Source organism: Streptomyces sp. NBC_00996, from assembly GCF_045162675.1.
Taxonomy (GTDB): Bacteria; Actinomycetota; Actinomycetes; order Streptomycetales; family Streptomycetaceae; genus Streptomyces.
Genome location: NZ_CP108723.1, coordinates 8,995,762 through 9,051,205, shown reverse-complemented (window position 1 = coordinate 9,051,205; position 55,444 = coordinate 8,995,762). Strand labels below are relative to the sequence as shown.

The following is a 55,444-nucleotide window of genomic DNA, read 5'->3' as shown; positions in this document are numbered from 1 at the left end:
CTCGTACGGACCGCAGTCCACCCATGAACCGAGCGCGATCCCGGCGACGCCGTCGAGCCATCCGGCCCGCAGGAGCTGGGTCAGGATCCGGTCCAGCCGGTAGGCCTCCTCCCCGATGTCCTCGATCAGGAGCAGCCCTCCCCGGGCCGAGGCACGGGCGTGCGGTGTGCCCAGATCGGCGGCGAGCAGGCTCACACAGCCGCCGAGGGTCACGCCCCGGGCTCGTCCCGGCACCAGCGCGGTGCCCTCGCCCGACGCGATGGTCCGCACCGACTCCGGCTCGAAGAGCGTCGCCCGCAGATGCTGCTGCGCCCGTGCGCTCTTGAGGAAGTCGACGGCCGCCACCATCGGTCCCTGCAGGGTCGCGAGGCCTACACGGGTCGCGAACGCCTCGTGCAGCGCTGTGATGTCGCTGTACCCGACGAACACCTTGGGCCCCGCGGCCCGTATGGCGTCCCAGTCGAGGAGGTCGACCATCCGCTGCGCACCGTACCCGCCACGGGCGCACAGCACCGCGGCGACGTCCGGGTCGCACCACGCGGCCTGGAAATCCGCGGCCCGGTCCGCGTCCGTGCCCGCCAGGTAGTCGAACTCGGCGTGCCGGTCCAGGACATGGGGTGCCACCACCGCTTCGAGATCCCAGCCCCGCAGGATGTCGAGACCGGCCTGGAGCCGCTCCTCGGGCACGGGTCCACTGGGCGCCACGACGGCGACGCGGGCCCCTGCGACGAGCCGCGCGGGCCGGGTCAGGGGGGTTGGTGAGGTCACTCGGTGTGCTCCAGATCCTGTTCGAAGTCCCGATCGACATTCTGGCCCACATGCCGGCCGAACGGTCTCACTTGGCCAGCTCCAAGGTGGGGATCCCGGCCGGGTTCAGCCCGAAGACCTGTGCGTACAGCGAGAGTTCGGACTCCAGCACTCGCACCATCGTCTCCGCCCGCCGGAAGCCGTGCCCCTCCCCCTCGAAGGCGATGTAGGCGTGCGGAACGCGTCGCCCCTGTTCCTCCAGCCTGGCCAGGAACCGCTCGCACTGCACGGGCGGGCAAATGGCGTCGTCGAGTCCCTGGAGCAGCAGGAAGGGCGCTGTGATCCGGTCGGCGTGCTCGGAGGGCGAGCGCTCCACATACCGGCCGGGCACGTCGGCGATCGGCCCGACCAGCGACTCCAGATACTGCGACTCGAAATCGTGGGTCTCCCCCGAACCCCATCCGACGAGGTCGAGGATCGGATAGAGGATCGTGCCGCAGGCGTACACATCGGTGCTCGTCAGGGACGCGGCGGTCGTCCAGCCGCCCGCGCTGCCCCCACGGATGGCGAGCCGCCTGCGGTCGGCGGTGCCCTCTTCGGCGAGCGCGAGCGCGACGGCCGCGCAGTCCTCGACGTCGACGACGCCCCACTGCTCGCGCAGCCGGTTGCGGTACTCCCGCCCGTGTCCCGTCGAGCCACCGTAGTTGACCTCGGCGACGCCGATCCCGCGCGAGGTGAAGTAGGCGATCTCCAGGTCGAGGACGAGGGGCGACCGGCCGGTGGGACCGCCGTGTGCCCAGACGACGTACGGGGGCAGTTCGTCGCCGGGGGCCACGTGGTCGGGGTGGTGCGGTGGGTAGATGTGCGCGTGGATCTCGCGCCCCGCGGGTCCGGTGAAGGTGCGGATCTGCGGCTCCGGGTAGTACGCGGGGTCCACCGGGTCGTCGTGCGCGGCACCGATCACCCGAGCCCGCCCGGTGCGGGCGTCCAGCTCGACGACCTCGTAGGCGCTGCGGGGGCTGGCGCCGACGCCCACGACTCTGCTGCCGTGCGCGGCGAGCGTCGGGGCGAACTCGGTCCAGGGTCCCGCCGCGTCGACGACCTCACCGGTCTCCGGGTCCAGTACCCCGAGCGCGGTGGCGCCCCGCCCGTGGACGACGGCGATCAGCCCGCTCTCCAGCGGTGCGAACCAGCGGTACCCGATCCGCCACAGCGAGCCGCCGAACTCCTCCTCGCGCGGGCAGACGGCCGCCTCCTCGCCGTCCCGGCCGAGCCGGTACAGGTTCCACCAGCCGGTGCGGTCACTGACGTACAGCAGCGATCCGTCGGGTGCCCAGTCGACCTGGACGACGGACTCCTCCGCGCCGCCGGCCACGGACCGCGCGGCGCGCAGCGTCCCGTCGGCGGCGACGTCCGCGAGAACCACCTCCGTCCCGTCCCACGGCATCCGAGGGTGGTCCCAGGCGAGCCAGGCCGCCTGCCGCCCGTCGGGCGAGAGACGCGGGCCGGTGACGAAACGGTGCCGCCCGTCGGTCAGCTCCCGCACGGCGTCCCGGTCTTGTGCGGCGGACCCGTCCAGGGGCACCGCGGCGACGACCCGCCGTACATCCGTCGGCCCGTCCCCGGTGAACTCCTCCAGTACGCACCACACTTCACCGCGCTCCACCCGCAACTGCGGGTCCACCCAGCGCAGCCCGTCACCCACGGGCGACACGGGTGTCAACGGCACTGGCTCGCTACCGGCCTCGTACAGATACAGCCGCTGATCGGCGAAGTTGACGAAGACGACCAGCGGACCCTCGGGGCTCATGACCGCGGCCCAGGGGTGGCCGCCGTACTCGATGACGCGGCTGCGTACATTCCAGGGGGCCGGCAGCACCGGCTCCTCCGTGCCGTCGGCCCTGCGCCGTACGAGCGCGCGCCGTCCGCCTTCCGTCGGCCGCGGTTCGGTCCACCACGCCTCCTCGTCCACGAAGTCCACGAACTCGGCGTGCCCGTCGTGCGCAGCGGCGAGCGTCGCGTCGATCGGCGAAGGCCACGAACCGTATGCCAGGCTCTGCATCCCGTCCCCCTAGGCCGTGCGCAGAAAGCGGTCGAGAACGCGGACGCCGAAGTGGAGCGCCTCGACCGGCACACGCTCGTCGACGCCGTGGAAGAGCGCCTGGTAGTCGAAGCCCTCCGGGAGCTTCAGCGGCGCGAAGCCGTATCCGGTGATGCCGAGGCGCGAGAACTGCTTGGCGTCCGTGCCGCCCGACATGCAGTACGGCACCACATGGCCCTCGGGCGCGAACTCCTCGACTGCCGCACGCATCTTCGCGTACGTCACCGAATCCACCGGCGCCTGGAGGGCCACCTCACGATGGTGGAACTCCCACTCCACGTCCGGTCCGGTGAGCCTGTCGAGGGTGGTGCGGAACTCATCCTCGCCGCCGAACAGGTATCTGCCGTCCACGTACGCGACAGCCTCCCCCGGAATGACGTTGATCTTGTAACCGGCGCTCAGCATGGTCGGGTTGGAGCTGTTGCGCACCGTCGCCTCGACGAGCGCGGCGGCGGGACCGAGCTTCTCCAGGAGGCCGTCCACATCGTCGAGGTCACCGTCGATGCCGTAGAGAGCGGCGAGTTCGGTCAGTGCCGCGCGCACGGTCGGGGTGAGCCGCAGCGGCCACTCGTACGCCCCGATCCGTGTGATCGCGGCGGCGAGCCGCGTCACCGCATTGCTCCGGTTCACCTTGGAGCCGTGCCCCGCCCGCCCGTGTGCGGTGAGCTTGAGCCAGCCGGTGCCGCGCTCGCCGGCCGCGATCGGATACAACTGCCTGCCGCCGCCGTCGTGGAAGGTGAAGGCCCCCGACTCGCTGACGCCCTCCGTGCAGCCCTCGAAGAGTCCGGGGTGCTGATCGGCGAGGAACCCCGAGCCGTCCTCGGCGCTCGCCTCCTCGTCCGCGGTGAACGCGATGACGATGTCGCGGCGAGGCCGTACCCCATCGCGCGCCCACGCGCGGACGACGGCCAGGATCATCGCGTCCATGTTCTTCATGTCGACCGCGCCGCGCCCCCAGACGACACCGTCGCGGATCTCCCCGGAGAACGGGTGCACGCTCCAGTCCTGCGCCTGCGCGGGCACGACATCCAGATGGCCGTGGACGAGCAGGGCCTCGGCGGACGGGTCGGTGCCCTCGATACGGGCGACGACGTTCGTACGCCCCTTCGTGCGCTCCAGGAGTGTGGGCTCCAGGCCCGCTTCGGAGAGCCGAGTGGCGGCGTACTCGGCGGCCGGGCGCTCCTGGCAGTCCCCGCCGCCTCGGTTGGTCGTGTCGATACGGATGAGGTCGGACGTGAACCGGACGACTTCGTCGAGGGCCAGTGCGTCAGCCATATTGCTCCTCCACCGCGGCCGAGACGATCGTGGTGACCGCCTTGAAGGTGCGGATCCCCTCGTACATGGTGTCGCTGGTGTACACCACCTTCCGCTCCCCGATGCGCTCGACACCGGGCACGACGGTGGCGGCCATCGACAAGTGCTCGGCGTCGAACTCCAGGGCGACGGTGAACGGGCCGCCGACGACGGGCTCATGACGCACCGCCAGAGAGGCGGCCTCCTTGGCGGCGGCCCTGATGTCGGCGGCGGTCCTGGACGGCGTACGGCACACCGCCGCGTAGCGCGACACATGGTCCTTGACGGCGACCTTCAGCGCCTCGGGCGCGTATCCCAGCGCGTCCTCACAGGCCACGTCGTCGCCGGTGACGAGCACGATCGGTACCCCGTACTCGGCGACGACGTGCGCGTTGAGCAGTCCCTCGCTGGCTCGTATGTCGTTCACCCACACGCCGGTGATGGAGTTCGCCAGATAGGTGTGCGCGAGGACGCCCTCCATGCCGGCGCCCGCGTGGTAGCCGACGAACGCGATGCCGTCCACGTCGTCGTGCTGCACGCCCTCCACCATGGACAGCGACTTGTGCCGCCCGGTGAGCATCTCCGCTCTCTCGTCCAGTCGCTCAAGGAGCAGGTTCCGCATGGTCGAGTGGGCTTCGTTGATCAGCACCTCATCGGCGCCCCCGTCGAAGAAGCCGAGCACGGCGGCGTTGACGTCCGAGGTGAACATCGAGCGGCACCGCTCCCACTGCGCAGTCCCCGGCAGCACGTCGGCCGGCCAGGTCACACCCGTGGCGCCTTCCATGTCGGCGCTGATGAGGATCTTCATGCCCGAAACCGTACGCGCTTCGGCCCGGGCCCGGCAGAGCCTGTGGACAACTCTCACCGGCCCAGACCACTGGCATCACCCGGTGCGCCCCGCCACCAGCCACTTCGACGGAAGTTCGATACGCGAGCCGTCGGCCCTGTACTCGGTCGTGACGAGGGGGAGTTCGCCGCTCGCGACGACCGTGAGGCCCGCGGCACGGAGGTACTCGGGGACCGCGGCGTCCGCGACGTCTCCGGGGGCGATGCCGTGCCGGAAGACCGGAGCGAGCTTGGGCGGCGGCCCGTCGGTGCTCTGCGCCAGGCCCCTCAGCACGAGTCCGGCGGCCTCGGCGAGTTCCACGAGGAAGACCCTGCCGCGCTCCCCCACCAGCGTCGCCAGGCCGTCCACCAACGGCTGCCGGTCGTCCGGCTCGGCCTGGTGGAGAACACCGCGCATATAGACGTTGGCGTCGCCGAGCTCGGCGTGCAGCGTCTCTGCCTCGGTCTTCTCGGCCGCGTCGAGCAGCCGGTACCCGGCCTGGCCCGCCGGGTCGGCGAGGCGGGCGTGGTCGAGTGCCGCGGCCGACAGGTCGGCGCCGAGGACGTGGGGAAAGCGGTCGGCCAGGAAGCGGGTCTGGGTGCCATTGCCGCAGCCGAGGTCCACGACGGGCAGATCACGGGCCGTCAAGTGCGGCTCGAAGAGGGGGAGATGGACGCCGATCGTCAGTGCGGGTTCGGCGTCCCAGAAGACCGCCCCCTGTTCACCGGGAGCCTCCCGCCAAAAACCCTCCCAGGCTTCTCGGTACCGACTCGTCACACTCATGCCCGCTCCCCAGGTTGACCTCAGCCCGCCGGGACCTGGCAGGCCAGAACGGTCTATCGCGCTCGGCGCGTAGCGACAAGCGGATGGCGCATTCCTTCACGGCCCATTCGATACCCGTGCCCCTTCGCACGCCGCCCGCCCCCTCCCTCTCGGGCATCGCGCGAGGGGGTCAGCGCCGCGGCAGCGTCAGTTCGAACCACACGGTCTTGCCCGCGCCGGTCCGGCTGGTCCCCCATTCGCGGGCCAGCGTGCTGACGACGCGCAGGCCGCGACCGAACTCGTCGCCGGGCCCGGCGCTGAGCAGCGTCGGCAGCGTGTGATCGTCGTCGTCCACCTCGCACAGCAAGGTGTCGCCCCGGACGAGCCGCAGCTCGATCCGGCGGCTGTGCGCGTGCCGTACGGCATTGGTGACGAGCTCGCTGACCATCAGCTCGGCGCTGTCGGCGAGGGCGGTCAGGCCCCACACGTGCAGCTGCTCGCGGACCATCGCGCGTGACCTGGCCACTTCGAGGGGGTCGAGAGCGAGCCGCCACTCGGCGACGTCCTCCGGCTCGATGCCGTTGAGCCGGGCCATCAGCAGGGCGACGTCGTCCTTGCGGCCACCACGGGTGTTCAACGCGCGGATGATGGTGTCGCAGGCGTCGTCCATGGACGCGGCCGGGTGGGCGGCGGACTCGCAGAGCGTGGCGAGGCCGACTCCGATGTCCTCGCCACGCACCTCGACCAGTCCGTCGGTGCACATCACGAGCCGGTCGCCGGGCGACACGCGCACGCGTACCGCTTCGAAGGGGACTCCGCCGACTCCGATGGGCGCCCCCGTCGGCAGGTCGAGCAGCTCGCTGTACCCGTCGGCGGCGTGGACCAGGACGGGCGGGATGTGGCCCGCGTTGGCGATGTGCAGCTCGCCGGCGATGGGGTCGTAGACGGCGTACAGGCAGGTCGCGAGGTAGTTGTCGCCGAGCCGCTGGGCGAGGTCGTCGAGGTTGCGCAGCAGTTGGGCGGGCGGCAGGTCGAGTGCGGCCATGGTCTGGACAGCGGTACGCAACTGACCCATCATCGCCGCCGAGTTGAGGCCGTGACCCATGACGTCGCCGACGACCAGGGCGGTGCGAGAGCCGGGCAGCTTCACCGAGTCGAACCAGTCGCCGCCGACCCGCCCGAGGAGCGTGCCGGGCAGATATCGGGTCGCGATGTCGCACCCGGACATGCGAGGTGCGATGTGCGGCAGCATGCTGTCCTGGAGGGTCTCGGCGACGCTCTCCTGGTACGTGTACATGCGCGCGTTGTCGAGTACGAGGCCCGCGCGGGCGGCGAGTTCGGCGCCGGTGACCCGGTCCATGTCATTGAACTCGACCCGCTCGGGGTGGCGCAGCAGGATCATGAACCCGAGCACCACATTGCGGGCCTTCAGGGGCACGACCAGCATGGAGCGGTTGGTGATGAGCGGCCTGATGTCGCGCTTCTCGAACTGCGAGGCGATCATGTGCCCCATCTGCTCGCTGATGCGTGGCACGAGGACGGGCTCACCGGTGGTCATGCACTGGAAGAACGGTGTGTGCGCCGGAAAGGGCATGGCCTCGCCGACCGGTACGATGTCGTCCCAGCGGCCCGGCTCGTCCGTGTGCTCCAGAGCGACCCGGTGCCACATGGTGGTCGTGTCGGGCACCCCCTCGTGGAAGCCCTCACCCGCGACGACCTGTTCCCGCAGGTACGTGCCCGCCACATCGGTGAAGCGCGGCACGACGGCGCGGCTGACCTCGAGGATGGTCTGTGCCAGGTCCAGGGAGGTGCCGATGCGGCCGCTGACCTCGTTGAGAAACTCCAGACGCTCGCGCACGGCGACGTATTCGAGGTCCTCGCCCACGTCCTGGACGGCCTGGGGCACGGGCTCGCCGGAGGCGGCAGCCCTGGCCACCCGCTCGCGACGCGCCTTGCGCTCGGCCCGCCGCGGCACGCCCCAGTCGGGGGTGACGGGCACCCGGTCGTTCTGACTGAACTCAAGGACGGGATAGCCGAGTTCGAGAACCTGCGCGACGATCCGGGCGCTCTCGCCCACGCTCATGCTGGGCAGGATCTCGGGCAGTCTGCGGGCCAGCTCCTCGGCACCGGGAAAGTCGGTGTGCAGCGCGAAGCCGGGTGCGATGCGCTCGACGGCCGCTTCGTCGGCATCGGGGCCCTCGTGACACATCGCGCCCGCGTCGGCGGCGAGGACGAGCAGGCGCTCCCGTCCCGGGCCCACCAGCGGGTACGCCCACCACAGGACGTCGACCCGATCACTGCCGACCGTGGTGAGCCGGGCGCGCCCGGAGGCCGGGTAGGAGAGCCGCCCGTCGAGGGAGGACTCCAGGTCGGGGCCGAGTCCGTCGTACGCCGCGTACGCCCCGTAGGGCGCTGTGTCCCCGTCCTCGGGGAGCGCGCCGGAGACGGGCAGCAGGTCGACGGCGGAGCGGCCCACCGCGTCCTCCTTGGGAGCGCCGAACAGGCGCCTGGCGCCGGTGCTCCAGTGCGACACCAGACCGTCGCGGTCCACGACGACCACGGCCAGGGGGATGCGTCCGACGGCGGCGTGCTCCGCCACGTCGTTCCCGGCTCCGCGGCTGGGAGCTGTGCCCACTTCGGTGCCCCGAGCTGTATCGCTTTCCATGGCCCAGGCCCTTCCTCCCCACGGCTCCGCAAGATCTGTGCCGCCTCCACTACCGTACGGCGGCGGCCCGTCGCCATGTGCGGCAACACGGGAATTGACCTCTCCAGGGGCGGCTCCGGCGCACGGCGGCCGCACAACACCCCATCTGTCTAGTCTTCGTGACCCAATCGCAAGTCCCGTTCCGTCCTGCCGCCCCCGGCGACCTGAAGCACAGTGGCGACGGGCGGATAGCCCGCCGCGATGACGGTGTACTCACCGGAGGACAGGTCGACGAACCGGAACGTGCCGTCTGCGCCGGTGGTCAGCGTGTCCACCACGTTTCCCGCGGCGTCCAGGAGCGTCACGCGCGCGTCTTCGACCGGACGACCGCCGCCCGCCCGCACAGTGCCACGCAGTACGGCGCCCCCGGCCAGTTCGACGTCCTGGCGGGTCTCGCGCGCGGCCTGGACGGTGACGGGGAGCGCGACCGGGCGGAACGCGGGCGCGCTGGCGGCGAGGGTGTACTCGCCGGCCACCAACTCCGTGATCACATAGCCGCCTTCGCGCCCGCTGCGCGTGGTGGCCACCACCTCACCGTGCACATTGGTGAGCGTGACGGTGGCGTCGCGCACCGGGGTGCCGTCCGCGGTCAGCACGCTTCCGGCGAGGCGGCCCGCGCCGCCGAGGACGACGTCCAGCTCCACGGGGCGTTCACCGACCGTCACCGAGACGGCTTGCGGCTGGTGGCCGCCTGCCGCGGCGATCAGGACGTACGACCCCGAGCCGGGCGTGGAGAGCGCGTACCGCCCGTCCTCGCCGCTGGCGCCTCGCCCGATCTGCTGTCCCGCGACGTCGATGAGGGTGAGCGCGGCTCGTGGCACGACGGTGCCGTCGGGGTGCTGCACCGTGCCGCAGACGGGGACTCCGGCCGCGTAGCCCGAACGGGCCTGCGGAATATGGGCGTTCACCCGGGCGGACTCCGGGTCGGCGGTCGGGGTGTGGTGGGACACCAGAGGTTTCTCCTTGAGGAAGAAGGCGATGAGCAGGCCCAGGACGAGCACGGGCACGAGGTAGAGGAAGATCCGCGGCATGGCGTCGGCATAGGCCCCGGTGTAGTCGTCGCGCAGGGCGGCGGGCATCGCGTGGACGAGCTGTGGTGTGAGGGACTCGGAGTCCGGAAGACCGGCCCCCGCGCGCGGGGGGAGACGATCGGCGAGCGCGTCGGTGAGCCGATGGGCGAACAGGGTGCCGAAGATGGCGGCTCCGACGCTGCCGCCGATCTGCCGGAAGTAGTTGTTGGCGCTGGTCGCGGTGCCGAGGTCGGCCGGTCGTACGGAGTTCTGCACGGCGAGGATGAGGACCGGCATCACCATGCCGATGCCCGTGCCCAGCACCGCCATCCAGATGCTGTAGTGCAGTCGGGGAGTGTCCACTTCGAGGCGCGACAACAGCCACATGCCGAGGGCGGAGAGGGCGCTGCCGAGGACCGGATAGACCTTGTAGCGGCCGGTGCGGCTGATGAGCTGCCCGGAGATCACGGAGGCGCCGACGATGCCGCCCATCATGGGGAGCATCAGCAATCCGGACTCGGTGGCGCTGGCCCCGTCGACCATCTGCAGGAAGGTCGGCAGGTAGCTGGCGGCCCCGAAGAGGGCGACACCGATGACCAGGCCCACCAGAGCGGTGGTGTTGAAGACGCCGTCCTTGAACAGCCTCAGCGGGATGAGGGGTTCGGCCGCGAAGTACTCGGCGACGAAGAAGAGCACGGTCGCGGCGAGCGCGCCCGCCCCGAGCCCCAGAATGACCCGCGAGCCCCACGGATACTGGGTGCCGCCCCAACTGGTGAGCAGCACCAGGCACGTTGACGCGGCGGCGAGGAGCAGTACCCCGAGCAGGTCGAGGCGACCCCTGGCGCTGGGCTTCGGCAGCTTCAGTACGACGGTGACGCCGGCGAGCGTGACCAGGCCGAAGGGCACGTTGATGTAGAAACACCACCTCCAGGAGAGGTGGTCCGTGAAGTAGCCGCCCAGGAGCGGCCCGGCAACCGAGGCGAGGCCGAAGGCGGCGCCGATCAGGCCCATGAAGCGCCCGCGTTGGCGCGGCGGCACGATGTCCGCGATGATCGCCTGCACGCCGATCATGAGGCCGCCCGCGCCGACGCCCTGGACGGCACGGAAGGCGATCAACTCGTCCATGGTGCGCGACCATCCGGCGAGTGCCGAGCCGACGACGAAGACGGCGATCGCGAACTGGAAGACACCCTTGCGGCCGAAGAGATCGCCGAACTTGCCGTAGACCGGGAGTCCGACGGTGGAGGTGAGCAAGTAGGCGGTGATCGCCCAGGACATCTTGTCCAGACCGTGCAGCTCCCCGACGATCTTCGGGAGCGCCGTGGCCACGATCATCTGGTCCAGCGCGGCGAGCAGCAGGGCGAGCATGAGCCCGAAGAAGACCAACCGCACCTGGCGTGGGCCGAGTTGGACGGGCTCGACCGCCACCTCAGTGGAGTCCTGCGGGGGCGCGGCAGCCGGTTGGTCCTTCACCAGAGTGATCCCGCCCACGTACCGCTCCCCTCGTCGCGCCCACTGCACAATTGCCGCTTATCGCGACAACTGCCAGTTAGCGCGACGAGTTACGGCGTACCGTCGCGTGACAGGGGGATCCACTCGAAACGGTGAGGCGCCAACGGGCCCTGCACGGTTACCCCTTGGCGAGCGGACCGCGTGGAACTACTTCTCCACCTCGGTGGCGAGCTTGGCGAGCACCGCGTCGTAGATCCGGGCGAGGCCCTTGGGCGCGAAGGTCTTCTCGAAGAAGCCGCCGATGCCGCCCGCGCCGTTCCAGACGGTGGTGATCACGACGCGCGACCTGCCCTCGCCGGCCGGGGTGACCCGCCAGCTGGTGACCATCGAGGAGTTGCGGTCCTTCTCGACGAGCTCGCCGTCGGTGGGCTCGCTCACCTCGAGCAGGCAGTCGCGGACGCGCTTGCTGGTGGCCTGGAGCTTCCAGTGGACGAGGGTACCCTCGCCGTCGCCGCCCTCGCGCACCTCGTACTCGCTGAAGTGCTCGGGCAGCAGCTTCGCGCGCGTGCCGCTGTAGTCGGCCAGGGCGTCGAACACCGCCTCCGCGTCCGCCGCGATGACCCGCTCCGTCGTGGCCTCGACCTGCGCCATGGCACTTCCTCCAGCAATTGGTTCCTCGGGGGTGTGCCGCCAGCCAACCACCAGGCGACCCGGCCGCCCAAATCGGGGCCCCCGAGCGGCGTGGACCGGCCACCGGGAGCCCCTCGCGGGTGTCACGGAAAAGGAGGTCGCACGATCAAGGGAACATGTGTTCTATTCTGTGCCCAGTGCTATCGAGGAGGCGTCATGCGCTGGGAGAACCTCACAGTGGACCCCGCCGGGGACCCCGCCCGGGACGCCGCGCTGTTCGGCGCGGACGCGGTGACCACCCACCTATTTAGCGAGGGAGGCCCGATGCCCGGCGCGCGACAAGCAGACAAGGCCTGGAAGGCCATGACCAGGTCGATTCCCGAGGAAAGCGCCGCCCGGAACCAGGCGGGCAGGGCGGCGGATGCGGCGCTGTTCCAGGGCGCCAGAGTCCGCCCCACGAGCGAGAGCCGCGCCGAGGCGTGGCTGCTCCTGCGCGAGCGCACCGCGCACCGCCTCGAACGCTCATGAACTCCCGTCGCGCCGGAGGACCGCAAGCCTGCGGTGCGACGGGTCCCCTGCTCGGAGCAGTCAGAAGCCCGCCCAACCAGAGGCTTGCGGTCCTCCGGCGGGGTGGGCGCTTGAGACAGCCCATACCTGACGTTGCATCAGAAAAAGCATCTGGGCTGATGCTGACATGTGAACACAAAGATCGCAGCTTTGCCGAGTGCCTCGCGACGACCCCGACTGGATCATTGAGTGGCGTCGCGAGCTGGGCGAGCGCATCGCGGACCTACGCGCGGCTGCCCACCACACCCAGGAATCACTCAGCGAAGCGACCGGCGTGAGCCGCGCTCACATTCAGCGAATCGAGCGCGGCACCTCGGATCCCCGGTTCGGTGACCTGCTGCGCATCGCCGCCGCCTTGGACGAGAACGTGACCGTCCTCATCGGGAGTCCTCCGACCCAGCGCTGAGGCCCCGCCCATCCGCCACGGGGAGAGCGGACAGACGGGGCCCGTATGGGGAGCCGCTACCGGCGACGGCGCTTCCAGGGCTCAGGGCAGCGGCACGGCCTCACGACACGCGGCCCAGTCTCGGGCCGCAGCAGTGAGCGCGGCACGATGAGGCAGCGGACGCGTGCGCTCCCAGTCCTCCCACGCAGCGTGGACGGTGCGCGCAAAGACGGTCACGTTCGCAGGGTCGGCCACGCGGTACGCGGGCACCTGCCGCGCGAACGCCTCGGCTTGCTCGGGGGTGTGGCCGGCCGAGATGAGCCGAGGGATCGTCAGCGCGGCGTCGGCCCACGCCGGCGCGGGGCAGGCGAGGGCCCAGTCCAGGAGCAGCAGGTCGCCGCTGGCGGTCACCAGCATGTTGTGCGGGGACATGTCCGTGTGGGCGAGTCCCCGGCCCTGAAGTCCTGCCGGTACGTCCTCGGGCAGAAAGTCGGCCCAGCGCGAGTGAAGCGGCTTCTTGCACAGCTCTTCGGGCCACCGCGCCTGGGACGTGATGGTCAACGTTTGCACGAGCGGGCCGAGGTCATCCGAACCAGGGGTCAGGTCCGGGTACCGGCCGTCGATGTACTCGCATCCGTAGAGCAGCCATCCCCCGGCGTCGACTTCGAACAGCACGTGGGGCGAACAGCACGCGGTTCGCGTGACCTGGGCTTCGTGGCGGTATACCCACGCCTGCGGGTCGTCCCGCTGGGTGCCCTTGACGAACACCCGGCCTGCCCGTGCGTGAACGGTGCAGGCCAGCCGGGACATGACGCCGTGCGGCGCGGCCTCTGTCGCTGTGACCGTGCCTGTGCACTGTTCGACGGCGGCCCGGGTTGCTGCTGGGAGGTGCTGCCATTCGATGCGGTCCACCGCGGTCTCCTGGAACAGGTCGAGCGAAACGGGGAGGCCCCCGGCTTGGCCACAGCGTGGCACACACCGAGGACCGGTGAGCACCCGTCAGGAATGGATCGCGGGATGGTTCGGGCTGTCCGAGCAGTTCGCGTGGCACTGCGAGCAATGTGCGAGGTCCAGCTCGGGCCAGAACTCCATGTCGATCTCGTACCCGGCGAGAGTGATGCAGTCGACGGTCCCGGCGCGGAGCGCCCTGCCGCCCCCGTGCTCCTCAGGGTCGAGATAGCCAGGCTGGTGGTCCAGGAACCGGCCAAAGGTCTCCGCGCAGAACTCCCGGTACGCCTTGGTGTGGAGCAGGAAGGCGTGCCAGAAGTCGTCCACCAGCGGTGACGGGGAGAGGGGCCTCTTGCTGTAGGCGCACGCGGCGAGGAAGGCGAGCATCTGGCCGACGCCGCGGTCCGCCTTCTCCTCCGTCAGCTGGGGGAACTTGTCGCGCATGTTGGCCACGAGGGTTGCCCGCGTGTCGTCGCTGATCAGGCTCCGAGCGTCGATCACCCGGCGGTTCGTCGTGTCAGTCACGTTCCGTGCCTCCTTGGTCGGTGGTGCTTCGGACGTGCGTGGTGCGACCCGCCCCGGGGCTCGACCTGTCCAGGGTTGGGGCCCGGGGCGGGGGTCTTGCAGACCCCTCCCGCCGTGTCTTGCGGAGCACGACGGGAGGGGCGTTCGCAGTGCGGCCCTGACCCTGCGGCTGCCATGGGGGTGCGTCAGTTCGGGGTCCACGCCAGCACCAGGGCGAGGACGGACGCGGTCACGGCCGCCACGTAGAAGAGCAGGCCGGTGATCGACTTCACGGCTCGGCTCTGCTCAGGCTCTCGAAGTGGTCCACGAGGGCGTTCAGTGCGCGGGCCAGGCGCCGGGCGTACGAGACATCTCCTCCCGGTGCGGGGCTCGGCTGCGCCGCGAGTCTCTGGCGGGCCTCGCCCAGGCAGGCGAGGGCGCAATACCTCGGGATGCTGTTCTTCGCCAGCTTGGCGGCAGCCCGCTCCACCTCGGGCATGAGCAGGTCCAGGTGCCCGCGCAGCAGGCTGGTCAGCGTCTCCAGCTCTTCGGCGGTCGGCGGCAGTACCTCGGGGACAGCATCCGGGTTGAGCAGCCTGTCGATGGTCTCGTGCATGGTGTCGATGTCCGGCACGCCGGTGTCGCTGTCCGTTTCTACGGTGCCGGTCATGCCTTCACCCGGCACACGCGTGCCGTCATCTTGACCCCGGGTTGCGCCGGGACCGTACTGTTCGTCATGTCGACGCTCCCTCGCTGATTTGAGCGTTGGCCGCGCCCGGGGCCGTGTCAGCGGTCGCCGGGCTTCGTCGTTCCGGCAGCCGGGCACAGTACGGCCGCTTTCGCGGCACGCTGGCGCGGCACAACAAAGAGACTGGACCGGTGGACCGGTCCAGTCAAGCCGTACGGGAAGGAGGGGGCGTCAATTCACTTACCGCATCGGATATTTGTCGATCTGCTCGAACACGTGAGAGGCCGTCACGCCCTCCTCGCACACGAGCGCCAGCCGGTCTTTGTCCAACGCCGCGTGGAGCACGACCGCAACCGCCACAGGCTGCTCCACCTCCAACAGGCGGGCCTCCTCTTCCGTGGCCAGACGCACCGTCGTGACATCTGCGCCTTCCACCGGGGACAGACCCGTCTCACGCCGCACATAGTGCGTGGTGCCCTCAGCGATGGGCCCCTTCATGGATAGGCGTGGAGCGGCGTCCGCGATCGACGGAGGAAACCAGGCCGTCACCAGGCTGTGCGGCGAGCCGTCTTCGAGCAGGAGCAGCCGGATCCGCCGCAGCGCCTTCTCGCCGGGCATGAGCCCCAGGACGTCGGCGACCTGCGACGGCGGCACCGTACGGTCCGGGATGCCGAGCCGCCGGTACGGGGCACCCCCAGACACGCGAGTGGACCCCGCCCGGCGCCCGCCAGCGGGCCTCGCGATCGGGGTCTCCGCAACCGTGAACCCCGAGCCCTGACGGGCCACCACTAGGCCGTCATTGCGCAGCACGTCGTAGGCCTTGACGACGGTGGCCCGCGAGACAGTCCACTGCTCGGCAAGGTCGCGGCCAGAAGGCAGCAGCTCACCCGCCACGAACTCACCGTTCGCGATCCGGGTGCGCAGATCCTCGGCGATCTGCTCGTACTTCAGCAGTGGCATGGGGCGTTGTTCCGATCACTGGACTGGTCCACCGGTGAGCCCTCAGAATGCCCGCATGACGAGCCCTGAGCTAGCGCCGGAGATCACACGGTTCTACACCGAGACCATCGACGAGGCCGACCGGCTGACCACGACGGCCGACGGACGCCTGGAGATGGTACGCACGCAGGAACTGCTGCGCCGACACCTGCCCCCTTCGCCAGCCCAGATCTTCGACGTAGGCGGCGGTCCCGGCGCCCACGCCCGGTGGCTTGTCGCCGACGGCTACACCGTCCACCTCGTCGACCCGATTCCCCGCCATATCGAGCAGGCCAAGGACACGGGCGCCACCGTCGAACTGGGCGACGCCCGCCAACTCACCGGCGAAGACGCCGCCTACGACGTCGTTCTCCTCCTCGGCCCCCTGTACCACCTCATCGACCGCGCAGACCGAGACCGGGCCCTCACCGAGGCGTACCGCGTCCTCAAGCCGGGCGGCCTCCTGGCGGCAGCAGGCATCAACCGGTACTCATCCCTGTTCGAGCATGCCGCCTACGCCCATCTACACAAGGAAGCGATGCAGGCGAGCATCGACGGGATCCTGCGCAGCCAGATCCACGACGGGAAGAAGGCTTTCACCGCCGCGTACTTCCACAGCGGCGAGCAGCTGCGCGGCGAGGTCACCGCCGCTGGTTTCCAGGACGCCGAAGTCTTCGGCGTCGAGGGCCCAGCCTGGTCCATGCTGGCTGCGGCTGAACGGAACACGGGCGCCGACTTTCGGGAGACGCCGCTGTTCGAGTCGGCGCTGACCGCGGCGCGCATGGCTGAGCCGTACCCGGAGCTGCTGGCGGCGAGCTCCCACCTTCTGACGATCGGGCGTCGGCCATCAGACCGTTGAATGATCGAGGGGCTTGCCGGACCATGTCCGAGCACACGAATAAGAGGTTGTCTCACGTGGCAAGTTTCGCGATCTCCTTGTACCAGGTCAGGGCGGCGGCCATGGCCAGGCCTCGGCTCTGCCAGTCGTTGCGGACCATGTACGGGATCTTGAGACCACGAGCAGCCCATGGCAGGCTCATGCCGCATGATCGATGAATTCGCGAAAGACAACCTGCACGGGAGACTGCGGCGGGACCGCAAGGCGCTGCTCTGGAAACTCGACGGCTTGTCCGAATACGACGCCCGCCGACCGTTGACAGCGACCGGGACCAACCTCCTCGGCCTGGTCAAACACGTGGCCAGCGTCGAGGCCAGGTACTTCGGCGAGGTCTTCGACCGCCCTTCCCCGGAACCGCTGCCCCGGTGGCAGGACTCCAACGGCAGCGATCTGTGGGCGACCGAGGACGAGACCCGCGATCAGATCATCGGGTTCTACCGGCGCACGTGGGAACACTCGGACGCGACGATCAACGAGCTTCCCCTCGACGCCCCCGGCCACGTGCCGTGGTGGACGGAGCCTTATGCCGACACGAACCTGTTCGCCGTCATGGTCCATGTACTCGGCGAGTCCATCCGGCATGCCGGGCACGCCGATATCCTGCGCGAGGGCCTCGACGGCCGGACCGGGTTGCGCGCCGAACACGAGAAGCAGATCGACGAGGAAGCCCGTGCAGCCTACTGCGCGAAGATCGAGCAGGCCGCCAGGTCGGCCGCACCAATCAAGGGTTAGAGGCAACGCCGTGACTCTGTTGGTGATCTTCAGGAGTCATCCGGCGGCTGCGGTGCAGAGGGTGTGGAATCGGCTTGATCGTGTGCGTCCACGGGGTGTTTCGGCGATCCAGTCGGCGGTGCGGGTGAGGTTGCAGGCTATGGCGGTGAGGACGTGTTGAACATGCGTCTTGGCGAGCCCCCGGTAGCGGGTGCGGCGTAGGCCGTTGCTTCGGATGGTCTGGGAGAGTCTCGCCTCGATGCCGGCGCGGATGGCATAGCGTCGTTGCCATTGCTCGGTCTGCTGGTCGAGGCGGTGGTCCCGATCTCCGCTTTCAGCAATCCGAAGAAGCTCTCGGCTGCGGCGTTATCGCAACAGGAGCCTGTTCTGCCCATGCTCTGCCGCATTCTCAACTTCCGTATCTGGCTGCGGTATTCGCGTGAGGTGTATTCGGATCCGCGGTCGGAGTGTGCGATACAGCCCTCCTTGAGCAGTCCACGGCCGGCGGCCATCTTCAGCGCGTCGACGACGAGCTCGGCGCGGTGGTGGTCAGCCATGGCATAGCCGATCACTTCCCAGGTGGCCAGGTCGATGACGGTGGCGAGGTACCACCAGCCGGCGAGGGTGGGCAGGTAGGTGATGTCGGAGACCAGTTTCGTGCCGGGCTCAGTGGCGGTGAAGTCACGTCCGACCAGGTCGGGGGACGGGATCGCCTTCTTGTCCGGCCTGGTCAGGCCGCGGCGCCTGCGGCGGGTGATACCCCGAATGTCGTGCTCGCGCATCAGCCGCTCGACTCTCTTCCGGTTGATCCGCCGGCCCTTGCGGCGCAATGCGGCCGTGATCCTCGGGGAGCCGTAGGCGCGGCGGGACTGCGTGTGGAGCTTCCGGATCTCCGTGACCAGCTCGGTCTCCTGGCCCGCTCGTGTCTCGGCGGCCGGGCGTGCGGCACACCAGGCGTAGTAGCCGGAGCGGGACACGCCCAGGACCTTGCACATCAGGCTGACGCTGTGGCCGTCCGGGTTGTCCTCGGTAGCCTTCTCCGCATCGATGAACGCGTAGCGCACGGCCACTTCGTCGATTCCCGCGCGAAGAAGGCCGCGGCTGCTGCTGTTCCCGGTTCTCCCGCCGCAGACGCCGCAGCTCATCTTTCTCGTCGCTGGTCAGGGCACCCGCAGGCCCGTGCCCGCGGTCAGCCTCGTCCTGCTTGACCCAGTTGCGCAGTCCCTCGGGGCTGACGCCGATCTCCCGGGCGACCTCGGTGACCGTCTTCCCTGACGAGTGCACCAACGCGACCGCGTCGCGTTTGAACTCGGCCGTGTACCGCTTGCTCATGTTGCTCTTCTTGCTCACTACCTGGAACTGCTTCCTCCGGGGCCCGTCCGTCCCAGTATCAGGCTGTCCAGCTCAGCGGGGGAACTTCAAGGTCATCATTGCCCCCAAGGTCGGTACAAGGACCGGTAATTGTGAAGGCGACGTTCACCGCGCGGCGCATGAATCGCACAGTTTGTAGCCGACTCGTGACTGTGCGAATCGCCGGAGTTGGGTGGCAGGCCGGGGTTCTACCCCTCCCGGGCGCACGGGTTCGCGCGGCCCGCCCGAACGCATGCGGGGTACGGTCGCCTGGGACGCCTGCGCTCGCGCCGGTGGGGGTTTCGCCATGTCACGACTTGAACACACCGTCTTCACAGGTCACTTACATTGGCGCATGATGCCCCCTGCACGCAAGCCGCACAGGGGAGACCATGAGCCACGACACCACGCCGCCGATGCCGGACTTCCCGCCACCGCCGCCGCCGGCCCCGCCGAAGAAGAGCCGCACCAACCTGATCATCATCGGATCCGCAGTCGCCGTGATCGCCGCGGTCATTGGAACCGGCGCTGTTGTCGTCAACAGCCGCGACGACAAGGGCAGCACCACGAAGGCCGCGGAGACGAAGCCTGCTGATGACACCGTTACGGCCGCCGAGGAACCCGAGCCCACGCCGAGTGACACGGGGCCGCAGGTGTTCGGGCTGACTGACACGGTCAGCTATGAGACCGGCGTGGAGGTCAGCCTCAGCAAGTTCACGCGGGGCATGTCGAGCGAGTACGCGACACCGGAGAACACGCCTTACGTCAGGTTCACGGTGAAAGTGAAGAACGGGTCGACCGACACCGTGGACGTGACGGGTCTCACGGTGAACTGCTCCTACGGTCAGGACGGGAGCAGCAGTGATTCCATCTTCGACACGGACAAGGGCTTGGAAGGCGGGCCGGAGACACGTCTGTTGGCGGGCAGGTCGATCAGTGTGCCGTGGGGGTGTGAGTTCCCGAAGGGGGAGTCGTCGTTGCAGGTGGAGGTGTCCCCGGATTACGAGTCGGAGACGGCAATCTTCACGGGCAGGGTGAAGTAGCCAGACGCGTGGGGCCTTCTGGGGGCAGTGTGAAGCGGTTCTTCATCGGCGCGGTGGTGGCGTCGACCGTGCTCGCGGTGGCGGGCTGCTCGGCATCGCGGGAAGAGATCTACTGGTACGCGCTCGATATCGGGGTGCAGATCGCTGGAGACTACGAGCCACTTCCCCAAGACCCGCGGTGCACCGACGGAAGCATCACCGACCCTGCTCAGCGCATCTTGGCATGCAGCGGATGGGACGCACCGTCACAGGGCTGGATCCGCGAGCAGTGTGGCGAGCGGATGCCCGACGGCGTGGCTGACCGGAGCACGTGGATGGAGGGCTGCGCCGACGGCGCGAACGACTCGCCGAAGTATGAGGTGTTCGGGAAGCATCCCTGAGTCAGTCGGCCCGGAGTTCCACCGGTTCCCCCCGTGCCGGCTCTGCCCTGTTCGCATCTCAGCGGCTAAGACACGGAGCCATTCGCCTTCCGCGCCGTCGACCGTGCCGGGTCCATCACGCGGGTGCTGTCACCCGCTGCTTGTACAGCTCGAAGCCGTACTCGACCATCTGCACGGTGAGCGTCGTGACCCAGACCATGATCTTGGAGTCGGTGGAGAGCTTGGTGAGCGCAACGTTGCCGACCTGGCTCACTATCTCTCTCCAGAAAGCCCATGGCTGTGGACATCCCCATGGGCGAGCGCGCTGCAGGCACTCCAGACGGCCTCTGCCTGGTCCGCCCCCATGCCGACGAGGTGATCGCCGGCTGTTTGGACCATCGTCTTGTAGCCGAAGGTCAGCTCCTTCTTCACGTCGCTCGGGCAGATCCCGGCGCTCACGGCAAGGTCCCGGATCTGCTTCTCGCGCTCGGTCGTGGTGCGGCTCGGCGTCGTACCCAGGAGCTGGTGCATCCGATCCGAGTGCTTGTTGCTGTCCCTTTGGAGGGCGAGTCGGCGCGTGATGCGCGTCAGACGCTTGCGCGGAGCGAGCAGCCAGACGGCGCGGGCACTGTTCTCGAACGCCCCGCGCAGCAGCGTCGCCTGGGCGTAGATGTGCATCGTGACGGTGATGTGGTCGCCCTGCTGGTCGCCGATCAGGCTTCGCCGGAGGCAGTTCACGTGGTCGCAGGCAACGGTGAGCGCCTGCCAGGCCAGGTGCGACACCTGATACGGGTTGGTCTTGGCGTCATCGCCCGCCAGAGGGCTGCCCGACTGCACGTCCCAGGCCGACGATGGCGTGGAGGTGAGCGCTTCGTGGGGTTTGATGTTCTCCAGCTGCGTCAAAATCGCCCGGCGGTACTGCTGTTCGTCGGTGTTGATCGTCACAAGATGAGGGTATTCGTCAAACTCGCCCGCATGCGACCGACTTTCAAGAGCGAGCAAAGGGCCGGGCAGCGCGGGGTGTTGCGGGGTGGGCCGGGGTTCTGCCCCTCCCGGGCGCACGGGTTCGCGCGGCCCACCCTGGACGCTGGCGATGTACGGCCAGGCGGTGCTCCGCCTGGCCCAGGGTAGACCGGGGCTCGCGGGCGACTGACTCGTGGCGTGTCAGCGTACGAGGGCCTTTCGGCATTCCGGCTCGAAGGGATGGGCGGTGGCCTCGGCTATAGCTGCGTCGATGAGAGCCTGATCAGCTCCCTGGGCGCTTAGGTTCCATACGCGGTACTGGGCATCGGTGGCACGCGCAAGTTCGTTCCAGGCTTCGTCCAGGCGAGCGGCTCGAGCAGCGTTGTCCGCGATGTCACTCCAGCCGTGAGCCTCTTCGGCAGCCGACTGGGTGTTGTCGGCGGCCTGGCCCGGAGAGCCCATATCGACGCGTTCACATGCCTTGCGGGCGTACGACAGTGCCGTGTCGGACGCACCTCCATCAGGGCCAGCTGCCGCCAATCCGATTGCCACTCCGGCCCCCACAAGCACAACGATTGCAGCGGCGCCAAGGCCGACCCTGAGTGCGGCCCGGTTCTGCTGAAGCTCTGATCTCGCAGGCGTATCGAGGTCCTGCTTCGGTGCGTCGTTCATCCCCACCCCTTTGCTGACTGTGTGCGGATTCTACGAGCGGCCGTGCCCTGCCTGCGCAGTGTGCTAGTCGCGGTAAGGGTGCTGGGCTTCGAGGCCGGTGTCGACGGTGTGGCGGATCGCGGCGCGTACGGCGCCGCGGTCCCGACGCGCAGCCAGACAGGGGAGCGGCATGACCTCGGTCATCGTCGTGGGTGCGCTTGGCGTCATCACCATCACTGGGGGTCTGTTCTTGCGGCGCCTCCTCGGTCAACTGGCCGAGCTCAGGCGACAGATCACAGGGATCGACAGGCAGATGCGCGCCCAGCGAGCCCACGTGACATGTCTCAGACAGCTCATTACCGAAGACGAAGACGCGGACCACGCCAACGGTCCGCAAGCAGAGATAGCCGTCGCCAACGGCGGCTTGGAGGTATCCGGCGACTCCGCCACCCTCCCACCTCCAGGACAAGAACCCATCCGCAGGAAGCGGCACTTGGGCCTGTACATCGGCGGAGCGGTCAGCGCCGCAGCCACCATCGCCACAGCAGCGCGCGGGGCCCTGCGCGCCCACCGCAACCAGTTCATCGGGACCCTCACAGCAGCCGCCGTCCCCGCGGCGACGGTCACCATGTTCGTCGCGCAGCCGTGGAGCGACGGCGCTGACCAGCAGCCGCCGCCCTCTTCATCCACAGCGATACCGTCTGCGACCAGCCAGGCCGCCCGACACTCCATCGACCCCGCCCGGACCTGTCGTCGCACCCCGCTTGCCCGGGCCCAGCGCGGCCCCGTCGCCCGGCGAGACGGCACTGGCAGCGCCGGGCGCGGAGGCCGGCGGCACACCATCGCCCACCGAGGCAGAGGCCTTCTCTCCTGCGCCGGCCGACCGTTCCAGCACAAGCCCCAGTCACGGGAAAGGGACCGCTCCTCCAGGCCAGACGCACGAGCCGACGCCGCCGGGCCACACGCACACGCCCGGGCCACCCGCCACACATCCCGGGAAGGATGGCAGCCCGCCCGGCCTGAACGTCTCGATTGACGTGTCGGTCTCCCCTTCGCTGGACGTTCAGATCTGCGCTCTCTGCGGCTAGATCCCGCGCGGGGACAAGACCCTTGGCGACAGACCGACAGCGTGTTCCCTCCTGGCACTTGCAGGCCATCCGGCCTCCCTGGGAGGGTATGCGCCACCCGGCATCAACGAGTCTTCGGAACGATCCTGATGGATTCCGGGTCGAACTTCCGCCTGCCCGGCCCGGCCGGACGGATCGCCACCGTCATCAGCATGCTGATGACAGCCCGCTTACGATCCAGCGGCAGGGCGACCCACGCCGCCACCGCATCGTCGGCGCGCACGAGATCCCCCAGGACGGCCTCCCGGTCGGGGCTGGTCATCTGCTGCTCGATATCCGCCAGCCGCTGCTTGACCCGCCGCACGGCACTCTTGAATTCGAAGACATCAGCCTCGTCATTGTCGGCGAATTCGTCGGTCATGTTCTTCAGACGCGCCCTGAGGACACCCGCCTTGGCAGCCAGCTCATCCATGTCCGGGCGCTCCTCGTCCATAAGGTACCGGCCCGCGTCCTCCTGCACCAGCAGCCGCGGCACCAAACCCAGCGGTTCACCCGGCTCCGTACCCGCAATCATCCTGTCAATGGGCTCAGCGTTGCGGGCCAGGTGCTTGATGGGCCCCCGGCACTTGTAGATGCGGTCGGGGCCGCCCTTCGCGCTGCTCTTCGGCCCGCGCTGCGCGCTCGTCACCGTCGTGCCGTCATCGCACACCCCGCACAGGGCGATGCCCGACAACAGCCACTTACGCGCCGGGCCCGGCGATGTCCTGCGACTCGGGTGGGTCAAGATCTTGACTGCCTGGCGCCACTGGTCCTCGCTCACGATCGCTGGCCACTTGCCCGCGTACGTGGTGCCGTTGTACTGGCGCAGGCCCGCGTACCGCTCGTTCTGGAGCAGGTAGCGCACGGCATTGTGGGTCCACGGCTTGCCGTTGCGGTTGAGGATCTCCCGCTCATTCAGGTCGGCAGCAATGCCTGACAGCGCAGCGCCTGCCGCGATCGCCTCGTACGGGCACACCGGCCCCGGAGCGCCGGCTGGACGTCGTCCGTACCCTGACGGACCACGGCATCGGCTGCGGTGTCCTGATGGCCCCGGTGATCCCCTTCCTGGGCGACCACCCGGCCCAGTTGCGCGCCACGGTACGGGCGATCGCGGCCTCCGGCGCCACCTCGGTGACCCCGCTCGTGCTGCACCTGCGGCCGGGCGCCCGCGAGTGGTTCATGGCCTGGCTGGAGCGCCATCACCCGTATCTCGTGCGGCGTTACGAGCGGCTGTACGCGGAGGGCGCCTACGCCCCGAAGTGGTACCAGCGCCGGATCACCCGTCAGGTCCACGAGCTGGCAGAGGAGTACGGCATCGGCGCCACGCGCGCAGGGACGCCCCGCAGGATCACCACCCCCGCGGAGCCGACCCAGCTCACGCTGCTCTGAAGCACCTTCGAAACATCTCTGACGGCATCCGAGCGCATCCCGCGGCTCAATCGGGTCAAGTCTCGTCAGAACGAGTTCCTCCGACCTCCCTTCCCGGGACGATGCGGCGAGGGCCGTGGCCTGCACGGCTCAAAATCCTCCGTCCTGGGGAGGCTTTATGAAGAAACGCGCAGCTGCTCTGTGCGGGGCAGCCGCCGTGGTGGCCGGGATGATCACGTCGATCCCCGCCGACGCGAGCGCCGGCTCCGCGACCGCACCGCGCACCACCCAGACCACGAAGCTCACCTGGAAGAAGTGCGGCACCAGCGACTATCCGAGGCTCCAGTGCGCGTCCCTGCCGGTGCCGCTGGACCACTCGAACCCGCACAGCCGGCTGATCACCCTCGCCCTGTCCCGCGTCCCGCACACCGCGAAGACGGACCAGGGGCCGCTGCTGGTCAACCCCGGCGGACCCGGCGGCAGCGGTCTCACACTGGCCGGATTCGTGGCGTCGTCGCTGCCGAAGCAGGTGGCCGCGCAGTACGACGTCATCGGCTTCGACCCGCGCGGCGTCGGCGCCAGCAAGCCGGCCCTGGACTGCAAGCCCGGGCAGTTCAACCCGGCCCGCCCCGACACCGTCCCCAGCACGCCGGCCATGGAGAAGGCCAACCTCGATCGCGCCAAGGCCTTCGCCCAGGCCTGCGGCACCAAATATGCGAGCCTGCTGCCGTACATCGACACGGTGAGCGCGGTCCGGGACATGGACTCGATCCGGAGCGCGCTCGGCGCAGAGAAGATCAACTACTTCGGGTACTCGTACGGCACCTACCTGGGCGCCATGTACGCGAAGCTCTACCCGAACCGCGTACGCCGGCTGGTCCTGGACTCCATCGTCGACCCCACCGGCGTCTGGTACGACGACAACATCCAACAGGACTACGCCTTCAACGACCGCCACCAGGCGTTCCTGGCCTGGGTCGCCAAGCACAACGCCACGTACCAGCTCGGCACCGACCCGGCGGAGGTCGAGGCCAAGTGGTACGCGATGCGGGCGGCGCTCGCCAAGAAGCCCGCGCAGAAGAAGGTGGGCGCCTCCGAACTGGAGGACACCTTCATCCCCGGCGCCTACTACAACGGCTACTGGCCCCACCTCGCCGAGGCGTTCGCGACCTATGTGAACGACAAGGACTCGGACCCGCTGATCGAGGCGTACGGCCATTTCGGCGCCGTCGATGCCTCGGGCGACAACGGCTACAGCGTCTACACCGCGGTGCAGTGCCGTGACACGTCCTGGCCGCGCGACTGGAACCAGTGGCGCAACGACAACTGGGCGGTGTACGACAAGGCGCCCTTCATGGTCTGGAGCAACGCCTGGTACAACGCGCCGTGCGCCTTCTGGCCGACGAGCTCGCTCCAGCCGATGGACATCTCCAACAAGGCCCTGCCCCCGACGCTGCTCTTCCAGGCCACGAACGACGCGGCCACCCCGTACGAGGGCGGTGTCACCGTCCACCACCTGCTGCGCGGCTCCAGCCTGGTGGTCGAGCAGGGCGGCGGGAACCACGGGATCACGCTGAGCGGAAACGCCTGCCTGGACACGTACCTGGCGACGTATCTGACGAACGGCAAGGTGCCGCACAGCGGCGGCGAGATCGACGCGGTGTGCGAGAAACTGCCCGACCCGAAGCCGCTGACCACCACCAAGGCGGCTTCGACCACCTCGCGCGGCTCGGCGTTGCACGGGCTGCTCGGCTTCCGAGGCTGAACCCCCGCCGAGCAGTGCCCCGTCGGGGGCGTTGTCAGACCCATGATCCACCATGGACGCATGAGTGAGTTGACGCGCATCTCCGCCCCCGACGGGGTCGCCACCGCCGCCGCGTACACCCACGTCGTGATGGGTACCGGCCGCTTCGTGGCGATCTCGGGCCAGCTCGCCCTCGACGAGGACGGCAAGCTCGTCGGCGAGGGCGACCCGGCCGCCCAGGCCCGTCAGGTCTTCGAGAATCTGCGCCGGTGTCTCGCCGCCGCCGGGGCCACGTTCGACGACGTCGTCAAACTCACCTTCTTCGTCACGAGCATGGCCCACATGCCCGCGATCCGCGCGGCCCGCGACGCGCACATACCCGCCGACCGGCTCCCGGCCGCTTCCGCCCTCCAGGTCGCCGGGCTGGTCCGCCCGGAGTTCCTCATGGAGATCGAGGCGTACGCGGTGGTGGCCGAGTGAGCGGGCTCCTGGTCCGCGAGATGACCCTCGCCGACTGCGACCGTGTTGCCGAGATTCGTATCCGAGGCTGGCAGATCGCGTACAAGGGCCTGATACCGCAGCCGTACCTCGACACGCTCAGCGTGGAGAGGGACGCGGCACGGCGGCGCGCGTACTTCGAGCAGGGCGGCGGCGAGGTCGTGAACCTGGTCGCTGAGCGGCACGGCGAGGTGGTCGGCTGGGCCTGCCACGGACCGTACCGGGACGGTGAAGTCCGTGCGGGGGACGTCGAGTTGTACGCGATCTACGTGCATCCCGATCGCGTCGGCGAGGGGGTGGGGCGCGCGCTGCTGCGGGAGTCGGCCGATCGCTGCGCGGCGGCCGGACACGCGCGGATGCTGCTGTGGGTACTCAAGGAGAACGCTCCGGCCCGCCGCTTCTACGAACGCGCCGGCTTCGCCCCCGACGGCGCCGAGGAGCCTTTCGACGTGGACGGGGTCGCCGTGCCCGAGGTGCGGTACGTGCGCGTGCTGGCCGACGCCGCAGTGGACTGACCGCCTGCGCCGTCACCTCGGGGGGAGGCGTCCAGCCGCACCTTCGCCTTGGGGCGGGCGCGCGCCCACGCCGTCTCCTCGGGTCGGACATACGCCTGCGTCGTCTCCCCGGGGAGACAACCAGCCACACCTTCGTCTTGGGGCGGGCGCGCGCCCACGCCGTCTCCTCGGGACAGGCGTCGGCCTACACCCCCTCCTTCGGCAGCCGCGCCAGCGCATGCACGGCCGCCTCCGCGAGCGCCGGGTGTGCCAGCGCCTCGTTCAGGACGGGTCTCGCGCGCGGGTCCCCGAGCGCGCCCAGGCCCTCCACGCACGCGAGCGCGACCCTGCGGTACGGGTCGTGCGGGCGCAGCCTGCGCTCCAGGGTGGTGATCAGCGCGGGCACGGCCTCGGGAGCGCGCAGCTCGACCAGGAGCCGTACCGGGTGGAGTGCGTAGGCCACGCGCAGCTCGTTCGTGGCGAGCGCGGCCGCCGCGCGGGCCGTGCGGGAGTCACCGAGGCGGGCCAGGGCGTACGCGGCGGACGCGCAACGCTGCGGGTCGCGGTGGTTGAGCAGCAGAACGAGCGCCTCGAAGGCCCGCCGGTCCCCGGCGACCCCGAGCCGGAAGGCGACCAGCTCCCGGGCCCACAACGGCTGCCCCGGAGCGCTCAGCTCCGCCGCCAGCCCGTCGAGGTCCTCGGTCGCCAGCAGACGGTCGTACTCCGCCGAGGCTCCGGCCTCGGCCCGTACACGCTCCGTGAGTGACCGCAACGCTTCGTCCATGGCGCCGAGCCTAGAGAAGCCTGTGAGGCGCGGGGACGTACATCACAAAGTCGGGGGCTGGCGCGCTCGTTACTGGCGGGTTAAGCTCAGACGAGCGAGTTACCCACTCGCGTCGTACTTGCGGTGGCCTGGTGACGCAGCCGCCGTGAGAGCAGTCGGTTCGGTACTTCAGGTACCTGCGTACGACACGGCTCCGGGACAGGGCCGGTCGGTCAGCACCGTTCCGCGCGGCGTCCGTTCGTCGACGCCCTCGGACGGCATCGGGCGTGTGCGCTCGTCAGCCCGGCAACACCCGCAACCTCCGCACTGTGTGCGCCTGTTGGCGTACCCACGTGCGCTCCTCAGTCGTCACCCTCTCCCTGGAGTCCCGCGATGGCCACTCCCCTGTCCGACACCCCTCTGTCCCCGCTCAAGACCGTCGCCGTCGTCGGCCTCGGCACCATGGGCACCGGCATCGCCGAGGTCCTCGCCCGAGCCGGCCGCGAGGTCATCGGCATCGACATCAGCGAAGCCGCGACCACCCAGGCCGTCACGGCGCTCGAAGCGTCCACCGCCCGCGGTGTGCAGCGCGGGCGCTGCACCGAGCAGGAGCGTGCCGACGTCCTCTCCCGCTTCCGCACGTTCACCGATCTCTCGGCCGCGGCCGACGCCGACCTGGTCATCGAGGTGACCCCGGAGTCGTACGACATCAAGCAGCAGGTCTTCCGCGCGCTCGGCGACATCGTGCGCCCGGAGACGATCCTGGCGACCGGCACCAACGCGCTGTCCGTGACGCGCCTCGCCGCCGACTCGGCCCACCCCGAGCGCGTTCTCGGTCTGCACTTCTTCAACCCGGCGCCCGCGATGAAGCTGGTCGAGGTCGTCTCGTCGGTGCTCACCGCGCCGAGCGCGGTGGCCGCGGTCACCGATCTCGCCGTCGAACTCGGCAAGGAGCCCGTCGCGGTCGGCGACCGGCCCGGATTCGTCGCCGACGGGCTGCTGTTCGGCTATCTCAACCAGGCCGCCGCGATGTACGAGGCGAAGTACGCCTCCCGCGAGGACATCGACGCCGCGATGAAGCTGGGCTGCGGACTCCCCATGGGCCCGCTGGCGCTGCTCGACCTGATCGGCGTGGACACCGCGCGGACCGTCCTGGAGGCCATGTACGCCGAGTCGCACGACCGGCTGCACGCCCCCGCCCCCATCCTCAAGCAGCTCAGCGAGGCGGGCCTGACCGGCCGCAAGTCGGGGCGCGGCTTCTACTCGTACGAGGCCCCCGGCAGCACCACTGTCGTGCGGGATGCCCTGACGCCGCTGGAGGGGGCCGCTCTGGCCCCGGGCCGCACGGTGCGCTCCGTCGGCGTGGCGGGCTCCGGCACGATGGCGTCGGGTATCGCCGAGGTCTTCGCGAAGGCCGGGTACGAGGTCGTCCTCGCCGCCCGCAGCGAGGAGAAGGCACAGGCCGCCAAGGCCCGTATCGGCAAGTCGCTTTCGCGCTCTGTCGACAAGGGTCGGATGACGGCCGAGGCGGCGGCGCAGACCCTGGAGCGGATCACCCCGGCGGGCTCGTACGACGCCTTCGCCGAGGTCGATCTGGCGCTGGAGGCGGTCGCGGAGGACCTGGAGATCAAGCAGCAGCTGTTCGCCACGTTCGACAAGGTCTGCAAGCCCGGCGCGATCCTCGCCACCACCACCTCCTCGCTGCCCGTCGTCGCCTGCGCCCGCGCCACCTCGCGCCCGCAGGACGTGATCGGCATGCACTTCTTCAACCCGGCCCCGGCGATGAAGCTCGTCGAGGTCGTGCGGACCGTGCTGACCGCGGACGACGTGCACGCCACCGTGCGCGAGGTCTGCGCCAAGATCCGCAAGCACCCGGTGGACTGCGGCGACCGCGCCGGTTTCATCGTGAACGCGCTGCTGTTCCCGTACCTGAACAACGCGATCAAGATGGTGCAGGAGCACTATGCGTCCCTGGACGACATCGACGCGGCGATGAAGCTGGGCGGCGGGTACCCGATGGGCCCGTTCGAGCTCCTGGACGTGGTCGGGCTGGACGTCTCCCTGGCCATCGAGAAGGTTCTGCACCGCGAGTTCCGCGACCCGGGTCTGGCCCCGGCGCCGCTCCTGGAGCATCTGGTGGCCGCGGGCTGCCTCGGCCGCAAGACGGGCCGCGGCTTCCGCGAATATGCCCGGCGCTGAGCGCCCGGGCGACTGGTTCGCAGACAGCGCCGACTGGGGCGGACTGCTCGACCCGACCGGAAACCCCCCGCCCGTCGAGGGCGGGGGGATCCCCGGGCATGCGCGCTCTCCTGCGCACATGCAGTACGTTCGGGTCATGCCCCAGCCCGCCAAGTCCTCACGTACACCAGCCACGCCCGACGCACCGGAGAGCGCCGCAGGCAGTCGCGCGGCCGCGCAACGGCTCAAGATGCGCCGAGAGCTGGCGGCCGCGGCCATGGAGCTGTTCGCCACCAAGGGGTACGAGGCGACCACGGTCGATGAGATCGCAGCCCAGGCCGGGGTGGCCCGCCGCACGTTCTTCCGCCACTTCCGCTCCAAGGAAGAGGCGATCTTTCCCGACCACGACGACACCTTGATCCGGGCCGAGGCGGTGCTCAACGCGGCGCCCTCGCACGAGCACCCGCTCGACACCGTGTGCCGTGGCATCAAGGAAGTCATGAAGATGTACGCGGCCCGGCCCGAGATCTCCGTCTCGCGCTACAAGCTGACGCGCGAGGTGCCGACCCTGCGGGAGGCCGAGATCGCCTCGGTGGCCCGTTACGAGCGGCTCTTCACCCGCTATCTCCTGGGCCACTTCGACGAGCACGCGCACGACGACGACGCCAACGACGATCCGCTGCTCGCCGAGGTCGCCGCGTCGGCCGTGGTGACGGCGCACAACCATGTCCTACGGCGCTGGCTGCGGGCCGGCGGCCAGGGGGACGTCGAGGCCCAGCTGGACCACGCCTTCGCCATCGTCCGCAAGACGTTCGGCACGGGAATCGGCGCCGGGCGCGAGCCCGCGCCTCGGCCGGCGCCGGCGTCCTCCTTCACGGAGGGGGACGTGCTGGTGACCGTGGCCCGGGTCGATGCCCCGCTGGATCAGGTGATGCGCACCATCGAGCAGGCGCTCAAGGAACGGTCGTAACTTCCCTCACAGAACCGCGGCTCTCGCCGCTTGACCCCCATCGCCGGACGGGCTCGATTTGAGCGCGTCCGGCCTTTTTGCACCCCGAATTCGATCGATCATCGCGCACTCTGATCGATCATCGCTCACGTGTTACGTAAAGATTTCACCTGAGCGCAACTTCTGGCACTCCGTGCCTTGCGGGGTGACACGGCGTGCCATACGTTGAAGGTGTCCGGGCGGCCGGCGTGCAGAGACCTTTCGTACGCCGGCTGTCCCCGCAAACCACTGGTCTGCGCGCCCGGACGCCTGCGTCACAGGCAACCTCCTGCGCCACAAAGCGCTGCCACAGCACCACCTCCGCCGAACCGACGGCACACCCCTCACATCCAGCAGCAGCACCGACGTAACCCTCAGCGTCTTCCCTCGGACGCTCATCGCCGGAGGCAACACCGTGAAGGAAATCCTGGACGCGATTCAGTCGCAGACTGCCACGTCTGCCGACTTCGCCGCTCTTCCGCTCCCCGAGTCGTACCGCGCGATCACCGTGCACAAGGACGAGACGGAGATGTTCGCCGGGCTCACCACCCGCGACAAGGACCCCCGCAAGTCGATCCACCTGGACGACGTGCCGGTGCCGGAGCTCGGCCCGGGCGAGGCCCTGGTGGCCGTGATGGCCTCCTCCGTCAACTACAACTCGGTCTGGACCTCGATCTTCGAGCCGATGGCCACCTTCGGGTTCCTGGAGCGCTACGGCCGGCTCAGCGAGCTGACCAAGCGCCACGACCTGCCGTACCACATCATCGGCTCCGACCTCGCGGGCGTCGTCCTGCGCACCGGCCCGGGCGTCAACGCCTGGCGGCCCGGTGACGAGGTCGTCGCGCACTGTCTGTCCGTCGAGCTGGAGTCCTCCGACGGTCACAACGACACGATGCTCGACCCCGAGCAGCGCATCTGGGGCTTCGAGACGAACTTCGGCGGTCTCGCCGAGATCGCGCTCGTCAAGTCCAACCAGCTGATGCCGAAGCCCGACCACCTGTCGTGGGAGGAGGCTGCCGCTCCGGGCCTGGTGAACTCCACCGCCTACCGCCAGCTGGTGTCGCGGAACGGCGCCGGCATGAAGCAGGGCGACAACGTGCTCATCTGGGGCGCGAGCGGTGGACTCGGCTCGTACGCCACGCAGTTCGCGCTCGCCGGTGGCGCCAACCCGATCTGTGTCGTGAGCAGCGAGCAGAAGGCGGACATCTGCCGGGCGATGGGCGCCGAGGCGATCATCGACCGCAACGCCGAGGGCTACAAGTTCTGGAAGGACGAGCACACCCAGGACCCGAAGGAGTGGAAGCGCTTCGGCAAGCGCATCCGCGAGCTGACCGACGGCGAGGACGTCGACATCGTCTTCGAGCACCCCGGGCGCGAGACCTTCGGCGCGAGTGTGTACGTGACCCGCAAGGGCGGCACCATCGTCACCTGCGCCTCGACCTCGGGCTACAACCACGAGTACGACAACCGCTACCTGTGGATGTCGCTGAAGCGGATCGTCGGCTCGCACTTCGCGAACTACCGTGAGGCCTGGGAGGCCAACCGGCTCGTCGCCAAGGGCAAGATCCACCCGACGCTCTCCAAGGTCTACTCCCTGGAGGAGACCGGGCAGGCCGCGTACGACGTGCACCGCAACCTCCACCAGGGCAAGGTCGGCGTGCTCGCGCTGGCGCCCCGCGAGGGCTTGGGTGTGCGCGACGAAGAGAAGCGCGCCCAGCACATCGACGCCATCAACCGCTTCCGGAACGTCTGAGGTCCCCCAGATGACAGAGCGCCAGAAGGACCGGCCGTGGCTCATGCGGACCTACGCCGGTCACTCCACCGCCGAGGCGTCCAACGAGTTGTACCGGCGCAACCTCGCCAAGGGCCAGACCGGTCTGTCGGTCGCGTTCGACCTGCCGACGCAGACCGGCTACGACCCCGACCACATCCTCGCCCGCGGCGAGGTCGGCCGGGTCGGGGTGCCGGTCTCACACCTCGGTGACATGCGCCGGCTGTTCCAGGACATACCCCTGGAGCAGATGAACACCTCGATGACCATCAACGCCACCGCCATGTGGCTGCTGGCGCTCTATCAGGTCGTCGCCGAGGAGCAGGGTGCGGACATCACCAAGCTCCAGGGAACGACCCAGAACGACATCGTGAAGGAGTACCTGTCGAGGGGGACGCATGTCTTCCCGCCGGGTCCCTCGCTCCGTCTGACGACGGACATGATCACGTATACGGTGAACCACATCCCGAAGTGGAACCCGATCAACATCTGCAGCTATCACCTGCAGGAGGCGGGAGCCACCCCGGTCCAGGAGATCGCGTACGCGATGTCCACCGCGATCGCCGTCCTGGACGCGGTGTTCGCGTCCGGCCAGATCGCCGAGGACCGCAAGGGCGACGTCGTCGCACGCATCTCCTTCTTCGTGAACGCGGGCGTCCGCTTCGTCGAGGAGATGTGCAAGATGCGGGCGTTCGGGCGGATCTGGGACAAGATCACGCGCGAGCGGTACGGCATCGAGGACGCCAAGCAGCGGCGCTTCAGGTACGGCGTCCAGGTCAACTCCCTCGGTCTGACCGAGGCGCAGCCGGAGAACAACGTCCAGCGGATCGTGCTCGAGATGCTGGCCGTGACGCTCTCGAAGGACGCACGCGCGCGTGCCGTCCAGCTGCCCGCCTGGAACGAGGCGCTGGGCCTGCCCCGACCCTGGGACCAGCAGTGGTCGCTGCGCATCCAGCAGGTGCTCGCGCACGAGAGCGACCTGCTGGAGTACGAGGACATCTTCGAGGGCTCACACGTGATCGAGGCCAAGGTGTCGGCTCTCGTCGAGGAGTCGCTGGCCGAGATCGAGCGAATCCAGGAGATGGGCGGCGCGATGGCCGCCGTCGAGTCCGGCTACCTGAAGTCGCAGCTCGTCTCCTCGCACGCCGAGCGTCGCGGCCGCATCGAGTCCGGTCAGGAGAAGATCGTCGGCGTCAACATCTTCGAGTCGACCGAGCCGAACCCGCTCACGGCCGACCTCGACGCGGCGATCCAGACGGTCGACCCTGCGGTCGAGGCCCGGGTGATCTCCGCGCTCCAGCACTGGCGCGACACCCGCTACCAGCCGCCCTTCAACCACCCGCGCCCGTGCAAGGCGCTGGAGCGGCTGAAGGAGGCCGCCAAGGGCACCGACAACCTCATGGAGGCCACCCTGGAGTGCGCCCGCGCCGGCGTCACGACCGGCGAGTGGTCCGGGGCCCTGCGCGAGGTGTTCGGCGAGTTCCGCGCCCCCACCGGCGTCTCGTCCGCGCCCGTCGCGGTCACCGCCGAGGAGGGCACCGCGCTCGCCCTGGTCCGCCGCAAGGTGGAGGTGACGGCGAAGGACCTCGGCGTCGGCAAGCTCCGCTTCCTGGTCGGCAAGCCGGGCCTGGACGGGCACTCCAACGGCGCCGAGCAGATCGCCGTGCGGGCCCGCGACGCCGGGTTCGAGGTGGTCTACCAGGGCATCCGACTCACGCCCGAGCAGATTGTGGACGCCGCGGTCGCCGAGGACGTGCACGGTGTCGGTCTGTCCATCCTGTCCGGGTCGCACGCCCAGTTGGTGCCGGACGTGCTGGAGAGGCTGCGCGAGGCCGGCGCGGCCGACATTCCGGTGATCGCGGGCGGGATCATCCCGAACGCCGACGCCGAACAGCTGCGGGCCGCGGGAGTGGCCGCGGTCTTCACCCCGAAGGACTTCGACATCACCGGAATCATCGGCCGTATCGTCGACGAGATCCGCAAAGCGAACAAGCTCGACCCCCTGGAGGTCCCCGCATGACCACGCCCGTCAACCGTCTGCGTCCGCGTCGCTCCTGCCTCGCGGTGCCGGGAAGCAACCCCCGCTTCCTGGAGAAGGCCCAGGGCCTCCCCGCGGACCAGGTCTTCCTCGACCTGGAGGACGCGTGTGCCCCGCTGGCCAAGCCCGGGGCCCGGCACACCATCGTCAAGTTCCTCAACGAGGGCGACTGGACCGGCAAGACGAGGGTCGTGCGCGTCAACGACTGGACGACCGAGTGGACGTACCGCGATGTCGTGACCGTGGTCGAGGGCGCGGGCCAGAACCTCGACTGCATCATGCTGCCGAAGGTTCAGGACGCCCAGCAGGTCGTGGCGCTGGACCTGCTGCTGACCCAGATCGAGAAGACGATGGGCTTCGAGGTCGGCAAGATCGGTATTGAGGCGCAGATCGAGAACGCCCAGGGTCTGAACAACGTCAACGAGATCGCCACGGCTTCCCAGCGTGTCGAGACGATCATCTTCGGCCCGGCCGACTTCATGGCGTCGATCAACATGAAGTCGCTGGTCGTGGGCGAGCAGCCGCCCGGCTACCCGGCGGACGCCTACCACTACATCCTGATGAAGATTCTGATGGCCGCCCGTGCCAACAACCTCCAGGCGATCGACGGCCCCTACCTGCAGATCCGCAACATCGACGGCTACCGCGAGGTCGCCCAGCGCGCCGCGGCGCTCGGCTTCGACGGCAAGTGGGTGCTCCACCCGGGCCAGGTCGAGGCGTCCAACGAGATCTTCTCGCCCTCCCAGGAGGACTTCGACCACGCCGAGCTGATCCTGGACGCGTACGACTACTACACGTCCGAGGCGGGCGGCAAGAAGGGCTCCGCGATGCTCGGCGACGAGATGATCGACGAGGCCAGCCGCAAGATGGCGCTCGTCATCTCGGGCAAGGGCCGGGCCGCCGGCATGCAGCGCACTTCCAAGTTCGAAGCCCCGGAGGCCTGAGCACCATGCAGTTCGGACGCACCTACGAGGAGTTCGAGGTCGGCGCGGTCTACAAGCACTGGCCCGGAAAAACGGTCACCGAGTACGACGACCACCTCTTCTGTCTCCTGACGATGAACCACCACCCGCTCCACATGGACACGAACTATGCGGAGAACACGACGGACTTCGGCAAGAACGTCGTCGTAGGGAACTACATCTACTCGCTGCTGCTCGGCATGTCCGTGCCGGACGTGTCGGGCAAGGCGATCGCCAACCTGGAGATCGAGTCGCTGCGGCACGTGGCGCCGACCTTCCACGGCGACACGATCTACGGCGAGACCACGGTCCTCGACAAGACGCCCTCGAAGTCGAAGAACGACCGCGGCATCGTCTACGTCGAGACCAAGGGCTACAAGCAGGACGGCACGCTGGTCTGCGTGTTCCGCCGCAAGGTGATGGTCCCCACCGAGACGTACATCAAGGAGCGCGGCGGCGAACAGCCCGGCCGCCCGGAGCTGAAGCAGCAGGAGAAGTAGCCATGGCGCGACTCGCCCAGACCGCCGGTCTGACCGACATCCAGCAGGAGATCCTCTCCACCGTCCGCGACTTCGTGGACAAGGAGATCATCCCGGTCGCCACCGAGCTGGAGCACCGCGACGAATATCCGCAGCAGATCGTCGACGGCCTCAAGGAGCTGGGCCTCTTCGGGCTGATGATCCCCGAGGAGTACGGGGGCCTGGGCGAGTCGCTCCTCACCTACGCGCTGTGCGTGGAGGAGATCGCCCGCGGCTGGATGTCGGTGTCCGGCATCATCAACACGCACTTCATCGTGGCGTACATGCTCAAGCAGCACGGCACGCAGGAGCAGAAGGACTACTTCCTGCCGCGCATGGCGCTCGGCGAGGTGCGTGGGGCCTTCTCGATGTCGGAGCCGGCTCTTGGCTCGGACGTGTCGGCGATCACGTCGAAGGCGGTCAAGGACGGCGACGAGTACGTCCTGAACGGTCAGAAGATGTGGCTGACGAACGGCGGCTCTTCGACCCTGGTGGCCGTTCTCGTCCGAAGTGACGAAGGACACCCCGAGGGCACGGCGCCCCACAAGTCGATGACGACCTTCCTGGTCGAGAAGGAGCCCGGCTTCGGAGAGGTCCGCCCCGGCCTCACCATCCCCGGGAAGATCGACAAGATGGGCTACAAGGGTGTCGACACCACCGAGCTCATCATGGACGGACTGCGCATTCCGGCCAATCGTGTGCTCGGCGGGACCACCGGGCGAGGGTTTTACCAAATGATGGACGGAGTGGAGGTCGGCCGGGTCAACGTGGCGGCACGTGGCTGCGGCGTCGCACAGCGTGCGTTCGAGCTGGGTGTCTCCTATGCCCAGCAGCGTCACACTTTCGGCAAGCCGATCGCCCAGCACCAGGCCATCCAGTTCAAGCTGGCCGAGATGGCTACCAAGGTCGAGGCCGCCCATGCCATGATGGTGAACGCGGCACGCAAAAAGGACTCTGGGGAACGAAACGACCTCGAAGCAGGGATGGCGAAGTACCTCGCCTCCGAGTACTGCAAGGAGGTCGTGGAGGATGCTTTCCGGATCCACGGCGGCTACGGCTTCTCCAAGGAGTACGAGATCGAGCGCCTCTACCGTGAGGCTCCGATGCTGTTGATCGGTGAAGGTACCGCCGAAATCCAGAAAATGATCATCGGGCGCAGGTTGCTCGAAGAGTATCGACTCCAGGGTTAGATGTCCGGGTTCGGGGTGTTTTCTTCGAGAAGAAGATCACACCCCGTCAACACTCTTCGGCCTCCGACTCGGCTTCCTGGCTTGCCCAGTTGTGGCCCGCGACCGGTACGATCCCGGAAAGCCGCCGTCCCCCGTTACAGCGCGGCATCATCCGCTACGAAGGTCATCCATGCCCCACAGCCAAACCTCTGCACCACGCGACAGCCTGGCAGGCGTACGCCTCGCGCGCGGAGCATCGCCGTGGCTTCTCCCGACCGTTGCCACCGCAGCACTCAGCCTGGCCCGGGCACGCCGCTCCGGCGCCGCCAAGGCCGTGGCCGTACCCGCCACCGCGCTCGCGGCGGGCATGCTGTGGTTCTTCCGCGACCCCGAGCGCGAGATCGCCCAGGGCCGGGTCATCTCGCCCGCCGACGGTGTGGTGCAGAGCATCATGCCGTGGAAGGACGGACGCACCCGCGTCGCGATCTTCATGAGCCCGCTCAACGTCCACGTCAACCGCGCGCCGCTCTCCGGCACGGTGACCTCGGTCGAGCACATCCCCGGTGGGTTCGTTCCGGCGTTCAACAAGGAGAGCGAGAACAACGAGCGTGTCGTCTGGCACTTCGACACCGAGCTCGGCGACATTGAGATGATCCAGATCGCCGGCGCGGTCGCCCGTCGTATCGTTCCGTACATCCCCCAGGGCACCAAGGTCGAGCAGGGCGACCGGATCGGTCTGATCCGCTTCGGCTCGCGTGTCGACATCTACCTCCCCGAGGGTGTCGAGGTCGATGTGGAGGTCGGTCAGAAGACCGTGGCTGGGGTGACTCGAATTGACCGTGATTGATCCTGAGACCCAGGCCGGCTGGGTGCCGGAGGCCGACGAGGTGGACGACGAGGAGGAGATGCCCCTCTCGCTCCGCCTCTCAATAGCGGACACCCTCACCCTCGGCAACGCCACGTGCGGCTTCATGGCGGTGTACTTCACCACCACCGGCATCCTGATCCCGCACCTCACCGGCAGCCAGGAGACGGGCATGGCGCGGCACAGCGCCGCCACGGCCGTCATCCTGATGCTCTGCGCGGCGGTCTTCGACCTGTTCGACGGCCTGGTCGCCCGCAAGCTGCGCTCCTCCCCCATGGGCGCGGAACTGGACAACCTGTCCGACCTGATCAGCTTCGGTCTCGCACCGGCGTACTTCGTGCTGGTCTACGGCATGGTCGCGGACGACGCGCATCAGCGGGTGGCGGCGGTCGGGGCGATCGTGGTCCTGCTCGCGGTCGTACTCCGCCTGGCGCGGTTCTCCTGCGTCACGGTGAAGGACGGCACGTTCCAGGGCATGCCGTCGCCGTTCGGTGCGCTGACCGTGGTCTCCATCGTCCTGCTGGAGCTTCCGTTCGTCGCCACGCTCATGGCGATCATCGGTACCGCGTGGCTGATGGTGAGCCGGGTCGAGTACCCGAAGCCGCGAGGGCGCCTCGCGGTGGCGATGCTCTCCTGGATCGTGCTCAGCATGGGTCTGCTGGCGGCGTGGGCCTTCGACGCGCCGAGTGGCCAGCTGCTCCTGCAGACGGGCTGTGCGCTGCAGCTCGTCATGGGTGCGGTGATTCCCCTCTTCGCCACCGCCCGCAGGGTGAACAACTTCCGGGACAATCGCCGGGAGGCGCGAGCGGCGCAGCTGCCGTAGCGCGTTCGTTGGACGTGATCAAAGGGCCCCGAACCTGACGGTTCGGGGCCCTTTGGCTATGGATGCTCTTTCGGCTGCGGGTGGGTGGGGGTTGTTCGCGCAGTTCCCGCGCCCCTGTTCAGGGGCGCGGGAACTGCGCAGTCTTTCGGGGATCCGGGGGGCGGAGCCCACAGGTACGGGACGGGAAGGGGCGGAGGGGGCGAAGAAAACCCGCTCAGACCGTCAGGAAGTCGCGCGCGATGTTCTCCGCCACCCGCTCCAGGATCGGCCCGGCGTCGGCGATGCACTTCGCGACGTCGGGCTCGACGTCGGTGAGAGGGTAGGCGCGGCGGATGCCCGCCTTGCCGAGGGCCTCCGGGCGCAGGGCGAGCCGCCCGCAGACCGCGACGACCTCCTTGCCCGCCGCGCGGGCGGCGGCGGCGACACCGGCGGGTGCCTTGCCATGGAGGGTCTGCTCGTCGAGAGACCCCTCGCCGGTGATCACCAACGTGACACGGTCCAGCGCGGGCGCGAACCCGAGGACATCGAGCATGACCTCGATACCGGGGCGGAACCGGGCGCCGAGCACGAGGGCCCCGTACCCGATGCCTCCCGCGGCGCCCGCACCCGGCGCTGCCGCGTACTCGGCGGCCTTGGCACCGATCGCCTTCTCCAGGACGGTGGCGAAGTGGGCGAGGGCGGAGTCCAGGGTCGCCACGTCCTCGGGACTGGCGCCCTTCTGGGGGCCGTACACGGCAGGGGCGCCCTTGGGACCCGTCAGCGGGTTGTCCACATCGCTTGCGAGGACGAGGTCGATCGAGGACAGCCGGGAGTCCAGGTCGGACAGATCGGCGGTCACGACGTCACGCAGCGCGGCACCACCGGGAGCCACCGGCTCCCCGTCCGCGTCCAGGAAGCGCGCGCCGAGCGCGGACAGCATGCCGGCTCCGCCGTCCGTCGTGGCGCTGCCGCCGACGCCGAACACGATCGTGCGCGCACCGGCGTCCAGCGCGGCGCGCAGCAGCTCCCCGGACCCGTACGTCGAGGACGTCAGCGGCGCGAAGACCCCGGCGGGCAGCCGTTGCAGCCCGCTCGCCTCGGCCATCTCCACGACCGCGGTGTCCCCGCGCAGCGCGTACGCGGCCGTGACCTCCTCGCCCAGCGGCCCGGCGACCCGCACCTCACACCGCTCGAATCCGGCCGCGACCGCCGCGTCGACGGTGCCGTCGCCGCCGTCGGCCACGGGCAGCGCCTCGACCTCGACGCGCGGCGCGACCCGGCGCAGTCCGGCCGTCACCCGCCCCGCGACCTGCACGGCCGTCAGCGATCCCTTGAACTTGTCCGCGGCGATGAGCACACGCGGGGTCCGATCCACAGCAGCGTCCGCCACCTTGCATTCCCCTTGCTTTCCGGGCCTTGCTCACGTCAAGGCAGTCGCGCCGCTGCGACCTTAACCGGAGGAAGCCCCCGCCGTCATGCCCCGCCCAGCTCGCGGAATCACCCGGCGTCCGGAAGTGCCCAGCTCGCTGAATCACCCGGCCCCCGGAAGCACCCGGCTGCCCCAATGCCGCGCGTACCCGCCCGGAATTGGGTAAACCGGAGCTATGACCCCTGTGGGCACTGAGCTCGCCGACCGCATCCTCGGGGGCTGGCTGGGCCGGATCGCGGGCAACATGCTCGGCAAGCCGGTCGAGCAGGGCGACCACTGGACGCGGGACCGGATCGACCGCTATCTGCGGCAGGCCGCGGCCCTGCCGCTCACCGACTACCTCCCCGAACCCGCCGGCGACAGCGCGCAGAACGACGAGTTCGAGCTGCGGCCCGAGTGGCGCCAATGCGTGCGGGGCCGCATCCACGGCAGCTGCCGTGACGACGACGTCGACTACGCGATCCTCGGGCTCGACCTCCTGGAGACCCACGGTTTCTCCTTCAGCACCGAGCAGGTCGGCGACCTGTGGCTGCTGCGGCTGCCGTATCTGCAGACGTTCACGGCCGAGCGGGCGGCGTACCGCAACCTCGCCAACGGTCTGAAACCGCCACTGACGGCGACGTACGACAATCCCTACCAGGAGTGGATCGGCGCGCTCATCCGCGCCGACGTCTACGGCTGGACCTCTCCCGGGCTGCCGCGCCGCGCGGCCTCCCTGGCCCGCCGGGACGCCGTCCTCTCGCACACCGGCAACGGCGTGTACGGCGCGATGTGGGCGGCCGCGCTGATCTCGGCGGCGTTCGCCGCTCCCACCGTGCGGCAGGCCCTGGACACGGCGCTGACCGTCATTCCCGCGAGCAGCCGTCTCGCGCGCACCGTGCATCGCGTGCTCACACTTCACGAGACCCGGATGACCTGGGAGGACACGCTCAGCACGGTGGCCGAGGAGACCGCGGGCCTCGGCTGGATCCACACCGTCCCGAACGCCGCGGTCCTCACGGCGGGGCTCCTGTACGGCGACGGCGACTTCACCCGCACCATCACGCTGACCGTCCGCGGCGGCCTGGACACCGACTCGAACGGCGCGACCGCGGGCTCGGTCGCGGGCGTCCTGTGCGGCGCATCGGCGGTCCCCTCGCAGTGGAAGGATCCGCTGGAGGACACCGTCCGCAGTGCGGTGTTCGGCTTCGACGGGGTGCGGATCAGCGAATTGGCCTCGCGCACGGTCGCGCTGGTCGGGGCCGAAGCCTAGCCCGCCGGTACCGGCGGGCCGGTCTTGAACGCCCCGGCCCTCACCCCCATCGCCCGCAGCAGCAACCGGTCGCGCACACCGTCCGGGAGGAAGCGCAGCAGGGCGAGCACTCGCCCGTCGCGTCCGGTGGTGTAGAGCGTGTCGGCCCGACGGGCGGTCAGGGCTCGTACGACGGCGTTGACGGCCGGGGCGACCGGCCCCAGTGGCTGGCGGGCCGCGGCGGCCCGTACGGCGTCCAGGACGCCCGCGTACCGGTGCTGGGTCTCGGGCGAGCCGGTGGCGCCGGTGATCAGAACCGTTCGGGGAGGGGTCACAGCCACGAGGGCCGCCTTTCACAAGGAGGTTCGCTTTCCCTTCCACCCTCCGTCAGGCCGCATCCGCGTTGAAGAGTGCAGAATTTACTGCTGGCAGCGACACCAGGATCAGCACCCGGCACCGGCGACCAGGCTCGCGAGGCGCTCGCCCCGGTACCGGACGATCACGGCCGCAAGGCCCTCGCCGCGTTCCTGCGCTCCCGCCGCGAGCGCGCCGACCCCGCGGGGACCGGGCTTCCACCGGGTGGCAGCCGCCGCACCCCCGGGCTGCGCCGCGAGGAGGTCTCGCTGCTCTCCGGCGTGAGCCTGACCTGGTACACCTGGCTCGAACAGGGCCGGGACATCCATGTCTCCCCGCAGATCCTGCTCGCCCTGGCCCGCGCCCTGCGACTTCACGAGGTGGAGCGGGCTCACCTCTTCCGGCTCGCGGGCCTTCCGGCGCCCGAGCCCGCCGAACGCTCCCTGGAGGTCCCGGACGCCGGGTGGAGTTCCGCTCCTCCGTACGCCGCTACCGGCACCCGGAGGTCGGCGACCTCGAAGTCACCTACGTACGCCTGGCGGTGGAGGAAGCACCCCGGCTCAGCCTGATCTGCCATTTCGCCGAGCCGGGCAGCGCGTCCGAGGAACGGCTGCGCAGGCTCGCGACCCTTGGCGAATGACGCGTCTCGCTACCCTTCGTGGGTGACCACTCCTGATTTCGCCACGTACATCGCGGGCCTGCCCCGCGTCCTCGCCGGAGCCGCCGCCCTCTTCCGCGACACCGATGGGCGGGTGCTGCTCGTCGAGCCGAACTACCGCGAGGGCTGGGCCCTTCCGGGTGGCACCGTCGAGTCGGACGACGGGGAGACACCGCGACAGGGCGCGCGCCGCGAGACGGCCGAGGAGATCGGCCTCGACGTCGAACTCGGCCGGCTCCTCGCGGTCGACTGGGTGCACGGCACGGCGCGGCCGCCGCTGGTGGCATACCTGTACGACGGCGGGGTCCTCGGCGAGGACGACCTCAAGTCGATCCGCCTGCAGGAGGAGGAGCTCCTGTCCTGGCGGCTGGTGCCGCGCGAGGAGCTGGTCGAACATCTGCCGGGCGCCCTGGGCCGGCGCGTTCTCGCCGGGCTCGACGTGCTGGCGGAGGGCACGGGGACGGCGGAACTGGAGAACGGCCATCGGGTGGGCTGACCGGGCGCCGTTCAACCCACCACGTTCCGCGGCTCGATGCCCCGCGCTGAGCCCCCCGTCGGTGTCCCTCGCGATGAGGACCGATCGCTCAGCCGAGGCGGGCAGGCCGTCCTCGGCGAGCCGGCCCAAGGGGGAAGCGGTGCCCACCGTCGTGCAGTCGGCGACCGGAACGGCGGGCGCACGGCAGTCGGATGCGTCGCCCGAGTGACAAGCGGCATGTCGGACATTCGCATCGCGACCCTGCTGCCGGAGGATGATCGACATGCCTCTCTCGGACCTGTCCTTCGCGCGGCGCCGCACCACCCGGCTCGCCCCGGTCCTGGGCGCCGCATTGGCACTCGCCCTGACACCCACTCAGCCGTCCCGGGCCGCGGAGGAAGACGCGAGCGGACCCACTCGCGCCGAGGCCGGCGTCTCGGCATACCTGCGAGGCGTACGCGACCGTCCCGAGGCGCTGGCCACTTTCTTCAGGGCCCTGCCCAAGGGCGCGGACCTCCACAACCACCTTTCGGGCGCGGCGACCACCGAGCTGCTGCTGAGAATCGCTGTCGAGAACGGTTATTGCATCGACAGGACCACCCTCACCGCGAGCGCACCGCCCTGCACGGGGAACACCCGCCCGGCGGCCGACACCGTCACCGACGCCGGTTTCCGGCGTCAGGTCATCCGCGCCTGGTCGATGCAGGACTTCACGCCCGGTCAGGGTGAGAGCAGCCACGACCACTTCTTCGCCACATTCGGAAGGTTCGGCGCGGTCAGCGGACTCCAGCCCGGACGGCTGCTGGCCCAGGTCTCCACCTCGGCCGCGAAGCAGCACCAGTTCTACCTCGAGACCATGCTGACCCCCGCCTACTCCGCCGTTGCCGCCCTTGCCGCCAAGGTCGGGTACGACGGTGACCTGGCCCGGCTGCGCGACAAGCTGCTGGCCGACGGTGGCATGGACGCCGTCGTCCAGCAGGCGATGAGTCAGACGGACTCGATGCTCGAGGAGTTCCGTACCGCCGCGCACTGCGATACCGACCGCCCCGAGGCCGGGTGCGCGCTGCCGGTGCGGTTCATCTCCCAGGTGTCGCGAGGCGGAACGCCCGACGTGGTTTTCGCCCAGATGCTGCTCGGCGTGGAACTGGCCCGGCGCGACCCCCGCTTCGTCTCGCTGAACCTCGTACAGCCCGAGGACGGTCCGGTGTCGCTCGCCGACTACCGTCTGCAGATGCGCATGCTGAACTACCTGCGCGGTGTGTATCCCGACGTTCCCCTCACCCTGCACGCGGGAGAGCTTGTCCCTGGCCTGGTCAAGCCTGAGGACCTGCGCTTCCACATCCGCGATGCGGTGCTCACCGCCCGCACCGACCGCATCGGCCACGGCGTCGACATCCGCCACGAGGACGACTACCAGGAACTGCTGCGCCTGATGGCCCGGCGGCATGTGCTGGTGGAAGTCCCGCTCACCAGCAACGCGCAGATCCTGGGCGTCACGGGACCGGCTCACCCCTTCCCGCTGTACCGGAGATACGATGTCCCGGTCGCCCTGGCCACCGACGACGCCGGCGTCGAGCGGACGGACATCAGCCGCGAATACCAGCGGGCCGCGCTCACCTACCAGCTGGACTACGGGGTGCTGAAGGACTTGGCCCGTACTTCCGTGGAGTACGGCTTCCTGAAGGGCCGCAGCCTGTGGCGCGACCGCAACGGCTACCAGGTCGTCCCGGAGTGCGCCGGAGACCACCTCGGCGACCCCACTCCCGGCAAGCGCTGCGCCCAGTTCCTCGCGTCCAGTGCCAAGGGTGCGGTGGAGTGGAAGCAGGAGGACGCTTTCCGAGCTTTTGAACGGAAATTCGGCGCCAGGGCGCCACGGACCGCGTCCCGCACCGCCAACGCGCCCGTCGAAGGCGCACGTTGACCCGGCACCGACAGGACGCACGGGCAGGTCCCTGACGCATCGTCCGGGAACTTCCCCGGCCGGAGTGGTTCGCGGGCGCATCCGGACGGGACAGGCCGGGGGCGTCCCTCCTCCCGGCCCGGCCCTCCTTGTCGTGGCTGACGCCCCATGGGAGCTCCCGCCCAAGACCTCTCCGCGCCACCCACTTCCCGCCGGCTGTGGGCCACCTCGGTCACCGGCCTCGACCGTTCGGGGATACGAGGGCCGCCTCCGGCACTCCTGCCGCCCGGCGGGGCACGCCCTCCTCCGAGCGTGGGCGCCCAGGCCGCCCGTGCCGGGAGTCCGCGCGGTCTCGTGTGAGGGAACCGCCTTCACCCCGGCCAGGGGCGTATCCGCTGTTTCCCGTCGCGTTGGATGCCGGGTGAGGAGGAGCGGTGAGTGTGGTTCAGAGTCTTGAGCAGGACCGTGTTGCCGCGGGCGTGGAGTCCGCCGCCGGTGGCAGGCAGGGGCGTGGTGTGTCGGTGTAGAAGTCGCTCCCCTCCCACGGCCGGGAGGCAACGGCTGTGCGCGGATGTGCCCCTTGGCCGGCCGGCACAGCCGACGGGCTCGGGGCACGCCCCTATATCCGCTCGCTCCGACCAGGCAGGCGTCCTACTCTCGGCCCATGGGCAGCCCTCTAGTAGCCATCCTCAGTGGCGCAGGTATCTCAACCGATTCCGGGATCCCTGATTATCGCGGTCCGAACGGACTCTGGCGGCGGGATCCCGGGGCCGAGAAGCTCGTCACGTACGAGTACTACATGGGGGATCCGGAGATCCGGCGGCGGTCGTGGCAGATGCGGCGGAAGAACCGGACGCTGAAGGCGGAGCCGAACGCGGCGCATCGGGCGGTGGCCGAGCTGGAGCGGTCCGGGGTTCCGGTGCGGGTGATCACGCAGAACGTGGACGGGCTGCACCAGCTCGCCGGGATGCCGGCGCGGAAGGTGCTGGAACTGCACGGGACCGTGCGGAGCGTCCTCTGCACGAAGTGCCACGCCAGGCAGCCGATGGAGGACGCGCTCGCGCGGGTCGAGGCCGGCGAGGTGGACCCGCCGTGCCTGGAGTGCGGCGGGATCCTCAAGTCGGCGACGGTGATGTTCGGCGAGCGGCTCGACCCGGTGGTGCTCGGTGAGGCGGTCGCCATCACCAAGGCCTGCCAGGTGTTCATCGCCGTCGGGAGCAGTCTGCAGGTACAGCCCGCCGCCGGGCTCGCCGGCGTCGCCGCCGATCACGGGGCGCGGCTGATCATCGTCAACGCCGAGCCGACGCCGTACGACGAGCGGGCCGACGAGGTCGTACGGGAGCCGATCGGCACCGCCCTGCCCGAACTCCTGCGCAAGCTGAGCGCCTAGTGCCCCGGCAGGCAACGTTTGCCCGTCAAGGAGCGGCGTCCGGTGCGTGCTCTGGGGTCCCCCCGGCCGAAGGCTGGGGGAGTGCCGGCCGGAAGTCCTCGTACTGTGTACTTGGGCTTTCGGCCGGTGCGGCGAGTGGGGGCACCTCCCACGCCCTTGAGGCAGTGGGGGAGCGTGCCGGGCGTCGCGACGAGGCGAACGTTGCCTGCCGGGGCACTAGGGACTGTCCCGCGGGGCAGGTCGAAGGAAGCCGAAGGAAGGCTACCACTCCTGATGCGCGTCTTCGGCGTGATCCGCCGGGCAGGCCCTGGCAGGCGGAACGTGCCGGCGCGCCGAGCGGCACTAGAAGAGGGCCGCTCCGCTCTCGAAGTCCAGCAGCCGCTTCTTTCGGTCCAGGCCGCCGCCGTATCCCGTGAGGCTGCCGTTCGCGCCGACGACGCGGTGGCAGGGCACGATGATGCCGATCGGGTTCTTGCCGTTGGCGAGGCCGACCGCACGGGAGGCGCCCGGGTTGCCGAGTGCCTCGGCCAGTTCGCCGTACGAACGGATCTCGCCGTACGGGATCTTGCGGAGCTGTTCCCAGACGCCGCGCTGGAAGGTCGTGCCGGCCAGGCGCAGTTCAAGCGTGAATTCCTGCAACTCACCTGCGAAATAGGACCGTAGCTGGTCGGTCGCCTCGTCGAAGAGCGTGTCGTCGCGTTCGCCGAAGGCCTCCTCGGGCGGGCGGTGGCGCTGGCCGACCATGTAGAGGCCGCACAGCACGCCGTCGTCGGCGACGGGTGTCAGGGGGCCGTAGGGGCTGTCGATGACCGTGTGCTGTTTCACTGGATGTCCTTGAACGGGCTCATACGGGAAGGAAGTTGATCGGGTGACTGTCGGTCGCCCACAGGTACTGGACCGCGTACGCGCGCCACGGGCGCCAGGCCGCGGCGCGTGCCGTGAGGGCGGCCGGAGTGGACGGGAGGCCCAACTCCTGGGCCGCGCGCCGGATTCCGAGGTCGGTGGGGAGGAAGGCGTCGGGGTCGCCCAGGGCGCGCATGGCGATGACGTCGACCGTCCAGGGGCCGAAGCCGGGGAGCGCCAGCAGCCTGACGCGCGCCTCCGCCCAGTCGCTCTCCACCCCCAAGTGAAGTGTTCCGTCGGCCAGTTGACGTACCAGCGTGGTGAACGTGGCGCGGCGGGTACGCGGCATCGCGAGTGACTCGGGGTCGAGTGCGGCGAGCGCCGCGGCCGAGGGGAAGAGGTGGGTGAGGCCGCCCTCCGGGTCATCGACCGGTTCGCCGTGCGCGGTGACCAGGCGGGCCGCGTGAGTGCGGGCGGCGGCCGTGGAGACCTGCTGGCCCAGCACGGCTCGTGCGGCGAACTCGGCCTCGTCGACCGTGCGCGGCACCCGGCGGCCGGGGGCCTTGTCGATGAGTGGGGCGAGCAGCGGGTCGGTGCGCAGTTGGTCGTCGACCGCGACGGGGTCGGCGTCCAGGTCGAGCATGCGGCGGCAGCGGCTGATGGCGACGGGCAGGTCGCGCAGGTCACCGAGGGTGAGGCGGCAAGCGATGTGGTCCGGCTGCGGCGTCAGGGCGACGATCCCGTGCCCGTACGGAAGCCGCAGGGTCCGTCGGTACGCCCCGTCGCGCCACTCCTCGACGCCGGGTACGGCGGTCGCCGCCAGGTGGCCGAAGAGGTTGTCGGGGTTGAGCGGGGCACGGAAGGGCAGCCGGAGGCTCAGCACGCCGGGCGTGGCCCCCGCCCGCTTCTTGGGCAGGCGGGCACGCAGCTCGCTCGGCGACAGCGCGAAGACCTCGCGCACGGTGTCGTTGAAGGTGCGGATGGAGGAGAACCCGGCCGCGAAGGCGATCTCCGCCATCGGCAGCGGGGTGGTCTCGATGAGCAGCCGCGCGGTCTGGGCGCGCTGGGCCCGGGCGAGCGCCAGCGGTCCCGCGCCCAGCTCGGCCAGGAGCTGGCGTTCGACCTGGCGGGTGCTGTATCCGAGCCGGACGGCCAGGCCGGGGACACCCTCGCGGTCCACGACCCCGTCGCCGATCAGCCGCATCGCGCGGGCCACCAGGTCGGCGCGCTGGTTCCACTCGGGCGAGCCGGGGCTGGTGTCCGGGCGGCATCGCTTGCAGGCCCGGAAACCGGCCTGCTGGCAGGCTGCCGCGCTCGGATAGAAGGTCATGTTCTCCGGCTTCGGCGGCACGACCGGGCAGCTGGGCCGACAGTAGATCCGTGTGGTCAGCACCGCCGTGAAGAACCATCCGTCGAAGCGCGCGTCCTTGGCCTGGACGGCGCGCACGCAGCGCTCGGTGTCCATGTGCATCCCATTCCGCATGCCTCAAGCATCGGGCACGCGCGGGGGGCAGGGCTGGCGAGAACACGACATGTACCTCGCCGGACCTGCGGTCGGCCGCCCGTCCGCTTCCTTCGCCTTTGAGGTTCGGCCTGCGGCTGGCCCGCGTCCACCATCCACCCCGCGAGGCACCGTTGAGATATATGAAAAGTTATTCATATATCCACATCAGGTGGGTACGATCCCGACATGGGTCATGGACTCGTCACCACCGTGCAGGACGCCACCGAGCGCGTACGTCTGGACGCGGCCAACGTCGCCAAGGTGGCCACCACGCTCCAGGCGCTGTCGACCCCGTCCCGCCTGTTGATCCTCGCGCGGCTGCGCGAAGGTCCGCTCCCGGCAACGGAGTTGGCCGCCGCGGTCGGCATGGAGCAGTCCGCGTGCTCGCACCAGCTGCGTCTGCTGCGCAACCTGGGACTGGTCGTCGGCGAGCGCAGCGGCCGCTCGGTGGTGTACGCGCTGCACGATCACCATGTCGCCGAACTCCTCGACCAGGCGGTCTATCACGTGGAGCATCTGCGGTTCGGCCTCAGCGCCAAGGCCGAGTGAGGTGAAAGCGGTGCCCACGCGACAGATGTGGCCGCTGTACGCCGCCGGGTTCACCACCGCGTTCGGGGCGCACGGCATCGCCGCGAACCTGGGCGGACACTCGGCGGACCGGGTCACCTCGCTGCTCGTCCTGGGCGGGCTGCTGGCTCTCTACGACGGGGCCGAGGTGCTGCTCAAGCCGGTGTTCGGCACGATCGCCGACCGGATCGGCGCCCGGCCCGTGCTGCTCGGCGGGCTCGTCGCCTTCGCCGCCGCGTCCGCGCTGTACGTCGTGGTGGACCGCCCCGGCCTGCTGTGGGCCGCCCGGCTCGGTCAGGGCGCGGCGGCCTCGGCGTTCTCGCCCGCCGCCTCCGCGCTGGTGGCCCGGCTCAATCCGGCAGCCAAGCACGGGCGGGCGTACGGGAGTTACGGCTTCTACAAGTCCATCGGCTACACGCTGGGGCCACTGTTGGGCGGTGTGCTCGTGTGGGCGGGCGGACTGCGACTGCTGTTCGCAGTGCTCACGGGGCTGGGCGCGGTGGTCGCCGTATGGGCTCTGCTCGGCGTGCCGCACGTGCCGCCGCTGCCGCGTGCCCGGCAGACCGTGCTCGACCTGGCGCGCCGCCTGGCCGACGCCGCCTTCCTCGCCCCGACGGCAGCGCTCGCGGGCGCGACCGCCGCGCTCTCCGTCGGGGTGGGCTTCCTGCCCGTCTCCGGCGCGGGCGCCGGCCTCGGCACCGTGGCGACCGGCGCCGCCGTGTCCGTCCTCGCGGCTTGCGCAGCCCTCGTCCAGCCGCGCGCCGGCCGGGCGTCGGACGCGGGCCGGCTGACCGCCCGCACAGGCGTCGGCGTGGGGCTGCTGACCGCCGCCGCGGGGCTCGCCTGTGCGACGGTCCCCGGGCTGACGGGCGTGCTGCTCGCGGCGGCCCTGATCGGTGTCGGCACCGGTCTGATCACCCCGCTGGCCTTCGCCGCCCTGGCGTCGGGCACACCTCGCGAACGGCTCGGACAGACGATGGGCGCCGCCGAGTTGGGGCGTGAACTGGGGGACGCGGGCGGGCCGTTGCTCGTCGCGGGCGTCGCCACGGCGGCGACACTTCCGTACGGGTACGCGGTGCTCGCCGTGTTGCTGGCGGTCGGGCCGGTCGTGGGGGTGCTGCTGGGGGGCGGTGTGAGGGGTCGGCGTCGGGAGCGGGTCTAGGTCTAGGGGGCGGCGTCGGGAGCGGGTCCAGGTGTACCGGTCACGCACGTTGTCGACACTCGCCGGCTCGCTCATGGCGAAGACCTCCGGTGTGGTGGAGGTGTCGAGTCTCCTCGCACGGAGGTCTTCGCGCACTGCCCATCGACCCCGGTGGCACCGTGCCCCCTGCACGCCTTCAGGTGGCTAGCCCTCCCCTCGAGGCGGCTCGCCCCGCCGGCCGCCCGAGGCGTCAGCGGGGCTCTTCGCCCTGCGCGACCTCCACCTCATGGTGGAAGGCGAGTACGCCGGCCGCGGAGGCGCCGGCCGATAGGGCCGCGCAGATGGCGAGGAGGAGGGCGATCCAGGAGGCGGCGCGGGGGTGGCTCGGGGGCGCGGCGAGGAGGGCGGCGACGCGCTGGGGGACGGGGCCGGTGGTGGCCGCGGGGGCGAAGTCCGGCCGGGTGGATCGGGACACCTGGGTGGCCAGGGCGGCGCGGGCGATGGCGCGGGCGATCAGACGACGGTCGCCCAGCGCGACGGCGGCGGCCTCGTCGGCGGCGCGCTCGGCGGCGAGCGCGATGGCCGCGCGGACCGGGCGCAGACCGGGGTGGCAGTGCGCCGCGAGTTCGGCCGCGACGAGGAAGCGGTGGTGGCCGCCCGCATTGTGGGCCCGCTCGTGGGCGAAGAGCGCCTCGCGTTCGTCGGGGCCGAGGCTGCGGAGCATCGCGGTGGTGACGACGATGCGGTGCGGTCGGCCCGGCAGGGCGTACGCGTCCGGATGCGCCGACTCGATGACGCACAGGTCGCCGGCGGCGGGCCGGCGGTCGGCCTGGGTGCGGGCGGTTCGGAAGGCGCGGAGCTGGCGCAGGGCGGAGCGTCCGAGGGTCCAGGCGCCGACGGTCAAAGCGCCGGTGGAGGCGGCCGCGGCGGGCAGGACGACCAGGTCGGACGCGGTGCGCAGGGGGTGGATGAGGTCACCGAGGCCGGCAAAGACCGGCAGCTTGAGCAGGCCGGTCAGAAGCAACGCGCCGAGCGCGGCCACGGAGGCACCGGCGAGCACCACGACCGCGAGGGTCAGGGCCCACAGCGCGGTCACGGGTACGAGACGGTCGAGGCAGCGGCGGGCCAGCACCGGCACCGCGAAGGGCACCAGCAGCGGGATCAGCAGCAGCGCCGTCATTCCTCACCCGATTCCAGCAGATCGCGCAGGAGACGCTCGTCGTCGGGGCTGAGTTGGGCGACGAACCGGGCCAGGGCCGTCTCACGGTCGTGGTCCCGGTCGAGTTCGCTGTGCATGCGCCGGGCGGTGAGACCGTGCGGGTCCTGGACGGGGAAGTACGCATAGCCCCGGCCCTGCCGCTCGCGGCCGACGATGCCCTTCTCGTGCAGTCGGGACAAGATCGTCGTCACGGTCGTACGCGCCAGACCGGAGTCCAGCTCCAGCTGTACACGCCCGGGCGTCAGCGGTGCCCCGGCAGCCCACAGTGCGGCCATCACACTGGCTTCGAGCTCGCCCGCCGGTCGGCGTTCGTCCTTCGCGCTGGTCATGGGAACGATCCTCACCCCGCCATCGTCTACAGTTCAGTAGACCGTCTACAGGATTGTAGTCACTCGGGTGCGTCTCGACCGTACCCGCCCATCCAGTATGAGAGGGACCGCGACAATGACCGCTCCGTTGTTCACAGCGTCACAGCTCGCCGTGAATATTCTCAGCGCGCAGTCCCTGCTCGCCGCCTTCGGTGTACTGGGGGTGGGCGTGGTGATGTTCGCGGAGACCGGACTGCTGATCGGCTTCTTCCTGCCCGGTGACTCCCTGCTGTTCACGGCGGGACTGTTGTGCACCGGGTCGGGTCACGGCGGTCTGAAGCTGTCGCTGGTCCCGCTCCTGGTCGCCGCCGCCGTGGGCGCGCTGGCCGGCGCGCAGACCGGTTACCTGATCGGGCGGAAGGCCGGCGGCGCCCTGCTCGCCCGCAGCAGCTCGCCCCGGCTGCTCGCGGGTGCCCAGCGCGCCGAAGAGTTGCTGGAGCGCTACGGACACGCGAAGGCCATCGTGCTGGCCCGCTTCGTGCCCGTGGTGCGTACGGTGCTGAATCCCATGGCGGGCGCCCTGCACGTACCCGTGCGGACCTTCACCCTCTGGCAGGTGATCGGCGGCGTCGTCTGGAGCCTGGGCCTGACCCTCGGCGGGTACGCACTGGGCTCGTCCATTCCGAACGTGGACCGGTATCTGCTCCCGATGATCGCCCTGATCGTCGTCGTGTCCCTGATCCCGCTCGCCGCCGAGCTGTACCGCTCCCGCCGGGCGACCGCCGCGGAGAAGGGGGCTCAGGGATGATCCTGGCCTTCGACGGCTCCTCGATCGACGGCTCCGCCTACACGTATGTGGTGGACCTCGCCCAGGACTCCCCCTCGTGGCTGGACAGCCTGGTCTCCGCCTGGGCGACGTACGGGCTCGGGCTGTTCGCCGTTCTCATGCTCCTGGGCTGGTGGCAGGCGCGGCGGGTGAGCGCCCGGGCCGCGCTGATGGCACTCGCCGCGCCGGTGATCGTGGTCGTGGCGTACGCGGTGAACTCGGTGTTCAAGCTGTTGGTACGCGAGGACCGGCCCTGTCAGAGCCTTCATGTGAAGACGCTGGAGGCGTGTCCGGCCCCCGGCGACTGGTCGTTCCCGAGCAATCACGCGGTGATCGCCGCCGCAGCCGCGGTGGCCCTGCTCTCCGTCTCCCGCCGCCTCGGCACCGTCGCGGTGGTGGCCGCCTGCATGCTCGCCGCCTCCCGTGTCTGGGTGGGCGTGCACTACCCGCACGACGTCGTGGCCGGAGTCCTCGTGGGCACGCTGCTCGCGATGCTGCCGGCGGCGGGCCTGCACCGTGTCCCCGAGACGCTGGCGCACCGGCTCACCGGCTCACGGCTGAGGCCCCTGCTGATAGCACCGCAACTCGCAGAGGCGACGCCGTACGAGACCGAGTGAAGGAGAGGTATGCGGCACAGGATCCTGGTCGTCGAGGACGATCACGCCCTGCGTGATGTCCTGCTGCGCGGCCTTCGGGACGAGGGCTTCGACACCGTGCGCGCGCAGGACGGTGCGACCGCGCTGCGGCTGGCCGGGGACGACGTCGACGCGGCCGTGCTGGACGTCGGGCTGCCCGACGCGGACGGACGGGACGTGTGTCAGGCGATCCGGGCCAACGGCTTCCTCTCCCCCGTCATCTTCCTGACGGCCCATCATCACCTCACGGACCGGCTGGCCGGCTTCTCGGCCGGGGGCGACGACTATCTGCCCAAGCCCTTTCATCTGACGGAGCTGGCCGCCCGACTGCGGGCGGCCCTGAGGCGAACCGGCTCGGTTCCGGCCGCGACCGCCGGTGACCTGGTCCTCGACCCGGTGGGGCACAGCCTCACCGTCCGAGGCACCCGAGTCGGTCTGACTCCCACGGAGTTCCGCCTGCTGGCGGCGCTGATGGCGGCGTCCGGGGACATCGTGCGCCGGCGGGAGCTGATCAGGGCGGGCTGGCCCGAGGGCGCCCAGGTCAGTGACAACACGCTCGACCAGTATCTGACCCGGCTGCGCCGCAAGCTCCGGGACAGCGACAGCGAGCTGACCGTCACGACCGCGCGCGGTGTCGGGCACCGCCTGTCATGAGGGCGTCCATCTTCCGGAGCGCATCCGTCTCCCCGAGCGTGTCCGTCTCCCTCTGGCGGCTGTGCTCCCGATGGTGGCCGCGTACGCTGCGCGGCCGGCTCTCGCTGGTCGCGCTGACCACCGCCACGCTGCTGATGATGATCCTCACCGTCGCATTCAACGCCGTCGTACAGCGCCACCTCCAGCACCAGGCGGACGACGAACTGCGCACACGGGCCGCCGCCGTCGCCGCGACCGTCGACACCAGCGGATCCAGGGTGCGCGTCCTGGAGACGCCGGGCGAGGAGTTGCTCGACACGAACGTATGGATCTACGCGGGCGACCGGCTCCTCGAAAAGCCTGCTTCCGCCACCACCTCCGGCCCGCTGACCCGCGCCGCCGACCGGGTCGCATCGCGGGGCGGCGGACAGTGCGTCACCGCCGACAGCCACGGCCCCGTCCGGCTGTGCTCACGACCGGTGCCCGGCGACAAGGGTGCCGCGACCGTCGTCACGGCGCTGGACCTGTCGCCCTACCGCAGCTCGGCCGAGGCCCTGCTCCTCGCCTCGATCGCGCTCGACGCCGTCATGCTCGCCTGCACGTACGCGCTGACGCGCCTGGCGGTGGGGCGCGCGCTGCGGCCCGTACGCACCATGACCGAGCACGCCACGCAGTGGAGCGCCATAGCCTCCGCGGAACGCTTCGGAAGCGTGGCCCGGCCGACCGAACTGGCCCAGCTGGGCGGGTCGTTGGACGCGCTCCTGGACCGCATCCGCGCGCTGCTGCGCCATGAGCAGCAGCTCACCCGGGAGCTGTCGCACGAACTGCGCAATCCGCTCGCCCGGATCATCGCCGAGCTCGACTGGTGGCAGGCCCGTCCCCGTTCCGCCACCGACACCCGGAGCACGCACGAGGCCATCGCCGACGCCGCCCGATCCATGCGCACGATCTGCGACACCCTCCTCGACGACGCGCACGACGGCGCGGCCACCGCGCCCGGCACCACCGATGTACTGCCCGTGCTGCGGCGGCTCGCGGACCGCGCCGCCGCGACCGAGAAGGTGGAGGTCGTCGTCACGGGACGGGACGACGAGCTGTCGGCCGGGGTGCCGGACGCCCTCCTGGAGCGCATCGTCAGTCCCCTGCTCGACAACGCGCTGCGGCACGCGCGGGCGCAGGTCGAGGTCAGGGCCTGCGCGCGCCCCGGCGGCGTGCGCGTCGAGGTCACGGACGACGGACCCGGCGTACCCGCGTCGTTCGCACCGCAGCTCTTCCAGCCGGGACGCCGCGCCGATCCGGGGGACGGACACGGCGGAGCGGGCCTGGGGCTGCCGCTCTCCCGACGCCTGGCCCGCTCCGCCGGCGGCGAGGTGCAGCACGACGAGCGGCACACCTCGGGCGCGAGGTTCGTGGTCAGTCTCCCTGCGGGGTGAGCCGCTCGGCGTCGACGACGTCCCGGCGCGTCACCGCGAGGTACACGACCAGGCCGAGGATGAC

General features: G+C 70.0%; 56 protein-coding genes and 4 pseudogenes (2 of these 60 running past the window's edge). 31 read left to right on the top strand and 29 right to left on the bottom strand.

Going from position 1 to position 55,444, the window contains the following annotated elements:
- The 8 genes from OG390_RS41970 to OG390_RS41935 all read right to left on the bottom strand — a co-directional run.
- A protein-coding gene (locus OG390_RS41970) for an LD-carboxypeptidase (protein WP_406175300.1) crosses the window boundary here: on the bottom strand, positions 1–768 show its 5' portion. Its footprint begins 171 nt before the window's first position; 768 of the gene's 939 nt are visible here — the first part of the coding sequence; its start codon is at positions 766–768; the stop codon falls past the left edge of the window.
- Positions 769–835: 67 nt separating this feature from the next.
- Positions 836–2,809 carry a prolyl oligopeptidase family serine peptidase gene (locus OG390_RS41965; RefSeq protein WP_406175298.1) on the bottom strand — a complete coding sequence of 658 codons (1,974 nt, stop codon included), beginning with the start codon at positions 2,807–2,809 and terminating at the stop codon, positions 836–838.
- A 9-nt stretch (positions 2,810–2,818) separates the two neighbouring features.
- The gene (locus OG390_RS41960; RefSeq protein ID WP_406175297.1) at positions 2,819–4,123 is read right to left on the bottom strand and encodes a M20/M25/M40 family metallo-hydrolase; all 1,305 of its coding nucleotides are present in this window, start codon (positions 4,121–4,123) and stop codon (positions 2,819–2,821) included.
- The gene (locus tag OG390_RS41955) at positions 4,116–4,949 is read right to left on the bottom strand and encodes a M55 family metallopeptidase (protein ID WP_406175296.1); all 834 of its coding nucleotides are present in this window, start codon (positions 4,947–4,949) and stop codon (positions 4,116–4,118) included. The genes OG390_RS41960 and OG390_RS41955 overlap by 8 nt, the downstream gene beginning before the upstream one ends.
- A gap of 75 nt (positions 4,950–5,024) precedes the next feature.
- Positions 5,025–5,750 (bottom strand): class I SAM-dependent methyltransferase, encoded by a 726-nt coding sequence (locus OG390_RS41950; protein ID WP_406175294.1) that lies wholly within the window; start codon positions 5,748–5,750, stop codon positions 5,025–5,027.
- 169 nt (positions 5,751–5,919) lie between these two features.
- Positions 5,920–8,394 (bottom strand): SpoIIE family protein phosphatase, encoded by a 2,475-nt coding sequence (locus OG390_RS41945; RefSeq protein WP_406175292.1) that lies wholly within the window; start codon positions 8,392–8,394, stop codon positions 5,920–5,922.
- A 149-nt stretch (positions 8,395–8,543) separates the two neighbouring features.
- Positions 8,544–10,934 (bottom strand): MFS transporter, encoded by a 2,391-nt coding sequence (locus OG390_RS41940; RefSeq protein ID WP_406175291.1) that lies wholly within the window; start codon positions 10,932–10,934, stop codon positions 8,544–8,546.
- 168 nt (positions 10,935–11,102) lie between these two features.
- Positions 11,103–11,546, bottom strand: coding sequence for an SRPBCC family protein (locus OG390_RS41935; protein WP_406175290.1), 444 nt, complete (start codon positions 11,544–11,546; stop codon positions 11,103–11,105).
- A gap of 195 nt (positions 11,547–11,741) precedes the next feature.
- Between OG390_RS41935 and OG390_RS41930 the strand changes: the two genes are divergently transcribed.
- Complete coding sequence (locus OG390_RS41930) at positions 11,742–12,053, top strand: hypothetical protein (RefSeq protein WP_406175288.1); 312 nt, start codon at positions 11,742–11,744, stop codon at positions 12,051–12,053.
- Positions 12,054–12,249: 196 nt separating this feature from the next.
- Positions 12,250–12,498, top strand: a complete 249-nt coding sequence (locus OG390_RS41925; protein WP_406175286.1) for a helix-turn-helix domain-containing protein — start codon at positions 12,250–12,252, stop codon at positions 12,496–12,498.
- An 81-nt stretch (positions 12,499–12,579) separates the two neighbouring features.
- Here the strand turns inward: OG390_RS41925 and OG390_RS41920 are convergent, their stop codons facing one another.
- The 4 genes from OG390_RS41920 to OG390_RS41905 all read right to left on the bottom strand — a co-directional run bounded on the left by OG390_RS41920 (position 12,580) and on the right by OG390_RS41905 (position 15,577).
- Positions 12,580–13,389, bottom strand: coding sequence for a phosphotransferase (locus OG390_RS41920; protein WP_406175284.1), 810 nt, complete (start codon positions 13,387–13,389; stop codon positions 12,580–12,582).
- Between the two features lie 87 nt (positions 13,390–13,476).
- The gene (locus tag OG390_RS41915) at positions 13,477–13,950 is read right to left on the bottom strand and encodes a glycine-rich domain-containing protein (protein ID WP_406175282.1); all 474 of its coding nucleotides are present in this window, start codon (positions 13,948–13,950) and stop codon (positions 13,477–13,479) included.
- A gap of 268 nt (positions 13,951–14,218) precedes the next feature.
- Positions 14,219–14,599, bottom strand: a complete 381-nt coding sequence (locus OG390_RS41910) for a DUF6415 family natural product biosynthesis protein (protein ID WP_406175281.1) — start codon at positions 14,597–14,599, stop codon at positions 14,219–14,221.
- Between the two features lie 258 nt (positions 14,600–14,857).
- The gene (locus OG390_RS41905) at positions 14,858–15,577 is read right to left on the bottom strand and encodes a GntR family transcriptional regulator (RefSeq protein ID WP_406175279.1); all 720 of its coding nucleotides are present in this window, start codon (positions 15,575–15,577) and stop codon (positions 14,858–14,860) included.
- A 55-nt stretch (positions 15,578–15,632) separates the two neighbouring features.
- Here OG390_RS41905 and OG390_RS41900 point away from each other — a divergent pair, with 55 nt between their 5' ends.
- The gene (locus OG390_RS41900) at positions 15,633–16,454 is read left to right on the top strand and encodes a class I SAM-dependent methyltransferase (protein ID WP_406175278.1); all 822 of its coding nucleotides are present in this window, start codon (positions 15,633–15,635) and stop codon (positions 16,452–16,454) included.
- Between the two features lie 52 nt (positions 16,455–16,506).
- Here the strand turns inward: OG390_RS41900 and OG390_RS41895 are convergent, their stop codons facing one another.
- Entirely contained in the window at positions 16,507–16,635 is a 129-nt protein-coding gene (locus OG390_RS41895) for a hypothetical protein (protein WP_406175277.1), read from the bottom strand.
- Between the two features lie 5 nt (positions 16,636–16,640).
- Here OG390_RS41895 and OG390_RS41890 point away from each other — a divergent pair, with 5 nt between their 5' ends.
- Positions 16,641–17,225, top strand: a complete 585-nt coding sequence (locus tag OG390_RS41890) for a DinB family protein (RefSeq protein WP_406175275.1) — start codon at positions 16,641–16,643, stop codon at positions 17,223–17,225.
- A 36-nt stretch (positions 17,226–17,261) separates the two neighbouring features.
- On the opposite strand, the gene OG390_RS41885 is transcribed toward OG390_RS41890, so the two are convergent.
- The 3 genes and pseudogenes from OG390_RS41885 to OG390_RS41875 all read right to left on the bottom strand — a co-directional run.
- Positions 17,262–17,477, bottom strand: coding sequence for a transposase (locus tag OG390_RS41885; protein WP_406178189.1), 216 nt, complete (start codon positions 17,475–17,477; stop codon positions 17,262–17,264).
- Between the two features lie 62 nt (positions 17,478–17,539).
- Positions 17,540–18,349: pseudogene (locus tag OG390_RS41880) on the bottom strand (IS3 family transposase); the annotation flags it as partial.
- Positions 18,333–18,536, bottom strand: a pseudogene (locus OG390_RS41875) (transposase); the annotation flags it as partial. The pseudogenes OG390_RS41875 and OG390_RS41880, both read right to left, overlap by 17 nt.
- 434 nt (positions 18,537–18,970) lie before the next feature.
- Between OG390_RS41875 and OG390_RS41870 the strand changes: the two are divergent.
- Positions 18,971–19,597, top strand: coding sequence for a hypothetical protein (locus OG390_RS41870; protein WP_406175274.1), 627 nt, complete (start codon positions 18,971–18,973; stop codon positions 19,595–19,597).
- Between the two features lie 29 nt (positions 19,598–19,626).
- On the top strand, positions 19,627–19,977 hold the full coding sequence (locus tag OG390_RS41865) for a hypothetical protein (protein ID WP_406175272.1): 351 nt from the start codon (positions 19,627–19,629) through the stop codon (positions 19,975–19,977).
- 115 nt (positions 19,978–20,092) lie between these two features.
- Here the strand turns inward: OG390_RS41865 and OG390_RS41860 are convergent, their stop codons facing one another.
- The 5 genes from OG390_RS41860 to OG390_RS41840 form a co-directional block, all read right to left on the bottom strand.
- Complete coding sequence (locus OG390_RS41860; protein WP_406175271.1) at positions 20,093–20,230, bottom strand: hypothetical protein; 138 nt, start codon at positions 20,228–20,230, stop codon at positions 20,093–20,095.
- Positions 20,230–20,901, bottom strand: a complete 672-nt coding sequence (locus tag OG390_RS41855; protein ID WP_406175270.1) for a hypothetical protein — start codon at positions 20,899–20,901, stop codon at positions 20,230–20,232. The genes OG390_RS41860 and OG390_RS41855 overlap by 1 nt, the downstream gene beginning before the upstream one ends.
- A gap of 219 nt (positions 20,902–21,120) precedes the next feature.
- Positions 21,121–21,591 carry a hypothetical protein gene (locus OG390_RS41850; protein ID WP_406175268.1) on the bottom strand — a complete coding sequence of 157 codons (471 nt, stop codon included), beginning with the start codon at positions 21,589–21,591 and terminating at the stop codon, positions 21,121–21,123.
- 63 nt (positions 21,592–21,654) lie between these two features.
- Complete coding sequence (locus tag OG390_RS41845) at positions 21,655–21,798, bottom strand: hypothetical protein (protein WP_406175267.1); 144 nt, start codon at positions 21,796–21,798, stop codon at positions 21,655–21,657.
- Positions 21,799–22,761: 963 nt separating this feature from the next.
- Positions 22,762–23,652: a recombinase family protein gene (locus OG390_RS41840; RefSeq protein WP_406175265.1), complete on the bottom strand. Its 891-nt coding sequence runs from the start codon at positions 23,650–23,652 to the stop codon at positions 22,762–22,764.
- Between OG390_RS41840 and OG390_RS41835 the strand changes: the two are divergent.
- The 4 genes and pseudogenes from OG390_RS41835 to OG390_RS41820 form a co-directional block, all read left to right on the top strand.
- Positions 23,640–24,065 (top strand): annotated as a pseudogene (locus OG390_RS41835) (radical SAM protein); the annotation flags it as partial. The gene OG390_RS41840 and the pseudogene OG390_RS41835 sit on opposite strands and share 13 nt — an antisense overlap.
- Before the next feature lie 157 nt (positions 24,066–24,222).
- A complete protein-coding gene (locus tag OG390_RS41830) occupies positions 24,223–25,809 on the top strand; it encodes an alpha/beta hydrolase (protein ID WP_406175264.1) in 1,587 nt (528 codons plus the stop codon).
- A gap of 60 nt (positions 25,810–25,869) precedes the next feature.
- On the top strand, positions 25,870–26,268 hold the full coding sequence (locus OG390_RS41825; RefSeq protein WP_406175263.1) for a RidA family protein: 399 nt from the start codon (positions 25,870–25,872) through the stop codon (positions 26,266–26,268).
- A gap of 20 nt (positions 26,269–26,288) precedes the next feature.
- Positions 26,289–26,801, top strand: a complete 513-nt coding sequence (locus tag OG390_RS41820) for a GNAT family N-acetyltransferase (protein WP_406178187.1) — start codon at positions 26,289–26,291, stop codon at positions 26,799–26,801.
- Positions 26,802–26,985: 184 nt separating this feature from the next.
- On the opposite strand, the gene OG390_RS41815 is transcribed toward OG390_RS41820, so the two are convergent.
- Positions 26,986–27,564 (bottom strand): adenylosuccinate lyase, encoded by a 579-nt coding sequence (locus OG390_RS41815; RefSeq protein WP_406175262.1) that lies wholly within the window; start codon positions 27,562–27,564, stop codon positions 26,986–26,988.
- A gap of 372 nt (positions 27,565–27,936) precedes the next feature.
- Here OG390_RS41815 and OG390_RS41810 point away from each other — a divergent pair, with 372 nt between their 5' ends.
- The 9 genes from OG390_RS41810 (at position 27,937) to pssA (ending at position 38,855) form a co-directional block, all read left to right on the top strand.
- On the top strand, positions 27,937–29,742 hold the full coding sequence (locus OG390_RS41810) for a 3-hydroxyacyl-CoA dehydrogenase family protein (protein WP_406175261.1): 1,806 nt from the start codon (positions 27,937–27,939) through the stop codon (positions 29,740–29,742).
- Between the two features lie 136 nt (positions 29,743–29,878).
- A complete protein-coding gene (locus OG390_RS41805) occupies positions 29,879–30,691 on the top strand; it encodes a TetR family transcriptional regulator (RefSeq protein ID WP_406175260.1) in 813 nt (270 codons plus the stop codon).
- A 433-nt stretch (positions 30,692–31,124) separates the two neighbouring features.
- Positions 31,125–32,462, top strand: coding sequence for a crotonyl-CoA carboxylase/reductase (ccrA, locus tag OG390_RS41800; protein ID WP_406175259.1), 1,338 nt, complete (start codon positions 31,125–31,127; stop codon positions 32,460–32,462).
- 10 nt (positions 32,463–32,472) lie between these two features.
- Entirely contained in the window at positions 32,473–34,500 is a 2,028-nt protein-coding gene (locus OG390_RS41795) for a protein meaA (RefSeq protein ID WP_406175258.1), read from the top strand.
- Complete coding sequence (locus OG390_RS41790) at positions 34,497–35,462, top strand: CoA ester lyase (protein ID WP_095937577.1); 966 nt, start codon at positions 34,497–34,499, stop codon at positions 35,460–35,462. The genes OG390_RS41795 and OG390_RS41790 overlap by 4 nt, the downstream gene beginning before the upstream one ends.
- A gap of 5 nt (positions 35,463–35,467) precedes the next feature.
- The gene (locus OG390_RS41785) at positions 35,468–35,980 is read left to right on the top strand and encodes a MaoC family dehydratase (RefSeq protein ID WP_399079058.1); all 513 of its coding nucleotides are present in this window, start codon (positions 35,468–35,470) and stop codon (positions 35,978–35,980) included.
- Between the two features lie 2 nt (positions 35,981–35,982).
- Positions 35,983–37,188, top strand: coding sequence for an acyl-CoA dehydrogenase family protein (locus tag OG390_RS41780; protein WP_189191027.1), 1,206 nt, complete (start codon positions 35,983–35,985; stop codon positions 37,186–37,188).
- Between the two features lie 169 nt (positions 37,189–37,357).
- Positions 37,358–38,014, top strand: coding sequence for a phosphatidylserine decarboxylase (locus OG390_RS41775; protein WP_406175256.1), 657 nt, complete (start codon positions 37,358–37,360; stop codon positions 38,012–38,014).
- Between the two features lie 22 nt (positions 38,015–38,036).
- Positions 38,037–38,855, top strand: a complete 819-nt coding sequence (pssA, locus tag OG390_RS41770) for a CDP-diacylglycerol--serine O-phosphatidyltransferase (RefSeq protein ID WP_369252715.1) — start codon at positions 38,037–38,039, stop codon at positions 38,853–38,855.
- Between the two features lie 214 nt (positions 38,856–39,069).
- On the opposite strand, the gene OG390_RS41765 is transcribed toward pssA, so the two are convergent.
- The gene (locus OG390_RS41765; protein ID WP_406175254.1) at positions 39,070–40,224 is read right to left on the bottom strand and encodes a glycerate kinase; all 1,155 of its coding nucleotides are present in this window, start codon (positions 40,222–40,224) and stop codon (positions 39,070–39,072) included.
- 214 nt (positions 40,225–40,438) lie between these two features.
- Between OG390_RS41765 and OG390_RS41760 the strand changes: the two genes are divergently transcribed.
- The gene (locus tag OG390_RS41760; protein ID WP_406175253.1) at positions 40,439–41,515 is read left to right on the top strand and encodes an ADP-ribosylglycohydrolase family protein; all 1,077 of its coding nucleotides are present in this window, start codon (positions 40,439–40,441) and stop codon (positions 41,513–41,515) included.
- On the opposite strand, the gene OG390_RS41755 is transcribed toward OG390_RS41760, so the two are convergent.
- Positions 41,512–41,835: a hypothetical protein gene (locus OG390_RS41755; protein ID WP_406175252.1), complete on the bottom strand. Its 324-nt coding sequence runs from the start codon at positions 41,833–41,835 to the stop codon at positions 41,512–41,514. The genes OG390_RS41760 and OG390_RS41755 overlap by 4 nt on opposite strands.
- A gap of 81 nt (positions 41,836–41,916) precedes the next feature.
- Here OG390_RS41755 and OG390_RS41750 point away from each other — a divergent pair.
- From OG390_RS41750 to OG390_RS41730, 5 genes and pseudogenes are all read left to right on the top strand, one after another.
- A pseudogene (locus tag OG390_RS41750) lies at positions 41,917–42,300 on the top strand (helix-turn-helix domain-containing protein); the annotation flags it as partial.
- Between the two features lie 11 nt (positions 42,301–42,311).
- On the top strand, positions 42,312–42,488 hold the full coding sequence (locus OG390_RS41745) for a hypothetical protein (RefSeq protein WP_406175251.1): 177 nt from the start codon (positions 42,312–42,314) through the stop codon (positions 42,486–42,488).
- A gap of 22 nt (positions 42,489–42,510) precedes the next feature.
- Positions 42,511–43,002 carry an NUDIX domain-containing protein gene (locus tag OG390_RS41740; RefSeq protein WP_406175249.1) on the top strand — a complete coding sequence of 164 codons (492 nt, stop codon included), beginning with the start codon at positions 42,511–42,513 and terminating at the stop codon, positions 43,000–43,002.
- Between the two features lie 253 nt (positions 43,003–43,255).
- Complete coding sequence (locus OG390_RS41735) at positions 43,256–44,902, top strand: adenosine deaminase (protein ID WP_406175248.1); 1,647 nt, start codon at positions 43,256–43,258, stop codon at positions 44,900–44,902.
- Positions 44,903–45,545: 643 nt separating this feature from the next.
- Positions 45,546–46,271 (top strand): SIR2 family NAD-dependent protein deacylase, encoded by a 726-nt coding sequence (locus OG390_RS41730; RefSeq protein ID WP_406175247.1) that lies wholly within the window; start codon positions 45,546–45,548, stop codon positions 46,269–46,271.
- A 342-nt stretch (positions 46,272–46,613) separates the two neighbouring features.
- On the opposite strand, the gene OG390_RS41725 is transcribed toward OG390_RS41730, so the two are convergent.
- Positions 46,614–47,096, bottom strand: coding sequence for a methylated-DNA--[protein]-cysteine S-methyltransferase (locus OG390_RS41725; RefSeq protein ID WP_406175245.1), 483 nt, complete (start codon positions 47,094–47,096; stop codon positions 46,614–46,616).
- A gap of 19 nt (positions 47,097–47,115) precedes the next feature.
- Entirely contained in the window at positions 47,116–48,597 is a 1,482-nt protein-coding gene (locus tag OG390_RS41720; protein ID WP_406175244.1) for an AlkA N-terminal domain-containing protein, read from the bottom strand.
- Positions 48,598–48,804: 207 nt separating this feature from the next.
- Between OG390_RS41720 and OG390_RS41715 the strand changes: the two genes are divergently transcribed.
- Both OG390_RS41715 and OG390_RS41710 read left to right on the top strand, forming a co-directional pair.
- Positions 48,805–49,167: an ArsR/SmtB family transcription factor gene (locus tag OG390_RS41715; RefSeq protein WP_406175242.1), complete on the top strand. Its 363-nt coding sequence runs from the start codon at positions 48,805–48,807 to the stop codon at positions 49,165–49,167.
- A gap of 25 nt (positions 49,168–49,192) precedes the next feature.
- Complete coding sequence (locus tag OG390_RS41710; RefSeq protein ID WP_406178186.1) at positions 49,193–50,347, top strand: MFS transporter; 1,155 nt, start codon at positions 49,193–49,195, stop codon at positions 50,345–50,347.
- A gap of 229 nt (positions 50,348–50,576) precedes the next feature.
- Here OG390_RS41710 and OG390_RS41705 read toward each other — a convergent pair whose 3' ends face one another.
- Positions 50,577–51,506, bottom strand: a complete 930-nt coding sequence (locus OG390_RS41705; RefSeq protein WP_406175240.1) for a M48 family metalloprotease — start codon at positions 51,504–51,506, stop codon at positions 50,577–50,579.
- Positions 51,503–51,874 (bottom strand): BlaI/MecI/CopY family transcriptional regulator, encoded by a 372-nt coding sequence (locus tag OG390_RS41700; RefSeq protein WP_399079095.1) that lies wholly within the window; start codon positions 51,872–51,874, stop codon positions 51,503–51,505. Before OG390_RS41700 ends, OG390_RS41705 begins: the two co-directional genes overlap by 4 nt.
- Before the next feature lie 115 nt (positions 51,875–51,989).
- Here OG390_RS41700 and OG390_RS41695 point away from each other — a divergent pair, with 115 nt between their 5' ends.
- From OG390_RS41695 to OG390_RS41680, 4 genes are read left to right on the top strand one after another with little or no spacing between them, the layout of a single operon-like run.
- A complete protein-coding gene (locus tag OG390_RS41695; protein ID WP_406175239.1) occupies positions 51,990–52,661 on the top strand; it encodes a DedA family protein in 672 nt (223 codons plus the stop codon).
- Positions 52,658–53,296, top strand: coding sequence for a phosphatase PAP2 family protein (locus OG390_RS41690; RefSeq protein ID WP_406175237.1), 639 nt, complete (start codon positions 52,658–52,660; stop codon positions 53,294–53,296). Before OG390_RS41695 ends, OG390_RS41690 begins: the two co-directional genes overlap by 4 nt.
- 9 nt (positions 53,297–53,305) lie before the next feature.
- Positions 53,306–53,968, top strand: a complete 663-nt coding sequence (locus OG390_RS41685) for a response regulator transcription factor (protein ID WP_406175235.1) — start codon at positions 53,306–53,308, stop codon at positions 53,966–53,968.
- Between the two features lie 38 nt (positions 53,969–54,006).
- Positions 54,007–55,380 carry a sensor histidine kinase gene (locus tag OG390_RS41680; RefSeq protein WP_406175233.1) on the top strand — a complete coding sequence of 458 codons (1,374 nt, stop codon included), beginning with the start codon at positions 54,007–54,009 and terminating at the stop codon, positions 55,378–55,380.
- Here the strand turns inward: OG390_RS41680 and OG390_RS41675 are convergent.
- On the bottom strand, positions 55,361–55,444 hold the 3' portion of the coding sequence (locus OG390_RS41675; RefSeq protein WP_406175232.1) for a hypothetical protein. The gene runs 750 nt beyond the window's last position; the window shows 84 of its 834 coding nt (coding positions 751–834); its start codon lies beyond the right edge, outside the window; its stop codon occupies positions 55,361–55,363. The two genes, OG390_RS41680 and OG390_RS41675, sit on opposite strands and share 20 nt — an antisense overlap.

What these genes read in the sequence shown, in the direction of transcription:
- OG390_RS41815 (WP_406175262.1), bottom strand. Translation starts at nt 27,564, where the DNA reads ATGGACGAAGCGTTGCGGTCACTCACGGAGCGTGTACGGGCCGAGGCC.
- OG390_RS41710 (WP_406178186.1), top strand. Translation starts at nt 49,193, where the DNA reads ATGTGGCCGCTGTACGCCGCCGGGTTCACCACCGCGTTCGGGGCGCAC.
- OG390_RS41715 (WP_406175242.1), top strand. Translation starts at nt 48,805, where the DNA reads ATGGGTCATGGACTCGTCACCACCGTGCAGGACGCCACCGAGCGCGTA.
- OG390_RS41795 (WP_406175258.1), top strand. Translation starts at nt 32,473, where the DNA reads ATGACAGAGCGCCAGAAGGACCGGCCGTGGCTCATGCGGACCTACGCC.
- OG390_RS41935 (WP_406175290.1), bottom strand. Translation starts at nt 11,546, where the DNA reads ATGGCGCAGGTCGAGGCCACGACGGAGCGGGTCATCGCGGCGGACGCG.
- OG390_RS41905 (WP_406175279.1), bottom strand. Translation starts at nt 15,577, where the DNA reads ATGCCACTGCTGAAGTACGAGCAGATCGCCGAGGATCTGCGCACCCGG.
- OG390_RS41910 (WP_406175281.1), bottom strand. Translation starts at nt 14,599, where the DNA reads ATGACCGGCACCGTAGAAACGGACAGCGACACCGGCGTGCCGGACATC.
- OG390_RS41870 (WP_406175274.1), top strand. Translation starts at nt 18,971, where the DNA reads ATGCCGGACTTCCCGCCACCGCCGCCGCCGGCCCCGCCGAAGAAGAGC.
- OG390_RS41735 (WP_406175248.1), top strand. Translation starts at nt 43,256, where the DNA reads ATGATCGACATGCCTCTCTCGGACCTGTCCTTCGCGCGGCGCCGCACC.
- OG390_RS41805 (WP_406175260.1), top strand. Translation starts at nt 29,879, where the DNA reads ATGCCCCAGCCCGCCAAGTCCTCACGTACACCAGCCACGCCCGACGCA.
- OG390_RS41720 (WP_406175244.1), bottom strand. Translation starts at nt 48,597, where the DNA reads ATGCGGAATGGGATGCACATGGACACCGAGCGCTGCGTGCGCGCCGTC.
- OG390_RS41685 (WP_406175235.1), top strand. Translation starts at nt 53,306, where the DNA reads ATGCGGCACAGGATCCTGGTCGTCGAGGACGATCACGCCCTGCGTGAT.
- OG390_RS41775 (WP_406175256.1), top strand. Translation starts at nt 37,358, where the DNA reads ATGCCCCACAGCCAAACCTCTGCACCACGCGACAGCCTGGCAGGCGTA.
- OG390_RS41955 (WP_406175296.1), bottom strand. Translation starts at nt 4,949, where the DNA reads ATGAAGATCCTCATCAGCGCCGACATGGAAGGCGCCACGGGTGTGACC.
- OG390_RS41900 (WP_406175278.1), top strand. Translation starts at nt 15,633, where the DNA reads ATGACGAGCCCTGAGCTAGCGCCGGAGATCACACGGTTCTACACCGAG.
- OG390_RS41790 (WP_095937577.1), top strand. Translation starts at nt 34,497, where the DNA reads ATGACCACGCCCGTCAACCGTCTGCGTCCGCGTCGCTCCTGCCTCGCG.
- OG390_RS41695 (WP_406175239.1), top strand. Translation starts at nt 51,990, where the DNA reads ATGACCGCTCCGTTGTTCACAGCGTCACAGCTCGCCGTGAATATTCTC.
- OG390_RS41690 (WP_406175237.1), top strand. Translation starts at nt 52,658, where the DNA reads ATGATCCTGGCCTTCGACGGCTCCTCGATCGACGGCTCCGCCTACACG.
- OG390_RS41780 (WP_189191027.1), top strand. Translation starts at nt 35,983, where the DNA reads ATGGCGCGACTCGCCCAGACCGCCGGTCTGACCGACATCCAGCAGGAG.
- OG390_RS41830 (WP_406175264.1), top strand. Translation starts at nt 24,223, where the DNA reads ATGAAGAAACGCGCAGCTGCTCTGTGCGGGGCAGCCGCCGTGGTGGCC.
- OG390_RS41785 (WP_399079058.1), top strand. Translation starts at nt 35,468, where the DNA reads ATGCAGTTCGGACGCACCTACGAGGAGTTCGAGGTCGGCGCGGTCTAC.
- OG390_RS41730 (WP_406175247.1), top strand. Translation starts at nt 45,546, where the DNA reads ATGGGCAGCCCTCTAGTAGCCATCCTCAGTGGCGCAGGTATCTCAACC.
- OG390_RS41705 (WP_406175240.1), bottom strand. Translation starts at nt 51,506, where the DNA reads ATGACGGCGCTGCTGCTGATCCCGCTGCTGGTGCCCTTCGCGGTGCCG.
- OG390_RS41945 (WP_406175292.1), bottom strand. Translation starts at nt 8,394, where the DNA reads ATGGAAAGCGATACAGCTCGGGGCACCGAAGTGGGCACAGCTCCCAGC.
- OG390_RS41930 (WP_406175288.1), top strand. Translation starts at nt 11,742, where the DNA reads ATGCGCTGGGAGAACCTCACAGTGGACCCCGCCGGGGACCCCGCCCGG.
- OG390_RS41960 (WP_406175297.1), bottom strand. Translation starts at nt 4,123, where the DNA reads ATGGCTGACGCACTGGCCCTCGACGAAGTCGTCCGGTTCACGTCCGAC.
- OG390_RS41760 (WP_406175253.1), top strand. Translation starts at nt 40,439, where the DNA reads ATGACCCCTGTGGGCACTGAGCTCGCCGACCGCATCCTCGGGGGCTGG.
- OG390_RS41810 (WP_406175261.1), top strand. Translation starts at nt 27,937, where the DNA reads ATGGCCACTCCCCTGTCCGACACCCCTCTGTCCCCGCTCAAGACCGTC.
- OG390_RS41845 (WP_406175267.1), bottom strand. Translation starts at nt 21,798, where the DNA reads ATGACGCCAAGCGCACCCACGACGATGACCGAGGTCATGCCGCTCCCC.
- OG390_RS41825 (WP_406175263.1), top strand. Translation starts at nt 25,870, where the DNA reads ATGAGTGAGTTGACGCGCATCTCCGCCCCCGACGGGGTCGCCACCGCC.
- OG390_RS41820 (WP_406178187.1), top strand. Translation starts at nt 26,289, where the DNA reads ATGACCCTCGCCGACTGCGACCGTGTTGCCGAGATTCGTATCCGAGGC.
- OG390_RS41950 (WP_406175294.1), bottom strand. Translation starts at nt 5,750, where the DNA reads ATGAGTGTGACGAGTCGGTACCGAGAAGCCTGGGAGGGTTTTTGGCGG.
- OG390_RS41895 (WP_406175277.1), bottom strand. Translation starts at nt 16,635, where the DNA reads ATGAGCCTGCCATGGGCTGCTCGTGGTCTCAAGATCCCGTACATGGTC.
- OG390_RS41850 (WP_406175268.1), bottom strand. Translation starts at nt 21,591, where the DNA reads ATGAACGACGCACCGAAGCAGGACCTCGATACGCCTGCGAGATCAGAG.
- OG390_RS41890 (WP_406175275.1), top strand. Translation starts at nt 16,641, where the DNA reads ATGATCGATGAATTCGCGAAAGACAACCTGCACGGGAGACTGCGGCGG.
- OG390_RS41965 (WP_406175298.1), bottom strand. Translation starts at nt 2,809, where the DNA reads ATGCAGAGCCTGGCATACGGTTCGTGGCCTTCGCCGATCGACGCGACG.
- OG390_RS41700 (WP_399079095.1), bottom strand. Translation starts at nt 51,874, where the DNA reads ATGACCAGCGCGAAGGACGAACGCCGACCGGCGGGCGAGCTCGAAGCC.